Source organism: Cedecea sp. P7760, assembly GCF_013386425.1.
In the GTDB taxonomy this organism is placed as follows: Bacteria; Pseudomonadota; Gammaproteobacteria; order Enterobacterales; family Enterobacteriaceae; genus Cedecea; species Cedecea selenatireducens.
Genome location: NZ_JACARU010000015.1, coordinates 1 through 57,671, shown reverse-complemented (window position 1 = coordinate 57,671; position 57,671 = coordinate 1). Strand labels below are relative to the sequence as shown.

51 protein-coding genes, 1 tRNA gene and 2 rRNA genes (1 of these 54 running past the window's edge) are annotated in these 57,671 nt (G+C 54.9%); 25 read left to right on the top strand and 29 right to left on the bottom strand.

All coding sequences use genetic code 11. The features are described from left to right. From HX778_RS05760 to HX778_RS05735, 6 genes are all read right to left on the bottom strand, one after another. Positions 1–883: the 5' portion of a GntP family permease gene (locus HX778_RS05760; RefSeq protein ID WP_038478416.1), read on the bottom strand. Its footprint begins 386 nt before the window's first position; 883 of the gene's 1,269 nt are visible here — the first part of the coding sequence; the start codon lies at positions 881–883; its stop codon lies beyond the left edge, outside the window. 139 nt (positions 884–1,022) lie between these two features. Further along, complete coding sequence (locus HX778_RS05755) at positions 1,023–2,150, bottom strand: sugar diacid recognition domain-containing protein (RefSeq protein WP_038483137.1); 1,128 nt, start codon at positions 2,148–2,150, stop codon at positions 1,023–1,025. Between the two features lie 73 nt (positions 2,151–2,223). Continuing rightward, the gene (mtgA, locus tag HX778_RS05750; protein ID WP_176981504.1) at positions 2,224–2,952 is read right to left on the bottom strand and encodes a monofunctional biosynthetic peptidoglycan transglycosylase; all 729 of its coding nucleotides are present in this window, start codon (positions 2,950–2,952) and stop codon (positions 2,224–2,226) included. After that, complete coding sequence (elbB, locus tag HX778_RS05745) at positions 2,949–3,602, bottom strand: isoprenoid biosynthesis glyoxalase ElbB (RefSeq protein WP_038478410.1); 654 nt, start codon at positions 3,600–3,602, stop codon at positions 2,949–2,951. Before elbB ends, mtgA begins: the two co-directional genes overlap by 4 nt. 232 nt (positions 3,603–3,834) lie before the next feature. Then, on the bottom strand, positions 3,835–6,177 hold the full coding sequence (gene arcB / locus HX778_RS05740) for an aerobic respiration two-component sensor histidine kinase ArcB (protein WP_176981503.1): 2,343 nt from the start codon (positions 6,175–6,177) through the stop codon (positions 3,835–3,837). A gap of 61 nt (positions 6,178–6,238) precedes the next feature. Further along, entirely contained in the window at positions 6,239–7,171 is a 933-nt protein-coding gene (locus HX778_RS05735; RefSeq protein WP_176981502.1) for a TIGR01212 family radical SAM protein, read from the bottom strand. A 679-nt stretch (positions 7,172–7,850) separates the two neighbouring features. Between HX778_RS05735 and gltB the strand changes: the two genes are divergently transcribed. Continuing rightward, entirely contained in the window at positions 7,851–12,311 is a 4,461-nt protein-coding gene (gene gltB / locus HX778_RS05730; RefSeq protein ID WP_176981501.1) for a glutamate synthase large subunit, read from the top strand. A 9-nt stretch (positions 12,312–12,320) separates the two neighbouring features. Next, entirely contained in the window at positions 12,321–13,739 is a 1,419-nt protein-coding gene (locus tag HX778_RS05725; RefSeq protein WP_176981500.1) for a glutamate synthase small subunit, read from the top strand. Between the two features lie 82 nt (positions 13,740–13,821). On the opposite strand, the gene sspB is transcribed toward HX778_RS05725, so the two are convergent. From sspB to zapE, 5 genes are all read right to left on the bottom strand, one after another. Further along, on the bottom strand, positions 13,822–14,325 hold the full coding sequence (gene sspB / locus HX778_RS05720) for a ClpXP protease specificity-enhancing factor (RefSeq protein ID WP_038478396.1): 504 nt from the start codon (positions 14,323–14,325) through the stop codon (positions 13,822–13,824). Positions 14,326–14,328: 3 nt separating this feature from the next. Beyond that, entirely contained in the window at positions 14,329–14,970 is a 642-nt protein-coding gene (gene sspA, locus HX778_RS05715) for a stringent starvation protein SspA (protein WP_038478394.1), read from the bottom strand. Positions 14,971–15,291: 321 nt separating this feature from the next. Beyond that, positions 15,292–15,684, bottom strand: a complete 393-nt coding sequence (gene rpsI, locus HX778_RS05710) for a 30S ribosomal protein S9 (RefSeq protein ID WP_000829818.1) — start codon at positions 15,682–15,684, stop codon at positions 15,292–15,294. Between the two features lie 15 nt (positions 15,685–15,699). Beyond that, complete coding sequence (gene rplM / locus HX778_RS05705) at positions 15,700–16,128, bottom strand: 50S ribosomal protein L13 (RefSeq protein WP_038478381.1); 429 nt, start codon at positions 16,126–16,128, stop codon at positions 15,700–15,702. Between the two features lie 227 nt (positions 16,129–16,355). After that, a complete protein-coding gene (gene zapE / locus HX778_RS05700; RefSeq protein ID WP_176981499.1) occupies positions 16,356–17,480 on the bottom strand; it encodes a cell division protein ZapE in 1,125 nt (374 codons plus the stop codon). 175 nt (positions 17,481–17,655) lie between these two features. Between zapE and zapG the strand changes: the two genes are divergently transcribed. From zapG to degS, 3 genes are all read left to right on the top strand, one after another. Then, positions 17,656–18,054 (top strand): Z-ring associated protein ZapG, encoded by a 399-nt coding sequence (zapG, locus tag HX778_RS05695; protein ID WP_008454880.1) that lies wholly within the window; start codon positions 17,656–17,658, stop codon positions 18,052–18,054. A gap of 178 nt (positions 18,055–18,232) precedes the next feature. Continuing rightward, positions 18,233–19,603 (top strand): serine endoprotease DegQ, encoded by a 1,371-nt coding sequence (gene degQ / locus HX778_RS05690; RefSeq protein WP_176981498.1) that lies wholly within the window; start codon positions 18,233–18,235, stop codon positions 19,601–19,603. A gap of 88 nt (positions 19,604–19,691) precedes the next feature. After that, entirely contained in the window at positions 19,692–20,759 is a 1,068-nt protein-coding gene (gene degS / locus HX778_RS05685) for an outer membrane-stress sensor serine endopeptidase DegS (RefSeq protein ID WP_038478373.1), read from the top strand. A gap of 56 nt (positions 20,760–20,815) precedes the next feature. Here degS and mdh read toward each other — a convergent pair whose 3' ends face one another. Beyond that, entirely contained in the window at positions 20,816–21,751 is a 936-nt protein-coding gene (gene mdh / locus HX778_RS05680; RefSeq protein WP_008454883.1) for a malate dehydrogenase, read from the bottom strand. Positions 21,752–22,235: 484 nt separating this feature from the next. Here mdh and argR point away from each other — a divergent pair, with 484 nt between their 5' ends. The 3 genes from argR to yhcN (HX778_RS05665) all read left to right on the top strand — a co-directional run bounded on the left by argR (position 22,236) and on the right by yhcN (HX778_RS05665) (position 23,735). Next, the gene (gene argR, locus HX778_RS05675) at positions 22,236–22,706 is read left to right on the top strand and encodes a transcriptional regulator ArgR (RefSeq protein WP_038478370.1); all 471 of its coding nucleotides are present in this window, start codon (positions 22,236–22,238) and stop codon (positions 22,704–22,706) included. A 374-nt stretch (positions 22,707–23,080) separates the two neighbouring features. Then, a complete protein-coding gene (yhcN, locus tag HX778_RS05670) occupies positions 23,081–23,344 on the top strand; it encodes a peroxide/acid stress response protein YhcN (RefSeq protein ID WP_176981497.1) in 264 nt (87 codons plus the stop codon). A 124-nt stretch (positions 23,345–23,468) separates the two neighbouring features. Next, positions 23,469–23,735 (top strand): peroxide/acid stress response protein YhcN, encoded by a 267-nt coding sequence (gene yhcN / locus HX778_RS05665; protein ID WP_038478364.1) that lies wholly within the window; start codon positions 23,469–23,471, stop codon positions 23,733–23,735. A 71-nt stretch (positions 23,736–23,806) separates the two neighbouring features. Here yhcN (HX778_RS05665) and HX778_RS05660 read toward each other — a convergent pair whose 3' ends face one another. The 5 genes from HX778_RS05660 to aaeX form a co-directional block, all read right to left on the bottom strand. Next, the gene (locus HX778_RS05660) at positions 23,807–24,079 is read right to left on the bottom strand and encodes a barstar family protein (protein WP_038478361.1); all 273 of its coding nucleotides are present in this window, start codon (positions 24,077–24,079) and stop codon (positions 23,807–23,809) included. A gap of 36 nt (positions 24,080–24,115) precedes the next feature. Next, complete coding sequence (locus tag HX778_RS05655; RefSeq protein WP_176981496.1) at positions 24,116–25,570, bottom strand: NAD-dependent succinate-semialdehyde dehydrogenase; 1,455 nt, start codon at positions 25,568–25,570, stop codon at positions 24,116–24,118. A 98-nt stretch (positions 25,571–25,668) separates the two neighbouring features. Next, complete coding sequence (gene aaeB / locus HX778_RS05650; RefSeq protein WP_176981495.1) at positions 25,669–27,630, bottom strand: p-hydroxybenzoic acid efflux pump subunit AaeB; 1,962 nt, start codon at positions 27,628–27,630, stop codon at positions 25,669–25,671. 10 nt (positions 27,631–27,640) lie between these two features. Next, positions 27,641–28,573 (bottom strand): p-hydroxybenzoic acid efflux pump subunit AaeA, encoded by a 933-nt coding sequence (gene aaeA, locus HX778_RS05645; protein WP_038478352.1) that lies wholly within the window; start codon positions 28,571–28,573, stop codon positions 27,641–27,643. A gap of 7 nt (positions 28,574–28,580) precedes the next feature. Then, positions 28,581–28,784, bottom strand: coding sequence for a p-hydroxybenzoic acid efflux pump operon protein AaeX (gene aaeX, locus HX778_RS05640; protein WP_008454892.1), 204 nt, complete (start codon positions 28,782–28,784; stop codon positions 28,581–28,583). Between the two features lie 177 nt (positions 28,785–28,961). On the opposite strand from aaeX, the gene aaeR reads away from it, so the two are divergent. Next, positions 28,962–29,897 carry an HTH-type transcriptional activator AaeR gene (gene aaeR / locus HX778_RS05635; protein WP_038478349.1) on the top strand — a complete coding sequence of 312 codons (936 nt, stop codon included), beginning with the start codon at positions 28,962–28,964 and terminating at the stop codon, positions 29,895–29,897. A gap of 18 nt (positions 29,898–29,915) precedes the next feature. Here the strand turns inward: aaeR and tldD are convergent, their stop codons facing one another. The 8 genes from tldD to csrD form a co-directional block, all read right to left on the bottom strand. Then, positions 29,916–31,361: a metalloprotease TldD gene (gene tldD / locus HX778_RS05630; RefSeq protein ID WP_038478346.1), complete on the bottom strand. Its 1,446-nt coding sequence runs from the start codon at positions 31,359–31,361 to the stop codon at positions 29,916–29,918. Positions 31,362–31,447: 86 nt separating this feature from the next. Continuing rightward, complete coding sequence (gene yhdP / locus HX778_RS05625; protein WP_176981494.1) at positions 31,448–35,260, bottom strand: AsmA2 domain-containing protein YhdP; 3,813 nt, start codon at positions 35,258–35,260, stop codon at positions 31,448–31,450. Positions 35,261–35,306: 46 nt separating this feature from the next. Continuing rightward, positions 35,307–36,776, bottom strand: coding sequence for a ribonuclease G (gene rng, locus HX778_RS05620; RefSeq protein ID WP_038478340.1), 1,470 nt, complete (start codon positions 36,774–36,776; stop codon positions 35,307–35,309). Then, positions 36,766–37,359 carry a nucleoside triphosphate pyrophosphatase gene (locus HX778_RS05615; protein WP_038478338.1) on the bottom strand — a complete coding sequence of 198 codons (594 nt, stop codon included), beginning with the start codon at positions 37,357–37,359 and terminating at the stop codon, positions 36,766–36,768. Before HX778_RS05615 ends, rng begins: the two co-directional genes overlap by 11 nt. 9 nt (positions 37,360–37,368) lie before the next feature. Further along, positions 37,369–37,857, bottom strand: a complete 489-nt coding sequence (mreD, locus tag HX778_RS05610) for a rod shape-determining protein MreD (RefSeq protein ID WP_016538424.1) — start codon at positions 37,855–37,857, stop codon at positions 37,369–37,371. After that, entirely contained in the window at positions 37,857–38,843 is a 987-nt protein-coding gene (mreC, locus tag HX778_RS05605; protein ID WP_008454901.1) for a rod shape-determining protein MreC, read from the bottom strand. The genes mreD and mreC overlap by 1 nt, the downstream gene beginning before the upstream one ends. Positions 38,844–38,907: 64 nt before the next feature. Next, entirely contained in the window at positions 38,908–39,951 is a 1,044-nt protein-coding gene (gene mreB, locus HX778_RS05600) for a rod shape-determining protein MreB (protein ID WP_000913396.1), read from the bottom strand. Positions 39,952–40,257: 306 nt separating this feature from the next. Further along, entirely contained in the window at positions 40,258–42,198 is a 1,941-nt protein-coding gene (gene csrD, locus HX778_RS05595; protein WP_176981493.1) for an RNase E specificity factor CsrD, read from the bottom strand. 207 nt (positions 42,199–42,405) lie between these two features. Between csrD and HX778_RS05590 the strand changes: the two genes are divergently transcribed. The 11 genes from HX778_RS05590 (at position 42,406) to fis (ending at position 51,994) form a co-directional block, all read left to right on the top strand. Continuing rightward, the gene (locus HX778_RS05590; RefSeq protein ID WP_176981492.1) at positions 42,406–43,380 is read left to right on the top strand and encodes an MDR family oxidoreductase; all 975 of its coding nucleotides are present in this window, start codon (positions 42,406–42,408) and stop codon (positions 43,378–43,380) included. Between the two features lie 112 nt (positions 43,381–43,492). Continuing rightward, positions 43,493–44,497, top strand: coding sequence for a protein-methionine-sulfoxide reductase catalytic subunit MsrP (msrP, locus tag HX778_RS05585; protein WP_176981491.1), 1,005 nt, complete (start codon positions 43,493–43,495; stop codon positions 44,495–44,497). Further along, complete coding sequence (gene msrQ / locus HX778_RS05580) at positions 44,498–45,097, top strand: protein-methionine-sulfoxide reductase heme-binding subunit MsrQ (RefSeq protein ID WP_038478322.1); 600 nt, start codon at positions 44,498–44,500, stop codon at positions 45,095–45,097. 231 nt (positions 45,098–45,328) lie between these two features. Then, positions 45,329–45,781 (top strand): type II 3-dehydroquinate dehydratase, encoded by a 453-nt coding sequence (gene aroQ / locus HX778_RS05575; protein ID WP_038478320.1) that lies wholly within the window; start codon positions 45,329–45,331, stop codon positions 45,779–45,781. 22 nt (positions 45,782–45,803) lie between these two features. Further along, on the top strand, positions 45,804–46,283 hold the full coding sequence (accB, locus tag HX778_RS05570; protein ID WP_008454913.1) for an acetyl-CoA carboxylase biotin carboxyl carrier protein: 480 nt from the start codon (positions 45,804–45,806) through the stop codon (positions 46,281–46,283). Between the two features lie 10 nt (positions 46,284–46,293). Beyond that, positions 46,294–47,640, top strand: coding sequence for an acetyl-CoA carboxylase biotin carboxylase subunit (gene accC, locus HX778_RS05565; protein ID WP_038478317.1), 1,347 nt, complete (start codon positions 46,294–46,296; stop codon positions 47,638–47,640). A gap of 112 nt (positions 47,641–47,752) precedes the next feature. Further along, positions 47,753–47,995: a YhdT family protein gene (locus tag HX778_RS05560; protein WP_176981490.1), complete on the top strand. Its 243-nt coding sequence runs from the start codon at positions 47,753–47,755 to the stop codon at positions 47,993–47,995. Continuing rightward, positions 47,985–49,439, top strand: a complete 1,455-nt coding sequence (gene panF / locus HX778_RS05555; RefSeq protein ID WP_176981489.1) for a sodium/pantothenate symporter — start codon at positions 47,985–47,987, stop codon at positions 49,437–49,439. The genes HX778_RS05560 and panF overlap by 11 nt, the downstream gene beginning before the upstream one ends. 11 nt (positions 49,440–49,450) lie before the next feature. Continuing rightward, complete coding sequence (gene prmA / locus HX778_RS05550) at positions 49,451–50,335, top strand: 50S ribosomal protein L11 methyltransferase (RefSeq protein ID WP_176981488.1); 885 nt, start codon at positions 49,451–49,453, stop codon at positions 50,333–50,335. Between the two features lie 371 nt (positions 50,336–50,706). Next, positions 50,707–51,672 carry a tRNA dihydrouridine synthase DusB gene (gene dusB / locus HX778_RS05545; protein ID WP_038478305.1) on the top strand — a complete coding sequence of 322 codons (966 nt, stop codon included), beginning with the start codon at positions 50,707–50,709 and terminating at the stop codon, positions 51,670–51,672. 25 nt (positions 51,673–51,697) lie between these two features. Then, positions 51,698–51,994 (top strand): DNA-binding transcriptional regulator Fis, encoded by a 297-nt coding sequence (fis, locus tag HX778_RS05540; RefSeq protein WP_000462905.1) that lies wholly within the window; start codon positions 51,698–51,700, stop codon positions 51,992–51,994. A gap of 60 nt (positions 51,995–52,054) precedes the next feature. Here the strand turns inward: fis and HX778_RS25095 are convergent, their stop codons facing one another. Next, positions 52,055–52,189 carry a hypothetical protein gene (locus tag HX778_RS25095; protein ID WP_255483344.1) on the bottom strand — a complete coding sequence of 45 codons (135 nt, stop codon included), beginning with the start codon at positions 52,187–52,189 and terminating at the stop codon, positions 52,055–52,057. A gap of 96 nt (positions 52,190–52,285) precedes the next feature. Between HX778_RS25095 and HX778_RS05535 the strand changes: the two genes are divergently transcribed. From HX778_RS05535 to HX778_RS05515, 5 genes are all read left to right on the top strand, one after another. Next, on the top strand, positions 52,286–52,507 hold the full coding sequence (locus HX778_RS05535) for a hypothetical protein (protein WP_038478295.1): 222 nt from the start codon (positions 52,286–52,288) through the stop codon (positions 52,505–52,507). 296 nt (positions 52,508–52,803) lie between these two features. Continuing rightward, positions 52,804–53,829: an amino acid ABC transporter substrate-binding protein gene (locus HX778_RS05530; RefSeq protein WP_038478292.1), complete on the top strand. Its 1,026-nt coding sequence runs from the start codon at positions 52,804–52,806 to the stop codon at positions 53,827–53,829. Positions 53,830–53,900: 71 nt separating this feature from the next. Further along, on the top strand, positions 53,901–55,082 hold the full coding sequence (locus HX778_RS05525; RefSeq protein ID WP_176981487.1) for an amino acid ABC transporter permease: 1,182 nt from the start codon (positions 53,901–53,903) through the stop codon (positions 55,080–55,082). Between the two features lie 9 nt (positions 55,083–55,091). After that, positions 55,092–56,195 carry an amino acid ABC transporter permease gene (locus HX778_RS05520; RefSeq protein WP_038478286.1) on the top strand — a complete coding sequence of 368 codons (1,104 nt, stop codon included), beginning with the start codon at positions 55,092–55,094 and terminating at the stop codon, positions 56,193–56,195. Between the two features lie 8 nt (positions 56,196–56,203). After that, the gene (locus HX778_RS05515; RefSeq protein WP_176981486.1) at positions 56,204–56,962 is read left to right on the top strand and encodes an amino acid ABC transporter ATP-binding protein; all 759 of its coding nucleotides are present in this window, start codon (positions 56,204–56,206) and stop codon (positions 56,960–56,962) included. A 106-nt stretch (positions 56,963–57,068) separates the two neighbouring features. Here HX778_RS05515 and rrf (HX778_RS05510) read toward each other — a convergent pair. The 3 genes from rrf (HX778_RS05510) to rrf (HX778_RS05500) all read right to left on the bottom strand — a co-directional run bounded on the left by rrf (HX778_RS05510) (position 57,069) and on the right by rrf (HX778_RS05500) (position 57,565). Further along, positions 57,069–57,184, bottom strand: a 5S ribosomal RNA gene (gene rrf / locus HX778_RS05510). A gap of 38 nt (positions 57,185–57,222) precedes the next feature. After that, positions 57,223–57,298: transfer RNA gene (locus HX778_RS05505), tRNA-Thr, on the bottom strand. Positions 57,299–57,449: 151 nt separating this feature from the next. Further along, a 5S ribosomal RNA gene (rrf, locus tag HX778_RS05500) occupies positions 57,450–57,565 on the bottom strand. Positions 57,566–57,671 lie beyond the last annotated feature (106 nt).

Sequence of the window (57,671 nt, the reverse complement as noted above, 5' to 3'; positions counted from 1 at the left end):
TCCCGGCCAGCGTCCCTGTTCCCAGTAGCATAATCGCCACCGGAGACATTCGAGCCAGCCCCGACACCATATAATGGTTCGTCTGCCGCCACTGCCCCATCACTATAGACCCGATCAGGCCGCCTATCGGCAGCGCGACCAGTGGATCAATGGCGATGCCGGCAATCGGACGCAGCGCCAGCAGAAAGATAGCCACCAGCGGGGCCGCTATTGCCGCCCCGAAGGCCGGTAAAGCCTTCTCTGTTTTCACCGCAACCAGCTCATTGATGCCCACTTTGGAGCCACGATGCTTCAGCCGTTTTGCCAGAAAATAGGCCAGCACCAGGCCAAATAACCCCGGCACCACGCCGGCCATCATCAAATCGGTAAGAGGCACATGGAAAGCGTCAGCCGCTGCGATAGTATTGGGGTTGGGCGACATGACGTTACCGGCCTTTCCGCCGCCAATCATCGCCAGCAGAATAGCCATTTTCGAAATATCCGCCCGATGGGCTATCGCCAGCGCAATAGGTGAAACGGTTATGACCGCCACGTCGATAAACACGCCGACGGCGGTCAGCAGCATGGTGGCCACCGCCAGGGCAAGCAGGGCACGCTTCTCTCCAACCCTGCGCACGATAGTTTCGGCGATGGTGTTGGCGGCGCCGGACTCAATCAGTACGCCAGCCAGAATGCCAGCCCCCAGAATGCGCAGTACCGCGTTGGTGATGCCCTGCGCCCCGGTAATCATCAATGAAATTGTCTGGACTAAGTCCGCGCCGCCGACCAAACCGCCCGCCAGCGCGCCAGCAATCATGCCGTAGGCAGGCGGCACCTTGCGTAAAATAAGCACAATAGAGACAACCAGCGCCACCAGGGCGCCCAGAGCCGAAACCGTGGTCATATATCACTCCTGTTTTGATTTTTTTAGGGAGATTGAATGGGTACGGACGGGACATTACCCTGGGCGGGCGGCGAATAGCTTGAGACGAAGCGCCAGAAAATAAGCGCCGAAAAAAAGGTTTTTTGTAGATTGCTACAAATCAGTCGCTGAGCTGCATGCCGATAAATAGCTGAAGAATGGAATCTAACTTATTAATATCTAATGCCGTTATCGATTCTATTTTGCTTAGCCGATAGCGCAAGGTATTCACGTGGATATGCAGTAATTTCGTCGTTTGAGACAGATCACAATTCTGTTCAAAATAGCAGCGCAGCGTACGGCGCAGAACGCCTTTAGGGTCAGCCTCGCAGAGCGTCCGCCACGCCCGCCCCATTTCGTCCGCCTGCCAGCTTCCGGCGAGACCGTTAATCAGTACGGGTAATAAAAGATCCTGATAGTACAGCGTCGACTGCCCTATTTTTTGGCGTGAAGCCATCTTGTGCAGCGCCACAGCGCTAAGCCAGGAGCGCCTTAAGGCATCGTTTCCGTCGAATAAACCACCGACAGAAAGAGTGACGTCAAAATGCGCCAGCAGCTGAGAGTGAAGCTTACGCAGCATTTTTTTCAGCAATGCCTGGCGTTCCTCGATGCGCCCTCCCCCCAACGGCAGCAGCATCGCTATTTGTTCAAAACCGAATGGCGTGACCAGGACCTGGCTGTCGTAGTTGCTGAGGCGTTCCAGCAGTTCACGCTGACGCAGAGTCTGCTGAGATGAAAAGTGAATCATCAAAGCCACGCGCGGCAGCTCAAGATCCACCCCAAGGCCGCTGGCCATCGGGCGCAGTTCCGCCAGACTTTGCTGCCCGGAAATAATCTGGGCGGCAAGTTGCTCCCGATAGCGCTTTTCCCACTGATTTTGCTCTAGCATTTCCGCCTGCTCCAGAATCAGCTCGGCGGCCATTTTCACCAGTTCCGCGTAAGCCTGTACTTTCTCCGGTTCACCGGAAATACCGACCACGCCCACAATCTGCTGACGAAAAACAATGGGCAGATTAATACCGGGTTTCACCCCTTTAAGTCGGCGCGCGGAGGCTTCATCGATGATTACCGTCCTGTTTTCCGTGAGCGCCAGGACCGCACCTTCATGACGCTGGTGCAGACGGCGAGGATCGCCGGAGGCAATAATTACGCCCTGCTCGCTCATCACATTCACCGAATGGTCGATGATGTTCATCGTGCGCTGGACAATTTGTCGGGCGGTATCTTCTCTAAGGCAGGAGGTCATCATCATGGCGGTTTACCTTGCCGGATAGACGGCAGAGAGGGAATGCTGAGAGCTACCGCGACGAGTCCACGGTAGCCTAATTTAAATTGTGCTGCCCGAGGAAAGACTCCCCGCCCAGCTGGCGCATCTGCCGCAAAATCCACTGCTGGCGCTGGCGTATATACCCTGACGGCGCGTTGGCTTTAAAACGAATCGGGTTAGGCAGGACGGCTGCCAGCAGTGCGGCTTCGGCCGGCGTCAGGCGGCTGGCGGGTTTGTTGAAATAGCGCCGGGAGGCTTCTTCCACGCCAAAAACCCCTTCGCCAAATTCAGCAATGTTGAGATACACGGTCAGAATACGCCGCTTGCTCCATGCCGTCTCAATCCCCACCGTCAGGCCTGCTTCCAAACCTTTACGCAGCCAGCTTCGGCCATCCCATAAAAACAGGTTCTTCGCGGTTTGCTGAGAGAGCGTCGATGCGCCTCGCACCCTTCTTTCGTGGCGCTCGTTATGCGCCAGCGCCTTTTCTATGGCGTCCGTATCAAAGCCCCAATGTTCAGGAAACTTTTGGTCCTCAGAGGCAATCACGGCCAGCCCCATCCACGGCGAGATCTCATCCATTGAAACCCAGTCAGAATGAGCAACGTAGCTAAAATTACCGCTAAACCATGCGCTGAGCTGCCGCTCTACCATCACCGCAGAAAAAGGCACGGGGATAAAGCGGAAAACCAGGATCCCCATGAACCACACGCACGCAACCGCCAGCAGAACTTTAAGCAACCAGCGCTTAACCCACTGCCACGGCGCAAAACGCCCTTTTCTCATGCGCTAAGTTCCAGCACGCGGGCCACCAGCTTGTCGATACCCACGGCGGCTTCAGCGATGTTTTGCGCCAGCATGTAGGCCGGGGTCGTCACGACTTTCTGTTCTTCATCGACAACGATATCGTCCACCGGGCAGGGGACATGTTCCGCCCCCATCGCTTCCAGCAATTCAGCGGTATCAATGTCGGTGCCAATGGTCAGGCGCAGCGGCATATCCAGAATCTTCGGCAGCATCGCCGGAGCAATGCACATGAAACCCAGCGGTTTCCCCTGCTCGTGGCATTCCCTCGCAAGGCGGCGTAAATCTGCATCAACCTCGCAATCAACGCCCTGCGAGGCAAAGGTGCTGAGGTTTTTAGCCGCGCCAAAACCGCCCGGTACAATCAATCCATCCAGGGTTTCTGATGCTGCCTCACGCAAGGGATGAATTCTGCCCCGAGTGATGCGTGCCGCCTCCTGCAGAACATTGCGCGTTTCTGCGGCTGGCTCACCGGTTAAATGATCGATAACGTCGGACTGTGCTTTATCCGGTGCAAAGCAGATGGCTTCTGCCCCGGCACGAGAAAGCGCCAGCAACGTTAACACCGCCTCATGGATCTCGCTGCCGTCATAAACTCCACAGCCGCTCAGCACTACGCCTATTTTTTTCATTCGCTTGTTCCTTTTCGTCAGGCGTGAATCAGTATCAGCCGCGTTAATTTGATCGCTATGCTTCACATATTTTACTGATTCACGTAACAAATATTTTAAGGTTTGCTATCTTATATGGCTGACAGCCTGCGAATTGCTGGTTGTGCCGTTCAATAATTCAACGCTTAAAAAAGGCGCAACCCTGTTTTCCCTGGTGTTGGCGCAGTATTCGCGCACCCCGGCCTGGCCGGGGTCATTTTTTTCCAGCGTCCGCAACCCATGCTTTTAATACGCTAACATCATGCTGCCACTCTTGTTTCAGCTCCTCAATCCATTCACCAACGTTATCTGACCAGGCGGGAAGATCCGGAGACTGAATTTGCTGGGCAACCTGCTGTAAATGCCTTAAACCAATGGAGCCAGCAGCACCTTTAATTTTATGCCCCTCTTCCACCACGCCTTTGTTATCCCGCGCGGTCATATTGGAATCGAGCACCTCTAAATAACCCGGCATCATTTTTTCAAACATAGCCAGGCCGTCGGTAATAAGTTTTGGCCCAACCAGCTCGATATATTGTTCGAGCATCGGAATATCGAGCAGCGCTTGCTGTTTTTCACTATCGACTTTTGTCACCACAGGCTCCTTGTCCGTTATCTGGTTATCCCAGAATTTTTGGATCATCGACATCAATGCCGGCACGGCGAGCGGCTTGCTTAGCACGTCGTCCATCCCGGCCTCAAGATACTCTTGCTTGTTTTTCAGCACGTTGGCGGTCAGCGCCACCAGCGGCGGCAGCTCATCTTTGCTAAAACGCTTATTCAGTTCGCGAGAGATATCCAGCCCGGTCATATCCGGCAGTTGGATATCAAGCAGCACAAGGTCATATTCGCCCGGAATAAACATCTCCAGCGCGTCTTTCCCGGTCATCGCCACATCTACGCTATTGCCGAGTTTTTCCAGAACCGAACGCGCTACGATGACGTTCAGCTCGATATCCTCCACCAGCAGCACGTGCAGTGCCGGCAATGGCATATCGTCATCTTCTAGCGTGTCCTCTACTTCTTCCGCCACGCTCGGCGCCTGAACGGTCAGCGTGAACAGCGATCCTTCACCCGGCTTGCTGGTAACGGTAATGTCCCCACCCATGCTTTTCGCCAGACGGCGAGAAACCGCCAGCCCAATGCCGGTCCCGGTCGCAGGCTTGCCGCCGTGGCTGTCTTTTACCTGGTAATACATGGCAAAAATTTTGTCCTGCTCATCCACCGGAATACCAATCCCGGAGTCCTGAACCTCAAAGCGCAGGCAGCTCTCCTCTTCATAGCGGACGCGCACCGTCACCAGCCCCCCTTTCGGAGTAAATTTCACGGCGTTGCTGATCAGGTTCCAAAGGATCTGACGCAGGCGAGTACCGTCCGTCACCACCTTGTGCGGTAGCGGCAGAGTAGGGTCCATCACAAACGACAGCCCTTTTTGCTGAGCCTGCAGGCCAGAAAGGTTTTCAAGGTCGGCGAGGAAGCTGGTGAAATCAACCGGCTGGTTATCGAGCTGGACTTTGCGGCGCTCGAGCTTATCCATATCGATAATATCGTTAAAGATGTTGCCAAGCGTGATGGCGGAAACGTGGATCGTTTTCAGGTAATTGGTTTGTTCGGCGGTAAGATCGGTATCCAACAGAATACGGCTCAGGCCGACAATGCCGTTGAGCGGAGTACGCAGCTCGTGGCTGATGGTTGAGATGAAGGTTGTCTTGTCCCGGCTCGCGCGCTCAAGCGCGTCCTGGTAGCGTTTACGCTCGGTAATATCGCGACCAAACCCCATCAACCCGTGACGTTTACCGACGCGGTCGTAATAAGGCACTTTTCGGATTTCGAAACAGGCTTTTCGCCCATCCGGATAATCAAGCCACTGCTCATAGGTCAGAGAAACGTTGTGGCGGAATACTTTTTCGTCCGTTTCCAGCACTTTCTCTGCCGCTTCAGCCGTGTACACGTCCTGCGGTTTAAGATGAACCAGCTGTTTCTCACTCTTGCCGGTCAGCAGCTCCATGGCCCTGTTACAGCCGGAAAACTCTCGGTCTTCATTGCGATAGAAGACCAGGTCAGGAGAAGCATCAAGGAAAGAACGCAGGAAAGAGGATTGCTGCTCAAGGCGGATTTGCGTCTCTTCACGCTCCTGCATCTCGACTTTAAGCTGCTCAAGCATGGTCTGGCGTTCGGCTTCCGCTTTCACGCGGTCGGCTATCTCCTGGTTTAGCTGGGCAATATTGTCCTTAAGCTGGACGTTAAGGATAAGATCCCGCTCGCGCATCTCCTCCAGCTTTTCCACCAGCTTCGACAGCCGCTGCCTCGACTCCTCGAGCTGCTCGACAACAACAGACAGGAAGTAAACCGCCCAGGGCGTAATCAACAAGCCAAAGAAGATAGAACGAACAACGTCAATACTTTCGACCTGGCCGCGCAGCAGCATGGTGACGGCCATTTGCACCACCATCGCCAGCACGACCAGCGCGGAGGCCAGCAGCAGGGAGAAGCGGACTAACCCCAGCTTCACCATAAGATCAACGTAATACTGCGCCAATAACCGGATTTGCTTCATGGAACGATTCCTTCGCCGTGGATGCGCTAAATATACCGCAAAAAGGACTCGTACTCAGGATTTACGAAAGAACTGAGAGATCCCACGGCGTTCCCAGCGCTGAACCCTGCGCCCCATGTGCCAGCAAATAGCGGTCGATATCCACCATCGCAGCCCAGCGGTTTTCACACCACAAAGGTGCCAGCAGCGTGGGGCGCCTGGCGTTAGCCGAAATACGATGAAACACGACATCAAGCGGCGTGTGGCGAATCATTTCTCCGGCGGTAACCACATACTCATCCAGCGCAATCCCTTCCAGACGGCCTGCCCGCCAGCTTTTGGCCATAATACTGCCTTCCACAATATGCAGAGGATGCAGCTTCAGGCCATCCACGCCGGTTTCAACCACTTTTTCCAGCGTGTCCATGCATTGCTGCTGACCTTCACCGGGCAGGCCAACGATAAGATGACTGCAAACCTTTAAACCACGCGCCCGAGCCCGCCGCGTTGTCTCCTGATAGCAGGCAAAATCATGTCCACGGTTGATGCGGTGCAGCGTTTTGTCATTCGCCGTCTGCAAACCCAGCTCCAGCCACACTTCATAGCCTTGCTCATGGTAGTCGCTCAGCAGATCGAGCACGCCGTCTGGCACGCAGTCGGGCCGGGTGCCCACACACAGCCCAACAATGCTGGTCTGGCTTACCGCCTGCTGATACATAGCACGCAGAACCTGCACCTCAGCCCACGTGCTGGTGTAAGCCTGGAAGTAGGCCAGATAACGCTGAGCGCGATTCACCCGACTGGCCTGATGCGCGAGCTGTTCTGCAATGGAGCTGTGCTGCTGGGCTTCGTCGGCAAAAGAGGCCACGTTGCAAAAGGTGCAGCCGCCTCGCCCGATAGTGCCGTCGCGATTAGGACAGCTAAACCCGCCATGCAGCGTGAGTTTATGGACCTTTTGCCCATAGCGACGAGAGAGATCGCCGCCAAACATATTGACTAATTTCTGTAACTGCATAATCTGATGGGCCGTCCCGAAAAAGGGGCCTAGCCTGCCATTTTCTTCTCGCAGCGGCGATGACCTGGATCAATCGCTTCGGCGCAGCCTTATCTATTGCATATAAACTCAAAATAAGTGCAACTCTATTCAAATAAGGCTTAATTACTTTTCCTTATGATGCTGCCCTTTATTTAAAGAATATGACGAGCGGTGAAAAACAGTGTCATGCTGCACTCCATGGGGGTTAAGTAGCATATCGTGCTAGCAATACCACTGATGCCAGCATGGTCTGGAGTTCCCTGGGCTTCAGTATAGTGAGGACGATCACATAACCCCCGGCGTTTGCCGCGCTGCCGCCACAGGCAAAAAAGCGCAAAACATCATTGTATTCATATTCTTAGGACGCTCTTAGCACAATTATGTATAAATAAGAATGCCATTTGACCTGTGTGCTCTTTCCCGATAACTTGGAAATCCGCTGGAAGCTTTCTGGATGGGTTCTGTGCCCATCATATTTATGCAGTAATTGAGATTCCCTCTAAAGCAAGTCCTCAACACTTGTGACACCGGATGCGTTGGACATTAAGAGGGCGACACGCGAGGCAAGCGTATGATGCGCAAACCCCGTCGCCATGCCCTTGCTGCGTCCACGCGCAAACGGTTGGGAGTAACGTAGAGCCTGGGGAGGTTCACTGATATGTTGTACGATAAATCCCTTGAGAAGGATAACTGTGGTTTCGGCCTGATCGCCCACATAGAAGGCGAACCTAGCCACAAGGTAGTGCGTACCGCTATTCACGCGCTAGCCCGTATGCAGCACCGTGGGGCCATCCTGGCCGACGGTAAAACCGGCGACGGTTGTGGCCTGCTGCTGCAAAAACCAGATCGTTTCTTCCGCATTGTTGCAGAAGAACGCAATTGGCGTTTGGCCAAGAACTATGCCGTTGGCATGATTTTCTTAAGCCAGGATGACGCGCTTGCTCGCGCCAGCCGCCGCATTGTTGAAGAAGAGCTGCAAAACGAAACTCTGTCTATTGTTGGCTGGCGTGAAGTGCCGCTGAACAAAGACGTGCTCGGTGAAATCGCCCTCTCCTCTCTGCCACGTATTGAACAAATTTTCGTTAACGCCCCGGCGGGCTGGCGCCCTCGTGATATGGAACGCCGCCTGTTTATCGCCCGTCGCCGTATCGAAAAACGCATCCAGGAAGATAAAGACTTCTATATCTGTAGCCTGTCTAACCTGGTGAACATCTATAAAGGTCTGTGTATGCCGGCTGACCTGCCGCGCTTCTACCTGGACCTGGCGGACCTGCGCCTGGAATCGGCCATTTGCCTGTTCCACCAGCGTTTCTCCACCAACACCGTGCCGCGCTGGCCGCTGGCTCAGCCGTTCCGCTATCTGGCGCATAACGGCGAAATCAACACCATTACCGGTAACCGCCAGTGGGCCCGCGCTCGTACCTATAAATTCCAGACGCCGCTGATCCCCGATCTGCACGACGCCGCGCCGTTCGTGAACGAAACCGGCTCCGACTCCAGCTCCATGGACAACATGCTTGAGCTGCTGCTGGCGGGCGGGATGGATATCGTACGCGCCATGCGTCTGCTTGTTCCGCCAGCATGGCAGAACAACCCGAACATGGATCCTGAGCTGCGTGCCTTCTTCGACTTTAACTCCATGCACATGGAGCCGTGGGACGGCCCGGCCGGTATCGTGATGTCAGACGGGCGCTTCGCTGCCTGTAACCTGGACCGTAACGGCCTGCGCCCGGCGCGCTACGTCATCACCAAAGACAAGCTCATCACCTGTGCCTCTGAAGTCGGGATCTGGGACTACCAGCCGGACGAAGTGGTTGAAAAAGGCCGCGTTGGCCCGGGCGAGCTGATGGTTATCGACACCCGTATTGGCCGTATTCTGCATTCCGCTGAAACCGATGCCGAGCTGAAAAGCCGCCATCCGTATAAAGAGTGGATGGAGAACAACGTGCGTCGTCTGGTGCCGTTTGAAGATCTGCCGGACGAAAAAGTGGGCGCGAGAGAGCTGGACGACGACACGCTCGCCAGCTACCAGAAGCAGTTTAACTACAGCAGCGAAGAGCTGGATTCAGTGATTCGCGTTCTGGGCGAAAACGGCCAGGAAGCGGTGGGGTCAATGGGCGATGACACGCCGTTTGCCGTGCTTTCCAGCCAGCCACGCATTATTTACGATTACTTCCGCCAGCAGTTCGCGCAGGTCACCAACCCGCCAATCGATCCGCTGCGTGAAGCACACGTGATGTCCCTGGCCACCAGCATTGGTCGCGAGATGAACGTCTTCTGTGAAGCAGAAGGCCAGGCGCACCGCCTGAGCTTCAAATCGCCGATTCTGCTGTGGTCTGATTTCCAGCAGCTCACCACGCTTGAAGAAGAACACTATCGCGCCGATACGCTCGACATCACTTATGACGTGACCGAGAAATCACTGCACGAAACGGTGATGGCGCTCTGCGACGAAGCTGAACGCATGGTACGCAATGGCACCGTGTTGCTGGTGCTGTCCGACCGCAACATTGCGAAAAATCGCCTGCCGGTTCCGGCCCCGATGGCCGTGGGCGCCATCCAGACTCGTCTTGTTGAGAAGAGCCTGCGCTGTGACGCCAACATCATCGTTGAAACCGCCAGCGCCCGCGACCCGCACCACTTTGCCGTGCTGCTGGGCTTCGGTGCGACCGCCATCTATCCGTACCTCGCCTATGAAACGTTGGCGAAGCTGGTCGACAACGGCGCTATCGACAAAAACTATCGCGTCGTGATGCAGAACTACCGTAACGGCATCAACAAAGGCCTGTACAAGATCATGTCCAAAATGGGCATCTCGACTATCGCCTCTTACCGTTGCTCTAAGCTGTTCGAAGCCGTTGGCCTGCACAAAGAAGTTTCAGAGCTTTGCTTCCAGGGTGCGGTCAGCCGCATCGGCGGCGCAGGCTTTGGCGACTTCCAGCAGGACCTGCTGAACCTGTCCAAACGTGCCTGGCTGGTGCGTAAACCATTGGATCAGGGCGGTCAGCTGAAGTTCGTTCACGGTGGGGAATACCACGCCTACAACCCGGACGTTGTGCAGACGCTGCAAAAAGCGGTGCAGAGCGGCGAATACGCCGACTATCAGCAGTATGCGAAGCTGGTTAACGAGCGTCCGGTCGCTACGCTGCGCGATATGCTTGCGCTGAACCCGCAGGACGAATCCGTCAAAATTGAAGACGTTGAGCCAGCAACCGATCTGTTCAAGCGCTTCGATACCGCGGCGATGTCCATCGGTGCCCTGAGCCCGGAAGCGCACGAATCCCTGGCTGAAGCGATGAACAGCATCGGCGGGAACTCTAACTCCGGCGAAGGCGGTGAAGATCCGGCTCGCTACGGCACCAATAAAGTGTCCCGTATCAAGCAGGTGGCTTCCGGCCGCTTCGGCGTCACGCCAGCTTATTTGGTCAACGCCGACGTTATCCAGATTAAAGTCGCGCAGGGCGCGAAACCGGGCGAAGGCGGCCAGCTGCCGGGTGATAAGGTCACGCCTTATATCGCTAAGCTGCGCTACTCCGTACCGGGCGTGACGCTGATTTCACCTCCGCCTCACCACGATATCTACTCTATCGAGGATCTGGCGCAGCTGATTTTCGACCTGAAACAGGTTAACCCGAAGGCGATGATCTCCGTGAAGCTGGTTTCCGAACCGGGCGTCGGCACCATCGCGACGGGCGTAGCCAAAGCCTATGCCGACCTGATCACTATTGCCGGCTACGACGGCGGCACCGGCGCAAGCCCGCTATCGTCCGTGAAATACGCGGGCTGCCCGTGGGAGCTTGGCCTGGTGGAAACCCAGCAGGCTCTGGTGGCTAACGGCCTGCGTCATAAAATTCGCCTGCAGGTGGACGGCGGCCTGAAAACCGGCCTCGACATCATTAAAGCGGCCATCCTTGGCGCAGAAAGCTTCGGCTTCGGCACCGGGCCAATGGTTGCGCTGGGCTGTAAATACCTGCGAATCTGCCACCTGAACAACTGCGCAACCGGCGTGGCAACTCAGGATGACAAGCTGCGTAAGAACCATTACCACGGCCTGCCGTTCAAAGTGACCAACTACTTTGAGTTCATCGCTCGCGAAACCCGCGAACTGATGGCGCTGCTCGGCGTGAAGCGTCTGGTCGACCTGATTGGTCGTACCGACCTGCTGAAAGAGCTGGACGGGTTTACCGCTAAGCAGCAGAAGCTGGATCTCTCCGCCCTGCTAAAAACGGCTGAACCTATGCCGGGCAAAGCGGTGTACTGCACCGAGCATAACCCGCCGTTCGATAAGGGCGACCTTAACGCACAGCTGCTGAACCAGGCGCAGGCGTACGTGGATGACAAACAGAGCAAAACCTTCTGGTTTGATATCCGCAACACCGATCGTTCCGTTGGGGCTTCCCTCTCCGGCTACATCGCCCAGCAGCATGGCGATCAGGGGCTGGCGTCTGACCCAATCAAGGCGCACTTTAGCGGCACCGCGGGCCAGAGCTTCGGCGTCTGGAACGCAGGCGGCGTGGAGCTTCACCTGACCGGCGATGCTAACGACTATGTAGGCAAAGGCATGGCGGGCGGCCTGATTTCTCTGCGCCCTCCGGTAGGCTCAGCCTTCCGTAGCCATGAAGCGACGATTATCGGCAACACCTGCCTGTATGGCGCTACCGGTGGCAAACTCTATGCCGCAGGCCGCGCAGGTGAGCGTTTCGCGGTGCGTAACTCCGGTGCCATCACCGTAGTTGAAGGCATTGGCGATAACGGCTGTGAATACATGACCGGCGGTATCGTCTGTATTCTTGGCAAAACCGGGGTTAACTTCGGGGCCGGCATGACGGGCGGCTTCGCCTACGTGCTGGATGAAGACGGTGAGTTCCGTAAACGCGTGAACCCTGAACTGGTTGAATTACTGGATGTGGAAGAGCTGGCGATTCATGAAGAGCATCTGCGCGGCATGATAACCGAACACGTTCAGTTGACCGGCTCCCAGCGCGGCGAGGAGATTCTGGCTAACTGGCCGACGTTCGCCTCCAAATTCACCCTGGTTAAACCGAAGTCCAGTGATGTCAAAGCATTGTTGGGTCACCGCAGTCGTTCCGCAGCCGAGCTGCGGGTGCAGGCGCAGTAAGAGGTCACGATGAGTCAAAACGTTTATCAATTTATCGACTTGCAGCGCGTTGATCCGCCGAAGAAGCCGCTGAAGATCCGCAAAATTGAATTTGTGGAAATTTACGAGCCGTTCTCTGAAGGGCAGGCCAAGGCGCAGGCCGACCGCTGTCTCTCCTGCGGCAACCCGTACTGTGAGTGGAAGTGTCCGGTTCACAACTACATTCCAAACTGGCTGAAACTGGCCAATGAGGGTCGCATCATTGAGGCAGCCGAGCTGTCTCACCAGACCAACAGCCTGCCGGAAGTATGCGGCCGCGTCTGTCCTCAGGACCGCCTTTGCGAAGGCTCCTGTACGCTAAACGACGAGTTCGGGGCGGTAACCATCGGCAACATCGAGCGCTATATCAACGATAAAGCGATTGAGATGGGCTGGAAACCGGATCTGACCGGCGTGAAGCAAACAGGTAAGCGCGTGGCTATTATCGGCGCAGGCCCTGCGGGGCTTGCCTGTGCGGACGTGCTGGCGCGTAACGGCGTGAAGGCGGTGGTTTACGACAGGCATCCAGAAATCGGCGGCCTGCTGACCTTCGGTATTCCGGCGTTCAAGCTGGAAAAAGAGGTGATGACCAAACGCCGCGAAATCTTCAGCGGGATGGGGATTGAATTCAAACTCAATACCGAAGTTGGCCGTGACGTACAGATGGACGAGCTGCTCGGTGAATATGACTCCGTGTTCCTGGGCGTCGGCACCTATCAGTCAATGCGTGGTGGTTTAGAGAATGAAGACGCGCCTGGCGTTTATGACGCCCTGCCGTTCCTCATCGCTAACACTAAGCAGATTATGGGCTTTGCTGAAACGGCTGAAGAGCCGTACATCAGCATGGAAGGCAAACGTGTCGTGGTGCTGGGTGGCGGTGATACCGCCATGGACTGTGTACGCACTTCCATCCGCCAGGGCGCAGGCCACGTAATTTGTGCCTACCGCCGTGACGAAGAGAACATGCCGGGCTCCAAACGCGAAGTGAAAAACGCGCGTGAAGAAGGCGTGGAGTTCCAGTTCAACCTGCAGCCACTGGGCGTTGAAATTAACGCTAACGGCCGCGTTTGTGGCGTGAAGGTTGCGCGTACCGAACTAAGCGCGCCAGATGCTCAAGGCCGCCGTCGTCCGGAAATCGTAGCCGGCTCTGAACACGTTCTGGCTGCCGATGCGGTCGTGATGGCGTTTGGCTTCCGCCCTCACAGCATGACGTGGCTGGAACAGCATAGCGTTGAGTTGGACAGCCAGGGTCGCATCATCGCGCCTGAAGGCAGTGAGAACGCTTTCCAGACCAGCAACCCGAAAATCTTCGCCGGTGGCGATGCCGTTCGCGGTTCCGATCTGGTGGTGACGGCCATTGCTGAAGGGCGCAAAGCCGCCGACGGGATCCTGAACTTCCTCGAGGTATAAGCGTTAAAACCTGGCGGCTTTGGTCGCCAGATTTAGCCGCCATCGCACCATAAAAAAAGCCAGTCTTTCGACTGGCTTTTTGTTATTTCACCACGCGCAGTGCGGGGCGACCACCGCGAGGCGGCGGCGGCGGATCGTCATCCGGGTTATTGTCGTCATCGCCGTGATCCGGGCGATCGCCATCAATAACCTGCATCACCGTTTCCGGTTCACCTGCATCAGAGCGATCGTCGTTGTGGCTTTCAGCGTCTTCATCATAGCCCGCTTCTGGCTCAAACATCGTGCCTGCACCGTTCTCACGCGCATAGATAGCCAGAACGGCAGCCATTGGGACGTTCACCTGGCGCGGTACACCGCCGAAACGCGCGTTAAAGCGCACTTCGTCATTGGCCAACTCCAGGTTGCCTACGGCGCGCGGCGCGATGTTCAGCACAATTTGCCCGTCTCGCGCATACTCCATCGGCACCTGTACATCCGGCAGCGTAATATCTACCACCAGATGCGGAGTGAGCTGGTTATCCAGCAGCCACTCATAGAAGGCGCGCAACAGGTAAGGACGGCGCGGCGACAGCTGCGACATATCCATCACTTAGCCTCGAGTCTGCAGACGCATTTCGCGCTCAGGTTCGGTCAAAGAGGCGAGGAAAGAATCACGTTCGAAGACGCGGGTCATATACCCTTTCATCTCTTTAGAACCTGCGCCTGTCAGCTCAATGCCCATCTGCGGCAGACGCCACAGCAGCGGAGCCAGGTAGCAGTCTACCAGGCTGAACTCGTCGCTCAGGAAGAAAGGCTTCTGGGTGAACACCGGTGCGATGCTCAACAGCTCTTCACGCAGCTGCTTACGCGCCGCGTCCGCTTCCTGCGCGGAGCCTTTCATCACCACGTTCATCAGGGTGTACCAGTCTTTCTCAATGCGATGCATGTACAGACGGCTTTCACCACGTGCTACCGGGTAAACCGGCATCAAAGGTGGATGCGGGAAACGCTCATCAAGGTATTCCATGATGATGCGGGATTCCCACAGCGTCAGCTCGCGGTCAACCAGGGTCGGTACGCTGTGATTTGGGTTGAGGTCAATCAGATCCTGAGGCAGGTTATCCGTTTCCACATGCTCAATTTCAACGCTAACACCTTTCTCAGCCAGTACGATGCGCACCTGATGGCTGTAGATGTCAGTAGGACCGGAAAACAGCGTCATCACCGAACGTTTGTTGGCAGCGACAGCCATGAAAACCTCCAAGTTTATCCAGAAAATTACTGCTAATAGCCGCAAGCGGCGACTAACCTGACCGTTTATTACCCAATGCTTCGCCGGAGCACCGCTTACGCCTTAAAGCGTGGCGAAAACAACCTGATGCCGACATTTGGGCAGAAAATTGGTTGATAGTTTACCAGATTTTACCGGTTTTGTGGTGGTCACAGATTGAATTTGCCTAAAAGGCAAAGTATTTCAAAAAGTTAGAAGCAATAATATAAATTACGGGCATAAAAAAACCCGGTACGAAGACCGGGTTTTTGCCAATTGCCTTTCTGCGTAAGCAGAGAACAATTAACGTTTGGAGAACTGAGGACGACGACGTGCTTTACGCAGACCGACTTTCTTACGTTCAACCTGACGAGCATCACGGGTAACGAAGCCAGCTTTACGCAGCTCGGAACGCAGGGACTCATCATACTCCATCAGAGCGCGGGTGATACCGTGACGGATCGCACCAGCCTGACCAGAGATACCACCACCTTTAACGGTGATGTACAGATCCAGTTTCTCAACCATGTCGACCAGTTCCAGCGGCTGACGAACTACCATGCGGGCAGTTTCACGACCGAAGTACTGTTCCAGAGAACGTTGGTTGATAACGATTTTGCCGTTGCCCGGTTTGATAAACACGCGAGCTGCGGAACTTTTGCGGCGACCAGTGCCGTAGTATTGATTTTCAGCCATTGCCTATAATCCCGATTAAATGTCCAGAACTTGCGGTTGCTGTGCCGCGTGGTTGTGCTCGGTGCCCGCGTAAACTTTCAGTTTACGGAACATTGCACGACCCAGCGGGCCCTTTGGCAGCATGCCTTTAACCGCGATTTCAATCACACGCTCAGGACGGCGGGCAATCATCTCTTCAAAGGTCGCTTGTTTGATACCACCGATGTGGCCGGTGTGATGGTAGTACACTTTGTCAGTACGCTTGTTGCCGGTTACAGCAACTTTGTCAGCGTTCAGAACGATGATGTAATCACCAGTATCAACGTGCGGAGTGTATTCCGCTTTGTGCTTACCGCGCAGACGGCGAGCCAGTTCAGAAGCCAGACGACCTAAGGTCTTACCTTCAGCATCAACAACATACCAGTCGCGCTGTACAGTTTCTGGTTTAGCTGTAAAAGTTTTCATTAAAAGCTTACCCAATATATAGTTACACGTTGGTGAACACCCAAACGTTTAAAATCAGTTGAGGTTCACGCGACATTGTCCAGCAAACCTACCCCTTCGAATAGCCTATGCCGGCACGACAAAAGTTTTGGGAAAAAAACTTTGGTTGTAACGTGGGGTCGCAAGATTATAGAGAAGTCGCCCTCAAAGATCGACCACAATTTGTCGTTGATATCACATATTCATCTTTAGGGCAGATGAGCGCGGCGCAAATACTCTTCACTTTGCATTTCCTGCAGCCTGGAAAGGCAGCGCTGGAACTCAAATTTCAGCCTTTCCCCTTGATAAATATTGAATAGCTCAGTCTCTGCAGACACAACCAGCTTCACGTGACGCTCGTAGAATTCGTCCACCAAAGCGATAAAGCGGCGTGCCTCGCTTTCCATCAGCGGGGTCATCACCGGCACATTAAACAGCATGACGGTATGAAACTGACGAGAAAGCGCGATGTAATCATGCTGGCTGCGGGCATCCACGCACAGCGTGGTAAAGTCGGCCGCCAGCGTCTGATTAGCCATGCCGAGCGTCGCCAGAGGACGGTGATTAATCTCCAGCACCGGGCCGCCCTCACGTTTAGCGCCCGCAAGCGCCGTATAAAGCTTCTCCATCTGCTGAGCAGACTCATCGTTAAGCGGCGAAAGCCAGAGATGCGCCTGGGTCAATGTCCTCAGACGATAGTCAATCCCGGCATCGACGTTCATCACATCGCAATAGCGTTTAATCGCTTCGATAGCCGGTAAGAAACGTGCGCGCTGGAGCCCATTGCGATACAAATCATCCGGCGGAATGTTCGACGTTGCCACCAGCGTGATACCGCGAGCAAAAAGCGCTTTCATTAATGTGCCAAGCAGCATCGCATCGGTGATGTCGGAGACAAAAAACTCATCAAAGCACAGCACGTCCGCCTCAGCTTTAAAACCGTCGGCAATAATTTCCAGCGGATCGGTGTGTCCCTGCTGCTGCGCCAGCTCCTCATGAACCCTAAGCATAAAACGGTGGAAGTGCAGCCGAAGCTTACGTTCTCCCGGCAGGCTCTGAAAAAACATATCCATCAGCCAGGTTTTACCACGCCCCACGCCTCCCCACATATACAGGCCACGCGCGGGATCCTGCTCAGCCTGGGCCTCTTTTTTACCAAATAACTTGCCAAATGTACTCAGCAAACCGCCTGAAGACACCGGCGTTGGCGCAGCGGACAGCGCATGCCAGATAGCGTCCAGGCGCATAATCGCTTCGCGCTGTACTTCATCAGGTTGGAAGCTGCCTTCTGCCAGGGCCTGCTGGTAGCGCGATGCAGGAGAGAGATTTTGCATGGTATTTTATCTTCCCTTTATAATCGGATAGCCGTTCACTGCCATTTTCGAGCAGGTTGTCGAAAAAAAGGCCGTTCTACCCTAAGCGATGCTGCGTCAGGATTCCACTTCTCTTCGGTTAACGGTTATAGTGGCTACATTACCCTACGGAATCACAAGATAACGGGAGAAGTTCATGACTTGGGAATATGCGCTTATTGGGTTAGTGGTGGGCCTTATTATCGGCGCCGTAGCCATGCGTTTCGGCAACCGTAAGCTGCGCCAGCAGCAAGCTCTGCAGTATGAGCTGGAAAAGAACAAAGCGGAGCTTGAAGAGTACCGCGAAGAGTTAGTCAGCCACTTTGCCCGCAGCGCCGAGCTGCTGGACAACATGGCGCACGATTATCGTCAGCTTTATCAGCACATGGCAAAAAGCTCCAGCAGCCTGCTGCCGGAAATGACGGCGGAAGCCAATCCGTTCCGCAACCGTCTCGCCGAATCCGAAGCCGGTAACGATCAGGCTCCGGTTCAGATGCCGCGTGACTATTCAGACGGTGCTTCCGGCCTGCTTCGCGCTGGTGCAAAACGCGATTAATCCCTGTTTCAGATTTTTTCCGGGGCACGGTTCATGTGCCCCCCATCCTTCCCTGACCCAGCTATCATTTAATTGTCTTTTGCTTCCCTATTACGCCATTGTGAGTCGATTGATATTTCAATAACATCGATTGCGTTAGTGGGTATTCCTTTTTCCAGGTGACGAGAGCCAGCATCCAATGAAGAAACAAACACGGCTGTGGAGTGCATTAGCGTTAAGCGTCGGTCTGACGCTCGGCGTATCCCCTCTGGCGAACGCGTCACTGCCTTCCCAGGTTCCAGGCCAGCCGGCGTTGCCGAGCCTTGCGCCGATGCTGGAAAAAGTGCTGCCGGCGGTTGTCAGCGTAAGGGTAGAAGGTACCGCTTCGGCCTCAGCCCAGAAGGTGCCGGAAGAGTTCAAGAAATTCTACGGGGATGATGCCCCCTCCGACACGCCACAGCAGTTCGAAGGCTTAGGTTCCGGCGTCATCATTAACGCCGCTAAAGGCTATGTCCTGACCAATAACCACGTGATCAACCAGGCCCAAAAAATCAGCGTGCAGCTGAACGACGGGCGTGAGTTTGATGCCAAACTTATCGGCGGAGACGATCAGAGCGACATTGCGCTGATTCAACTGCAGAATGCTTCAGGGCTGACCGAAATCAAAGTTGCCGACTCTGACAAGCTCAAAGTGGGCGACTTTGCCGTTGCGGTAGGAAACCCCTTTGGCCTGGGCCAAACAGCCACCTCCGGTATTGTTTCTGCGCTGGGCCGCAGCGGGCTCAATCTCGAAGGCCTGGAGAACTTTATTCAGACCGACGCCTCAATCAACCGCGGAAACTCCGGCGGCGCGCTGCTGAACCTGAACGGTGAACTGATTGGCATTAACACCGCTATTCTTGCCCCAAGCGGCGGCAGCGTAGGGATTGGTTTCGCCATCCCCAGCAATATGGCGCAAACCCTCGCCAAACAGCTGATGGAGTTTGGTGAAATCAAACGCGGCCTGCTGGGCATTAAAGGCATGGAGATGAACTCTGACATCGCCAAAGCCTTTAACCTTTCAACCCAGCGCGGCGCGTTTGTCAGTGAAGTGCTCCCGCAGTCAGGTTCAGCAAAAGCTGGCGTTAAAGCCGGCGATATCATCACCAGCCTGAACGGTAACCCGCTGAACAGTTTTGCCGAACTGAGGGCTAAAATCGCCACAACGGAGCCAGGCACCGTTGTTAAGCTGGGCCTGCTGCGAGACGGTAAGCCGCTGGAAGTTAGCGTGACGCTGGATAAGAGCACCGCCTCTTCGGCCAGCGCTGAAATGATCCTGCCTGCGCTGCAAGGGGCCACCCTTAGCGATGGGCAGCTGAAAGACGGCGGCAAAGGCATTCATCTGGATAACGTGGATAAAGGCACGCCCGCCGCTCAGGTTGGCCTGCATAAAGACGATGTAATTATCGGCATTAACCGCGAGCGTATCCATACCATCGCCGAAATGCGTAAAGTGCTTGAAGCCAAACCCGCGGTCATTGCGCTGCATGTTGTTCGCGGCGAACAGAGCCTCTATTTGCTGTTGCGTTAACGGAAGCAGAGAAACGGACATCGTCTGTACGATGTCCGTTCAACTCATGCTATTCTGCGGTCGATCTCTCACTCATTAACTCAAACTCATGTTTCTAAAGATCTTACGTTCGGTGGTCATTGGGCTGATTGTTGCGGGGCTGCTGCTGCTCGCGATGCCGTCATTACGCAAAGCCATTGGTCCGCTTGCGCCTGCGCAATATGACAGCGCAGACGAAACGCCGATGAGCTTTAATCCGGCGGTACGTCGTGCTGCCCCGGCTGTGGTCAACGTGTACAACCGCAGCGTCGGCAATAACGGTCAGAACCAGCTCCAAATCAAGACACTCGGCTCTGGCGTTATCATGGATGGGCGGGGCTACATCATCACCAACAAGCACGTCATTAATGATGCAGAGCAGATCATCGTCGCTCTCCAGGATGGACGGGTATTTGAAGCACTGCTCATTGGCTCCGATAGCCTGACCGACCTCGCGGTGCTGAAAATCAACGCCACCAACCTGCCGATTATTCCTATTAATGGCAAACGTCAGCCGCATATTGGCGATGTCGTGATGGCTATTGGTAATCCCTACAACCTCGGGCAGACGGTGACTCAGGGCATTATCAGCGCCACCGGCCGCATTGGCCTGAGCCCTTCGGGTCGCCAGTCGTTCTTACAGACCGATGCCTCCATTAACCGCGGTAACTCTGGCGGGGCGCTGGTGAACTCTCTGGGCGAGCTGATGGGCATCAACACGCTGTCGTTTGACAAGAGCAATGACGGCGAGACGCCGGAAGGGATTGGCTTTGCGATACCGACCCAGTTAGCGACCAAGATAATGGATAAGCTGATCCGCGATGGCCGGGTGATTCGTGGCTACATCGGTATTGGCGGCAGAGAAATTACCCCGCTGCACGGTCCATCAACCGGCATCGATCAGCTGCAGGGGATTATCGTCAATGCGGTATCACCGGACGGTCCGGCCGCACTCGCGGGCATTCAGGTGAATGACGTGATTATTTCGGTAAACCACAAGCCTGCCGTCTCCGCGCTGGAAACGATGGACCAGGTGGCGGAAATTCGTCCAGGCTCCGTGATTCCGGTAGAAGTCATGCGTGAAGATAAAAAGCTCACGCTGCAGGTCACGGTCCAGGAATACCCCGCCGGTGGCTAAACGGCAGGCATAAAAAAACCGGAACCTGAGTTCCGGTTTTTTTTATCCAGGGGCGGTTACTTAACGAACTCTTCGCCCAGTTGGATATCTTTCTTCAGGGTATCCAGCATGCCTTCCATCGCGTTTTTCTCAAACGCGCTGAGGGTGCCGATAGCTTTACGCTCAACGATACCGTTTTTACCCAACAGCAGCGGCTGAGAGAAGAAACGTGCGTGCTCGCCGTCACCTTCAACGTAAGCGCATTCAACAACGTTGCTTTCGCCCTTAAGAGCGCGAACCAGAGACAGGCCAAAACGAGCCGCAGCCTGGCCCATAGACAGCGTTGCAGACCCGCCGCCGGCTTTCGCTTCAACCACTTCGGTACCCGCATTCTGGATGCGTTTAGTCAGGTCAGCAACTTCCTGCTCGGTGAAGCTCACGCCAGGGATCTGGGACAGCAGCGGCAGAATGGTCACGCCAGAGTGGCCGCCAATAACCGGCACTTCGATATCCGTAGGCTGTTTGCCTTTCAGCTCGGCAACAAAGGTGTTGGAGCGGATGATATCCAGCGTCGTGACGCCGAACAGTTTGTTCTTATCGTAGACACCCGCTTTTTTCAGCACTTCTGCTGCAATAGCAACGGTGGTGTTAACCGGGTTAGTGATAATACCGATGCAGGCTTTAGGTGCGGTTTTCGCAACTTGCTCGATCAGGTTCTTCACGATGCCGGCATTCACGTTGAACAGGTCGGAGCGATCCATACCTGGTTTACGCGCTACGCCCGCGGAGATAAGCACCACGTCTGCGCCAACCAGCGCCGGGGTTGCATCTTCGCCGGAGAAACCTTTGATTTTCACGTCAGTCGGGATATGACTCAGATCCACCGCAACCCCTGGGGTTACTGGCGCAATGTCATACAGAGAGAGTTCTGAGCCTGAAGGCAGTTGGGTCTTAAGTAGAAGGGCAAGCGCCTGGCCGATACCGCCAGCTGCGCCGAGGACTGCAACTTTCATCCTAAACTCCTTATTATGGTTAGCAAAATCGTGCCGTAACTCCATGCGGTGGCGACCATAATCCAGAGAGGAGATAATTACAATCTTCCCGCCGCCAGATTGCGAGATAAAGCAATACTCGACCGCGTTGCTGCATTTACTCGCCGGGAGGAACGACGCCATAGCGCCCGGTCACGACCTGATGTGGTTACATCAACGGCGGTTACATTACCCCTCTGCGCACACCAAAACAACATCATTTTGATAACATTTAATTTACTTTGAGGCTTATTTGCGAGTCGTGACGCAAGCATGTTCGCCGATAACGAAATTTGATAAAATCGCCCGCTTTCATAACATTATTTCAGGCTGTTTTCCGCCAGATGCTTCTCCCACCTTTTTCAGGCAACCGTAAATCCGGGCCTTGAAGGAAGATGAACAATTTGCATAATAATTCATTTAAATGCATAATAATGTTATCTCTTTTACCCAGGATAGGTTATTTATGCGTAACTCCTCAAAACAAGAAGAATTAGTAAAGGCTTTCAAAGCATTACTTAAAGAAGAGAAATTCAGCTCACAGGGTGAGATAGTCCAGGCGTTACAAAACGAAGGCTTTGAAAACATCAACCAGTCCAAGGTTTCCCGCATGCTGACCAAATTCGGCGCGGTAAGAACTCGTAATGCAAAAATGGAAATGGTCTACTGCCTTCCGGCCGAGCTGGGCGTGCCAACCACCTCCAGCCCGCTAAAAAACCTGGTACTGGACATCGACTACAATGATGCGGTCGTGGTCATTCACACAAGTCCAGGCGCGGCTCAGCTCATCGCTCGCCTGTTGGACTCTCTGGGTAAAGCAGAAGGTATTCTTGGCACCATCGCCGGGGACGACACTATCTTCACCACTCCTGCCAGCGACTTCACCGTTAAAGAGCTTTACGAAGCCATTCTGGTACTGTTCGAACAAGAGCTTTAATTCCTCATCTTCTCTCACCCGTCATACCTTATGGCGGGTGCGCTCCCCCAAATTCGGTAATCTTCCGCTAACAAACCTCAATCCAGCGTATGGAATGGCTTCAATAACATTCTATAGGGCATTGTTCTGTGTGCTACCGCACAAATAGTTAAATTCACCCATATATATGATTTTACTTATATTTAACAAAAACGGCGTGATAAAAACGTCTTTTTTATAACTCATAGTAATAAAAAATCGTCCCATTAATTTAAAGTTGCATAGGCAACAATTAGCAGGGTATTAATTTTTTCCGTAACTAGTGTATACTTAGTTTCGTGATGAGGGTCACAGAACGATGGCCCAACCAAAAGAATACGACGAGGAAAGAAATCATGAACATGAAAGCAACTTTAGTTACCGCCAGCCTGCTCTCCGCCCTGTCATTCGGCGTTTTCGCCGCTGACTCTATCAACGCTCAGCAGGCGCAAGACCGCCAGTCACTGGGGACCGTTTCGGTCGATGACATCGGCAGTTCTCCAATGGATATGCACGAAATGCTGAACCAGAAAGCTGAACAAAACGGCGCTACTGCTTACCGCGTTATCGAAGCTCGCACCGGCGGACACTGGCATGCAACGGCTGAACTGTACAAATAATCGTTCTTAGCCATAAGCCAGTTGAATAGATGTCGTTAGAAACGTTATGCCTCGGCGGCCCTAAGTAGAATAAATGCCAGTAAGCCCTTCCGGCCGCCACGTTAAACCTTCAGGAGTAAAGACTATGAAAACCAAATTAACTATCGCCGCACTGAGCCTGTTGTCCGTTATCTCTTTAGGCGCTAACGCCGCAGCTCACCAGGTCAACAATGAACAAGCTCAGGGTATGCAGTCCATGGGCTCTATTTCAGTCAGCCAGGTTGGCAGCGCGCCAATGGATATGCGTCAAGAATTGTCCCAGAAAGCCACTGAACAAGGTGCCTCTGCTTACCGTATTACCGAAGCTCGTTCCGGCGATACCTGGCACGCAACAGCAGAGCTGTACAAATAAACCCTCGTCGTACTTGTCCTACGACCTTGCCCCCGATCGCTGGGGGCTTTTTTATGCCTGCGCCTTACGCATTAGCCGTGGATATTAAAGCGAAGCTGGCCCTCCAGCTCCTCTTCAGCCTCGTCAAACAGCAGGATGAGTGCGCCGAATCTGCGCCGTTTGCTCTCCGGTAAATGCGCAAACTCGATCTCGACGGGAAGCGGCAGCATTGACGCCGTGACCACTTCCCACAGGCTATCCAGGTCATGGACCTGCTCCTTACGCAAAGCGAGCTGCTCCGCAAACTGGCGATAGAAAGCAGGGTTGTCGTCGATGTGGCTAAAATCAAAAGTAAATTTTTTCATCGCTGCCGTCCTGACCCTTTAAAGCAAGCGGTGGGGCTAAAGCCCGCCAATGTGTAACGTTTTCACTTCCAGGAACTCTTCCAGCCCCAGCACGGAACCTTCACGCCCTAACCCGGACTCTTTCACCCCGCCGAATGGCCCAAGCTCCGTTGAGACGGCGCATTCATTTATTCCAACCATGCCGCTTTCCAGCGCCTGTGAGACGCGGAATACGCGCTGTAAGTTCTGGGTGTAGAAATAAGCCGCAAGCCCAAAGGGCGTATTGTTCGCCCGCTCGATAACTTCCTCTTCCGTTTTAAAGCTAAAGCAGGCCGCCAGCGGGCCAAACGTCTCTTCCTTAGCCAGCTTCATCTCGTCATTAGCGTCGATGATGACCGTAGGCTGCCAGAAGTTGCCGCCGAGCTGGTGAGGTTTGCCACCGACAAGCGTCTTACCACCTTTTGCCAGCGCGTCCTCCACGTGTTCACGCACCTTATCTACCGCGGACGACTCAATCAGCGGCCCCACGACAACGCCGTCTTCCAGGCCATTGCCCACCTTCAGTTTTTTGACCTCTTCCGCAAGCTTATTCACAAAGCTGTCGTACACGCCCTGCTGGATAAAGAAGCGGTTAACGCTGACGCAGACCTGGCCCGCATTGCGGAACTTGTTGGCAATGGCTCCCTTCACCGCCGCGTCGATATCGGCATCATCAAACACGATATAAGGCGCATTGCCCCCCAGCTCCATCGACACTTTCTTCATTGTTTCCGCAGCGTTACGCATCAGCGTTTTGCCCACCGCCGTTGAACCTGTGAAGGAGATTTTGCGCACCTGCTGGCTGGCCATAATGGCATCGCTGATTTCCTGCGTGTTCCCTGCCACCGCGTTAAGTACACCTTTCGGCACGCCTGCCAGCGTTGCCAGCTCCAGCAGCGCAAAGGCGGAAAGAGGCGTGTTATTGGCAGGTTTTATCACTCCGGTACAGCCCGCGGCCAGAGCGGGTCCGAGCTTGCGGGTCAGCATAGCCATGGGGAAATTCCACGGCGTGATCGCCGCCACAACGCCGACAGGTTCGCGCGTGGCCAGGATGCGAGAGCCAGACCTGGCCGGAGGAATAACTTCACCGTTCGCACGTTTGGCCTGTTCAGCAAACCACTGAATGAAGCTTGCCGCATAGTCGACTTCACCTTCGGCCTCTTTGAGCGGCTTTCCCTGCTCAAGAGTCATCAGCCGGGCGAGCCAGCTTTTGTTTTTCAGAATGAGTTCAAACCAGCGATAGAGGATTTCAGAGCGCTGTTTGGCGGTTTTCTCCCGCCAGGCGGGAAACGCTTTACTGGCGGCAGCAATCGCGGCTTCGGCTTCGTGTTTGCCTGCCTTCGCCACTTTAGCCACCACTTCTCCCGTCGCAGGATTCAGCACATCAAAGGTTTCACCGAGCGTGTGCCACTTGCCGTCTACCAGATATCCGGTTTTGAAGAGCTCACTTTGCTGGAGGGGTTCATTCATCATAATTTCTCCTGTTGTTAAGTGTTCATCCCAGTAACCGCAGTTAAGTATAGATAGAAAAAAGCCGACGCAGGCGTCGGCTCTCAGTGCAAGGGTTGGGCTCAGGCGTTAATTAGCGTGTGCCGATAGCGGTGCAAAATGTCCGCCAGCCGCTTCACCGGCTCGGTGACCTGCAGCGGAGCTTCCCACAGACGAAGCTTCTCTTGATAGATTTCAAGCTCGCCTAAAAGCCTTTGGTAATAGAGCTCTCGCTTATCATCGCTGTTAGCAGAAATAACTTTATCAGCCGTTTTACGCAGCTGTCGGTGGAAGGCAGAAAGATCGTCATTCACCGGGATAGGCGCATCCCGCAGGCGCTGATGAGCGATTATCAGGGTCAGCGCCAGGCGATAACGATCGATGTCGCCGGGGAACATATTCAGCAGTAAAAACAGCTGCTGATACAGCGCGGGCAGATGGTTCTCTTTGCGGCGAGCGTTATTGGTCGTCAGCGCCGAAACGGCAGCAGAGACAAACTGATTCAGCAGCGTACGGCCGGTTCGCTCTTTGGAATTATCGCGGATCAGCAGGATCACCATCATCGCCAGGAAGCAGCCGACGATCTGCCCCAGCGCGCTGTCCAGGAATGTACTGAAATGGAAAGTCATCGGGTTATCCAGCACGATGATGTTGATTGTCCCGGCCAACGCCCCCATTGAACCCAATCGCCGTTTTTGCACCTCAATCCCCATGAAGAAGCCGAGCAGGGCAAGGCTGACGCACAGCAACAGCATACTTTGCTGAGTCGACGGCAGAATAACCAGGAAGTAAAACGCCCCCAGCGGCAGCGCCACCAGCATGCCGTAAAGGAAGTCGAGCGAAACCATCCGCGGGTTAGGCAGGCGCATCGCCAGCGCGGTAACCACCGCAATCATCACCATGGCACCGCTGCCGGACGTCCAGCCGGTCCACAGCCAGAACAGACTTCCGAGCACGCACGAAATCGTCGTACGCCAGAAGTTAATCATCGCGTGGTGGCCTTCGGCGGATTCTACCTTCACCACAGCCTCGCCGTTCAGCACTTCCTCTTCAATCGCGCTGACCCGGGTATTACTGATAAAGCCTCGCTTCAGCAGCAGAAAACGGGTAGAGGCCGAAACCCAGGAGCCAATGGTAACCGGCGTGGCCTTTTCGCCCATCACGGAAATCGCCCTGCGCAACACCTTCATGCGCTTATAAACGTCGTCGGCGGTTTCCACTTCGGCGGCGAAAAGCTGTCGAAATTCCGGCGTGACGTATTCCGGTCGGGTGTTCTGAATGAGGAACGTTTCACAGGCCTGAGTGATCATCGTCAGCGAAAGCGTATTAATCGCTTTCAGGCGGCGATTGGCCTTCGACCAGCGGGCAGACTCCATATTCAGGTTGGCGCGCATTCCGTTGAGCGCGGTCACCTTACGCACCAGCCCGCTCCAGGCTTTATCGACCTCTTCTTTCTCTCCGTGGGCAATACAAAGCTGCATCAGGCGATACTGATCCACCAGCAGGTTGTCCAGCTCCCGATCTATCTCCTGCTTGATCGAGCGCGGCGAGAACAGCAGGTCAGCGACGATGGCACAGACAATCCCGATGACGATTTCGCTGCAGCGCTCAACGGCAAACTGCGGCGTAGTCAGCGGAGCAACCTGGATAGTGACCACGATAATCAGCGCGGTGTAGCCAGCGAGCCCCCAGGCGTAAGAGTTTTCGACGCGAACAAGCGAAGAGATCCAGGTGCAGAATCCGGCCCAGATACAGCACACCAGCAGCATAACGACCGGCGCACGGATCAGGGTAATGATGATAACCAGCGCGGCAGCACAGCCGATAAACGTCCCGATAATACGCAGCATCCCGCGGTAGCGTATCGCCCCGGAATAGGGCTCCCCGCCGGCGGCAAAGGCGGGCCCGGCTGCAACAATGGCGGCGGTCAGCACCGCCCAACGCGGTGTTTCCAGCTCAAAATGGAAGCCGACAAACACCGCCAGCACGATGGCAAAGGCGAGCTTTATCGCAAAGCGGAGGTGAAGCCTGGAAATGTTATACATAGCGGCCTGCTTAACCGAACTCGCGCAGGCGATGCATCAGCTTGATAAACGCCGAGTCATTTTCCGCTTTACGGTCTTTTTCACCGGTGACTACAACGGTCGCGGTAGTCCCGGCAGGATACAAATTCCCCATCTGTTCATCGAGGCGAATCCTGACCGGCACGCGCTGAGCAAGACGAACCCACTCGAGGTTAGAATCAACCGTCGCCATGCCTTTTGCATCGCTGGTACTGCTGGCGTTAGTCACCCCGGCAGAAATGCTGTCAACGCTGCCGCGCAGCACGCGGTTGCTGCCAAGCGGAGTAATCTGCACGCGATAGCCCGGGCGAATCCCCTCAAGCTTGGTCTCTTCCATGTAGGCAAGGATGTAGAATGAATTCTGTTTCACCAGCGCCACGGACGTCGCGCCACGATTAATAAACTCGCCGGTATGCACGTTAAGGTTAGTCACCCAGCCGTCAGCCGGGGCACGAATAACCGTGCGCTGCAGATCGAGTTTGGCCAGGTCACGCGTCGCCTGCGCTTTATCCAGCTGGTGCAACACGGTTTGCAGCAGGTTGTTCGACTGGTCAATCTCTTCGCGCGACATCGCCTGAATACCAAGCGTATTACGCCTGCCGGCTTCACGGCGTTTCTCTGATGCCAGCGCCTGATAATAGGCCACATCGGCTTCGGCCTGTTCGAGCGCTTTTTGATAGCGAGGCTGGTCGATGGTAAACAGCACCTGGTCTTTTTTCACCAATTGGTTGTCATGAACGTCAACGGTAGTGATAAGTCCGGACACGTCCGGCGCGATTGCGACGACGTCAGCGGTGAAACGCGCGTCACGCGTCCACGGGGATTCGGTATAAAACACCCACGCCCGGAAAATAGCGATGAAGGCCAGCAGCACCAGCAGAAGCGTGATAGCGGTACGGGTTATGTTTCTTGTTAGTATTTTCACATCAACCTCAAACGAACAAACGCGAAATCAGATAAAAAAGGCAGCAATAGAGCGCTGTATTGAATAATGCAGGGTGCCAGACAAAATCATAGATGCCGGTTGGGGTCAGCAGCCGACGCGCCAGCCAGAACGCGGCGAGCGACAGAATTAACTCGAAGAATATCGGCGGAAACGAAAGACCGAATATTACGATTACCGGAAATAGACTCATTTTGACCTTGATAAGATAATGCAGGCGATACATAACTCGACGACAAACCGCGACGGAAAGGCCAGAAAAGGCGGGCGAGCGTGCGGTATGAGTTATGTTAATAATAATATATTAACGTAACTGTTACCCTGTTATCTATAATATGTGATCTAAATCACTTTTCACTCAGAGTGAACAATGGAACGACTTAAACGCATGTCGGTGTTTGCCAAAGTGGTTGAACTTGGCTCCTACACCGCCGCCGCAAGGCAGCTACAAATGAGCGTCTCTTCCATCAGCCAGATCGTGTCCAAACTGGAAGATGAGCTGCAGGTGAAACTGCTCAACCGCAGCACCCGAAGCATCGGCCTGACCGAAGCGGGCAAAATCTATTATCAGGGCTGCCGCAAAATGCTGCACGAGGCGCAGGAAGTCCACGAGCAGCTCTACGCCTTTAACAACACGCCAATTGGCACGCTGCGCATCGGTAGCTCTTCAACTATGGCACAGAATGTCCTCGCCGACATGACGACCGAAATGCTGAGAGAGTACCCGGGCCTGACCGTAAATCTGGTGACGGGTATTCCCTTTCCCGACCTGATTGCCGACGGCCTGGACCTGGTGATTCGCGTAGGTGCTCTGCAGGATTCCAGCCTGTTTTCACGCAAACTGGGTTCGATGCCGATGGTGGTCTGCGCCTCGAAAAACTATCTGCAGCTTCACGGTACGCCGGAAAAGCCCGCCGATCTGGCGAACCATTCCTGGCTCGAATACAGCGTACGTCCGCACAATGAGTTTGAGCTTATCGCGCCGGAAGGAATTTCCACCAAAGTGATCCCGCATGGTCGCTTTGTCACCAACGATCCGATGACGTTAAGCCGCTGGCTTAAGGCCGGTGCCGGAGTCGGGTTTGCGCCGCTGATGTGGGTGATCGACGAGATCAACAGCGGAGAGTTGGAGATCCTGTTCCCTCGCTATCAGTCCGATCCACGCCCGGTTTACGCACTGTATACCGAGAAGGACAAACTGCCGCTGAAGGTGGAGGTCTGCATTAACTATCTGACGGATTATTTCGTGCGGGTGACGCAGCTTTTTCAGGGCGTGCGGGCGAGAAATGAAAACAGCCGGGGCTAGCCCGGCTGTCAGATGAACTTAAGCGGTACCGCCCACGGTCAGGTTATCGACCTTCAGGGTTGGCTGGCCGACGCCAACCGGCAGGCTTTGCCCTTCTTTACCGCAGACGCCAACGCCGTTATCCAGCGCCAGATCGTTACCGACCATCGAGATCTGCTGCATGGTTTCAATGCCGGAGCCAATCAGCGTGGCGCCTTTCACCGCCTTCGTGACCTTCCCTTTTTCAATCAGGTAGGCTTCGGAGGTGGAGAACACAAACTTGCCGGAGGTGATATCGACCTGGCCGCCGCCGAAGTTTGGCGCAAAAATACCGTAGTCCACGGACTCGATAATCTCCTGCGGGGTAGATTTACCCGCCAGCATGTAGGTATTGGTCATACGCGGCATAGGCAGGTGTGCATAAGACTCGCGGCGACCGTTGCCTGTCGGCGCAACGCCCATCAGCCGAGCGTTCAGCTTGTCCTGCATATAACCTTTAAGAATGCCGTTTTCGATCAGCACGTTGTACTGCCCCGGCACGCCTTCGTCATCAATGGAAACGGAACCACGGCGATTAGCCATCGTGCCGTCATCCACCACGGTACACAGTTCTGAAGCCACCAGTTGGCCCATCTGGCCGCTGAAGACCGAGGTGCCACGGCGGTTAAAGTCGCCTTCCAGGCCGTGACCGACCGCTTCGTGCAGCAGGACGCCAGGCCAGCCTGCGCCCAGCACCACCGGCAGCATGCCGGCAGGAGCCGCCACGGCCGACAGGTTAACCATTGCCATGCGTACAGCTTCTTTAGCCCAGGCATCAGCGCGAACTTCACCGTTCACGCTTTCCAGGAAATATTCATAGCCAAAACGACCGCCGCCGCCGCTTGCGCCGCGCTCGCGCTTGCCGTCTTCTTCAACCTGAACGCTAACAGACAGGCGCACGAGCGGGCGAACATCCGCCGCCAGCGTTCCGTCCGTAGCCGCCACCAGAATCAGCTCATAAACGCCCGTCAGGCTGGCGCTCACTTCCTGCACGCGAGCGTCTGCCGCGCGCGCGACGCTGTCCACGCGTCTCAGGATGTCGAGCTTCTCTTCACGCGTCATGCTGAGCAGCGGATCGGCGCTGGTATAAAGCGCGCTGTGCGGCACGTTACCCAGCGTGCGGGCACGCCCATCGCCCTGCTCGCGTACGATGCTGCGAGCCGCATGAGCGCTCTGCTCCAGCGCCAGCAAAGTAATTTGATCCGCGTAGGCAAACCCGGTTTTCTCGCCGCTAACCGCACGAACGCCAACGCCCTGATCGATATTCCATGAACCGTCTTTAATGATGCGGTCTTCCAGCACCCAGGATTCATGATAGCTGGACTGGAAATAGAGATCGCCGTAGTCGAGGCGGCGCTCGGACAGCTGGCCGAGGATGGAAAACAGATCTTGATGGGTTAAGCCATTCGCAGACAGCAACTGCTCACTTACCAGGTTAAGACTCATCGTTTCGCTACTCTTATTGCTTATCGCCCATTGGGCGAGGAATGGTTTATTAATGGAGCTTGCGGCAATTAACCGCTAACGTCAAATCAGTGAGCTTCACTGGTACGTGGCTGGCGCAGCACTTCATTAATTTGCGGTTTGTCGACCGGGCCGGTGATGCTGTAGCGCAGGACGGAAATTTTGCTCCACAGCGGGCCAAGCACTTTACTGGCCGCAAACACGGCGGCACCGACTATAGGGTTAACGGCAAAGGCGGCGGCAACCCCGACGGTGGCGGAGATTTCAGGCGCAACTACCGCCTCCATATTCAGCTCGCGGCGGACTAAATCCACCGAGCCTTTCATGGCGATATCCGCCTCTAACCCATCCACCAGCGTATCGTCAGTATGCAATACGCCGTCTTTTATCCAGGCCGTGCTGCGAATAGAGTCGTAATAGAAGCCGCTGCCAAAGGTGTCGCTAAAGTCGAAGCGCAGCTTGCGGAGCAGGGCGTCAAAACTGACCAGACGCAGGAGCTGGCCCGCATGGCCGGTGCTGACGTCGGTGATCTCGCCTTTACCCAGCCTGGTATGCAGAATGCCGTTAAGCGAAGCCTCATCAGGTTTCCACGGCACCGCTCGCCAGTGCAGGTCGTAATCAACGTCGAAAGAAGAGCCCTGCAGCGGTGTTTTCACGCCAAAGAAGTTGGCCGCAGCGTCCAGCTTGTCACCCTTCAGCTTGCCCTTAAGCGAGGTGCGCTCGGTGCCCGGCTTATTCACCCACTCGCCGTCGGCGGTCAGGCGGGCAAACCCGGTATCCACCAGCCCGTTAGCCAGCTGCAGCGTATCGCAGTTGATCTTCACATCCCCTTCTATGCGGCCATATTTTTGCCCCCACAGCCAGCACTCAGCGCAGCGCAGCTGCATGTCTGGCCAGCCCCGGAAGCTAATTGCATCGCCGTTTTCCGGTACCTGAAGCGGGGCCGTGCCGTTAGCACCACCAGGGATTACGCTCCAGTTCGGGTTGAAGTAAAGGTATTTGATGGTGGCGAGCCACGGCGCGTTGTTTTTCATGCTCAGTGAGGCATTAATTTCACGCCCCTGAGCCTCCACCTGAGTGCCGTTCAGAACCGGACGAGAAACCAGGCTCAGGTTATGCCACTGCTGGCCCCCCAGCGTTAAGGCTGGCGTGCGCAGAGTTACGGCCGACGGGAATGCCGCCGAACCGCCTACGCTGTCTGCAGCCCCTTCGCTGAAGAGCGCCAGCCACTGGGCGCCATCCATCGCGGGCAGATCCAGCTCAACGCCCGGCTGCTCCGGAAGCGGAGGCACGGTTTTACTGTCGGTAGCCCAAATGGCCCGGTCCAGGGTTAGCTTTTTATTTAGCAGCCAGCGGCTGGAGAAGTGATTTAGCGCGCCCGCATTACCGGTGAGATTAAAGCTCTTCAGGTCACCCTTAACGGCAATATTCAGCGGCAGAGCTGTCCCGGCTTTTTTATCGACAGGAGCAGGTAAGTGACTGCTCACATTCTTCAGATCACCCGCCAGATTGACCTTGTAGCTGGCGCTGCCGTGATAAGGCAGCGTAATTCCCACATCGCCTTTCCACATCACGTTACCGCTAACCGCATCGTTGACCTGCTTCGGCAGAACGCCGGTTTTATTGGGCTGCCAGTCGCCGCTCAGGTTAACGCCAATCTGGTAGTCTTTATCACCGGTTTTGGTGTTGAAGTTCAGGCTTACCGGCTGATTAAACCAGCTGGCGCTCATCGCCTCACTCTGCAGGTCACCGTTGGTAAAGCTGAATTTACCGCTCAGATTATGCAGCGTACTGTCCAGCGGTTTGATAAGCAGCGTGTTGTTGTTCAGTCGAACGTCGCCTTTCGCCGTCGTCATTTCGCCGGTCAGCGGGATATCGAGATGTAAGCGAGCATTCACATCGCCGCCAATCTGGAGTTCATCGAGCGCGGCGGCAAGTGAATCCTCCAACGGCGTCTCTTTGAAATAAGGGCCTACCGCGCTGCCAGGCCCGTTGATGTCGGCATCAATCAGCAGCTTTTCTTTGGCGTAATCAGGAATGTTCGCCGTCAGGTTAGTGGCCGTTACGCCACCCAGCTTGACCTCGTTGCTGTTCATCCACAGCCCGTTATTGATGAAGTCGAGCGTGATATCGAGATTTTCCAGCGCCGGCCAGTCCGGCTGGAAGGCAAATTTGGCGTTGCGGAGCGGAACGTAAACCTCAAACTGGCCTTCGTTATGCTCGTAGGGGAACAGATGTGGGTTGCCGCCGTAGACCAGCGTGGCGTTGTCCGCCTGGCCGCCCTGAATCGCCGAGCTGAGGTAATCCGTCAGCTCTTTACCCATCAGGTTTTCCGGGAAATAACGCCAGGCGTCCGCGCCGTTATCGGTGCTGATCCCGGCTAAAATTCCCAGCCACGGATCGCCGCTGGCTGGCTGGAAGTAGCGGAAATCGCCGCGAGCCCAAACGGAGCGAGCCCTAACGTCAATGTTCTTGCCGTCTAACTGAAAGCCCTCGGCGTTTTTCTGCCAGGCGAGTGTGGCTGCCCCTTTTTCAATTTCAAGCGGCGCACGGAAGACGGTTTCGTACGGCATTTTAGCGTCGGTCATTACGCCGTTAAGCTGCCCGTTTGCGACGCTGCCGGTCACCGAGCCAGAGAAATGTTCCGCCCCAGGCAACAGCTTCCATTGCTTCCAGCTCACGTCATTCCATCGCGCCTGCATGCGGGTCTGCTCGGTTTGCTGGAGCGGAATATCCAGCGCCAGCACGTCGATGTGGCCCTGGGGCTGAAGCGAAGTCCAGATGTCACCAAACTGAGGCGAGATTTTAGCGGCGATCGGCAACAGGCCGTTGAAGCGAGCCAGTTCCATATTGCTGGCACGCACCCGGAGTTCGTCGCTGCGCTGGCTTTGTTTACCCCCCACGTCCTGCGGCGCTATCCAGGCCACGGAGAGCGAGCCTTTTGGCCAGGTCTGGTCATCCAGAGTAATGTTGGTGGAAGGAATAGAAAGCTGCCAGCTGGATTTCTCGCGGCTGACCTGCGCGGTAAGATTATCGACCGAAAGCGTATGCGTCACGCTGTCGGTTCCCGGCCAGCTTGCCCCGCCTTTTTTCAGCCAGACGCTGCCGCCGCTGATATCGCCTTCCTTCACGTCCATCCAGGCTTCGAGGCTAAAACGGGCGCTTTTCAGGTCAACATTGTCTTCCATCCAGCGGCCCAGCCAGGGCTTCACGTCCACGTCGTCAGCCTGCAGCCAGACCTTGCCGTTGTTCAGAATGCCGTTTTCATCCCGCAGATCCATGCGGACGTTGGCTACGCCGTGCTGGCCGTTGAAGCTGGATAAGCTCACCTGACCTTCCGCCCGATGCCGGTTTTTACCGTTGAGCCAGGTTAGCTGAGGAATCGAGAGTTCGGCACGCTGGCCGGAGAGCGTCAAAAAGCTAAGGGAGCTGTCGCGGAGATCGAAGTGATCGAACTGACGCAGGAAGAGATCGCTGATTTTATCCGCTTCCAGCGTACTATCACCGCCGTTCTGGCTGAGCGGCGTATTGGTGCGCATTTGCAGCTGGTAGAAGGTCAGATCGCGAAACTGCCAGCGGAAGTTAAGCAGGCTCTGCCAGACATCCAGCGCCAGAGTCACGCGTTTGATGCTCAACGTACCGCCGTCTTTGAGCCCGGCTTTAACATCACGCACGTCAAGCGTAGGGCCGAAATTCTCCCAGCTTGCCCGTAAATTGCTGACCTCAACCGGCACGCCGGTAGCCGCCTCAATCTTGTCCAGCAGCGCAGGCCGCCAGGCATCCAGGTGCGGCAAAACGAGCCGCAGGCCACTCACCAGCAGCGCGACGATAACAACCAGCGTTACGCCTGTGAGCAGCAGAATGCCGGGCAGTCGCCTCACCTTTCTCTCCTTGTCAGCCTTACGGGCAAAATGCGCATCCGCACATTTACATCATAACGACGTCGAACTGCTCCTGATTGTAGAGCGGCTCAATCTGGACTTTGACCTGTTTACCTACAAAGATTTCTACTTCGGCCAGCGCGTGAGACTCTTCGCTTTTCAACGCTTCACCTACCGCAGGAGAAGCATAGACCAGGAAACGGTCAGAATCGTAGGCATGATGCACGCGAACGATTTCACGCATAATTTCATAGCAGACCGTTTCGACCGTCTTTACCGTGCCGCGGCCGTGGCAGGTCGGACATTCGTTGCAGAGCACATGCTCTACGCTTTCGCGCGTGCGCTTACGGGTCATCTCGACCAGGCCAAGCTGGGAGAAGCCGTTAATGCTGGTTTTCACGCGATCTTTACTCAACGCCTGCTCGAGAGAATGCAGCACGCGACGGCGGTGATCTTCATTACTCATGTCGATAAAATCGATGATGATAATGCCGCCCAGGTTACGTAACCGAAGCTGGCGCGCGATGGCCTGAGTGGCTTCGATATTGGTATTGAAAATCGTGTCGTCGAGATTGCGGTGGCCAACGAACGCGCCGGTATTGATGTCTACCGTGGTCATCGCTTCGGTCTGATCGATGACCAGATAGCCGCCGGACTTCAGCTCCACCTTGCGCTCAAGGGCACGCTGGATTTCGTTCTCAACGTCATAGAGGTCGAAAATGGGCTGCCGGCCGCTGTAATGCTCGATTTTACCGGTCATCTCCGGCATGTACTCGGCGGTAAATTCCAGCAGCATTTCATATGTCAGGCGGGAATCAACGCGGATACGGTCCAACGCCGCATCGGCAAAGTCACGCAGTACTCGCTGCGCCAGGGCCAGCTCGCCGTACATTTGATAGCGGGTTTGATTACGCTTTTTGCGCTCGCTGACCTTGGTCCAGACTCGCTTCAGGTAAGCCGCATCAGAGGCTAAATCTTCTTCGCAGACGCCTTCTGCGGCCGTACGAATAATAAAGCCCCCATGCTCATCGCAATATTCATTCACGATGCGCTTCAGGCGGTCACGTTCGGCTTCGCTTTCAATGCGCTGGGAAACGCCAACGTGCGATGCACCCGGCATAAAGACAAGATAACGGGAAGGAAGCGTAATGTCGGTGGTCAGGCGGGCGCCTTTGGTACCCAGCGGATCTTTCACCACCTGCACCATTAAATCTTGCCCCTGGCGAACCAGTTCGGCGATGTCGCGCACGCTAAAGTTCTTTTGCTCCTCACCGGCTACGCACTCGGTGTGCGGCATAATGTCAGAAGCATGAAGGAAAGCCGCCTTGTCCAGGCCAATATCTACAAATGCCGCCTGCATTCCAGGCAGCACCCGGCTAACGCGACCTTTGTAGATATTCCCTACTATTCCGCGGCGCGCTTCGCGCTCGATATGAATCTCTTGCAGTATGCCACCGTCAATATAGGCTACCCGCGTCTCTGATGGGGTAACGTTGACTAATAATTCAGCCGTCATCTTTTCCTCGTCCGTCACGCAGCGCGTGAAAATTGCTCAGCAATTCACCAGTTTCCACCAGCGGTAATCCCACCACTGCATGATAACTGCCATTAATCCTTTTAACGAAACAGCCACCAAGCCCTTGAATGCCATAGGCACCGGCTTTGTCCATAGGCTCACCGCTGGCAATATAGCCGGCAATATCCTGTTCGGATAAGCTGCGAAACGTCACTTCGGTTATCACTAACGCTTCCAGCACCTGATTCGCGTCGGCGATAGCCACCGCCGTCATCACCTGATGCTGGTTTCCTGAAAGCAGGCGCAACATCTGAGCGGCATGCTCAGTATCCCGCGGTTTTTCGAGCACTTCGCCGTTAAAGATAACTATCGTATCTGCACCCAGTACCGGCAAATCCTTGACGGCAAGCGCCACGCCAGCCTGCGCTTTTTCACGCGCCAGGCGACGGACATACTGTTCCGCGCTTTCGTGCGGCTGCCGCTGTTCTTCAATGCCTGGGACCAGGCGTTCGAAAGAGACGCCCATCAGGGTCAGAAGCTCCTGACGGCGAGGCGAACCGGATGCCAGATACAACGTAGTCATGTTTACCTTTTATTGCACAGCGAATTGCTGGCGAACTTTGCGCATTAACAGGAAAATCCAGGGCCACAGGATACCGTTAACTACACTACTCCAGAACACTTCCGGTCTGAAAGAGACGTTGATCACTAAAAATTCTGACCAGAAAACAATGATGTCGGTAACTAACGAGAGCAGCATGACGACCAGCGCCTGCTGCCAAAGGGCGAGGTTACGGAAAAGCTGGTATTTCAGCGCCACCAGGTAAGCCACAATACTTAATGATAGAGCGCGTACGCCAAGCGTGGAGCCGCTGATCAAGTCCAGTATGGCACCCACAACAAAACCCGTCCCAACATTAACGCGGTGCGGCAGGGCTAAAATCCAGTAAAGCAGAATCAACAATACCCAATCCGGCCGGTAAAACTTTAGGTCATCCGGCCAGGGCATTACCTGCAACAGGAGGGCAATCAAAAATGAAAGCCAGACAACCCAACGGCCCTGGCTACGATAACTTCCCACTACTGTGCTCCCGTAGCAGGCTGGGTAATGCCGGTGGCAGGTGCAGGGACCGGCGCTGGCGGGCCCATTGAACCCGGCGGCGGCAGAACCTGAGGCATCATCTGCATCAGGCGCTCATTGGCCACGCGGTGGACTTCCTCAGGCGGCATTGGCGACGACCCGTTTTTGTCCGCACCCCACAGCAGCAGCAGGTAACGCAAACGCTGCAGACCGGCGGTTGGACGAGCCTGGATCACGGTATAGGCACGCTGAGTATCCAGCTTAACCGATGATACAACCCCAACCGGGTAACCTTCAGGGAAGCGGCCACCGAGCCCGGAAGTTACCAGCACGTCACCGACGCGAATGTCGGTATTGGCTGGCAGATGCTCAAGCTGGAGATCGTCAGTACAGCCGTTACCCGCGGCAATCACGCGAATATCGTTACGCAGTACCTGAATCGGCAGCGCGTGGGTTGCATCACAAATCAGCAGCACCCGGCTGGTCAGTTTTGCGACCGCGACAACCTGGCCGACAACGCCTTTATCGCTGATGACCGGCTGGCCTTCGTAAACACCGTTGACGCTGCCTTTATCGATAACGACCTGATCGCTGTAAGGGTCGTTAACGGTAGAGATAACCTGGGTGACCATTTTCTGCTCATCCTGACGCAGTGGAGAACCCAGCAGCTCGCGCAGGCGCGCGTTTTCCTGCCGGTATTGACCCAGCATCAGCAGTTCACTGTTTTTCAGGATTAGCTCCTGACGCAGAACCCGATTTTCAAGTTCAAGCTGGTCGCGCGAGGCCAGCGTCTGAGACACGCTGTCGAGTAATTCACGGGGACCATTAGAGACAAAATAGAAAGGACTGACGGCAGTATCCATGTATGTTCGAATCTGGCTGAACATACCGAGGCGGCTGTCGGCGATAATGACACCAAGCGCCACCAGCACCGCCAGGATAAGGCGAATCTGTAGCGACGGGCCACGGCTAAAAATTGGCTTCATAGGCTATGCGTATTCCCAAACCAGCAAGCAGGGGCAGCCGAAAGCTCCCCCTGTCCTGTGGCTGTTACTCTTCGCTAAACAAGTCGCCGCCGTGCATGTCGATCATTTCCAGTGCCTTGCCGCCGCCGCGGGCAACACAGGTCAGTGGATCTTCTGCAACTACTACCGGGATACCCGTCTCTTCCATCAGCAGGCGATCGAGGTTACGCAGCAATGCGCCACCGCCGGTCAGTACCATACCGCGTTCGGAGATATCGGAAGCCAGCTCTGGCGGACACTGTTCCAGCGCAACCATAACCGCGCTAACAATACCGGTCAGTGGCTCCTGCAGTGCTTCGAGGATTTCGTTAGAGTTCAGGGTAAAGCCGCGTGGAACACCTTCAGCCAGGTTACGACCGCGAACTTCGATTTCACGCACTTCGTCGCCTGGGTAGGCAGAACCGATTTCGTGCTTGATGCGTTCAGCGGTAGCTTCACCAATCAGAGAACCGTAGTTACGGCGCACATAATTAATAATGGCTTCATCAAAGCGGTCGCCGCCGATGCGCACGGAAGAGGAGTAAACCACGCCGTTCAGGGAGATAACGGCCACTTCGGTGGTACCACCACCGATATCCACAACCATCGAGCCGGTTGCTTCAGAAACCGGCAGGCCTGCGCCAATTGCCGCAGCCATTGGTTCTTCAATCAGGAATACTTCACGTGCACCGGCGCCCTGAGCGGACTCACGGATAGCACGACGTTCAACCTGGGTAGCCCCTACCGGCACGCACACCAGCACGCGCGGGCTTGGGCGCATGAAGCTGTTGCTGTGAACCTGTTTGATAAAGTGCTGCAGCATTTTCTCGGTCACGAAGAAGTCAGCGATAACGCCGTCTTTCATCGGACGAATAGCCGCGATATTGCCCGGCGTACGGCCCAGCATCTGTTTAGCATCATGGCCCACGGCCGCAACGCTTTTCGGCGAGCCGGCACGGTCCTGGCGAATGGCCACGACGGAGGGCTCATTCAGTACGATGCCTTGTCCTTTCACATAAATCAGGGTATTCGCAGTACCCAGGTCAATGGACAGGTCATTGGAAAACATGCCACGAAATTTTTTCAACATACTAAGGGATAATCCTGAAAGCTGGGGCGGATACAAAATCCGCTTACTTTACCAACCACACGCTACAGCGACAAGGCGCAAAAATGTTCTGCAACGGTGAAAAATAGTGCAGTTCACTACGGCTGTTACACTTTTGAAACGTCTTCCTACGTGGCGTTCAGAAATGCAGCAAACGCGGTAGAATAAACGAACAGCTAACAGCAGCAAACCGGTTCATAACGGCTGCGACAATCTGGCCGGCAGGCTGACTAGCCCCCTTAAGATGCAGCGCGCGTTATTCTACGTGAAATAATGGCAAACGGCAGGTTAAACCGAGTATCTTTGTGAATATTTTTTCACATTACTGTCAAGCGGCTGAGATGCGGCGATAAAATCACCTTGTGCCCCTGCCACCCCGTTATCAATCAGCGTCTGCCATTCGCCTCGGGTCCTCACTCCCGTAGCAAAAACACGGGTTCGCGTGCCGTTACAGGCCTCAACCAGGCTCTTAACAAAGAGCTGGTTTTCGGTACGCTTGCCGATGTTTCTGACCAGACCAGGATGCAGCTTGATCAACTCCACATCCAGCTCTTTAATATAGGTTGTGCTGACCACCGTTAACCCCGCCTGGATAACCACCACCCTTGCCCCTAATGCGGTGATTAAGCGAACAACATGTTGTAAACGGCTGATGTGTTGACATACATCTGCCTCAGCAAGTTCAAAAAGAATCCGTGAGCGCTTCGATTTTTCGCACTGCATCAGAGAATCACGCAGCCAGCGCTGGAATGGGGCACGGATCAACGAGTCGACGGTGATTTGAATCGCAAGCGTTTCTTCCGGCCAGAAGTTCAGCAGCGGCAAAAGCCGGGACACCACCTGGCGATCATATTGCTCTGACAAACCGAACTGCCTGACCATCGGCATATACTCTGCCGACAAGACTTCCTGCTCGCCGTCAAAAATACGGCACATGATTTCACGGTGAAGAACGGCACCGTCGCGATCGACCGCAGGTTTCTGGTAAAAACGTGGGCCGCCTTGCTTCAGGATTTGCTCAAGCAAGGTGCGCCACTTCACGTTGCCTCGCCCCTGCTCCGGCAGCTTGTCGTCGTAGACTGACCAGCTGTTTGCCCCCTGGAAAGCGGCATTGCGGGTGGCGATTTCCGCATGTTCCATCACCTGTTCTTTTGTCTGCCCACTGCGCCAGGCGCAAATGCCGATGTGCAGCATATCGCTCCGATCGACCATGCGGGTTGGCGGCAGCGCATCGACGGAATTCAGCAGTTGGCTGGCGATACCGTCGGCCTCTTTTAGGGTACGGTGCGGCAGCAGAACCGCAAAATCGCTGCGGAAATAGCGAGCCAGCAGAGCGCCGGGATAGCGCATCACAAAGGTTGAGAGCAGGTTCACCAAAGTGAATAAATATTCTTCTACCGGGCCGTTGCCCCAGGTCTCTTTTAATAGCTCGAAATCCGGCAGGCGAATAATCATCACCACGCCGTGGGCGCCGACCTGCTCCTGGCCTTCCAGCAGCGTTGCCAGCTGGTTATCAAAGAACAGGCGATTATTCAGCCCGGTTTTAATGTCCTGAGCGGCAAAGGCCCTGATCAGGGTATCCACACGGCTGCGCTGCTCGCCGGCGCTTTGCAAATCTGAAAGTAAGGTATCCAGCGCGCTGCTCACCAGCGGCGGCCACTCATGCACGGTGCCGCGAACCTCCGCCCCACGTTCCCCGCTAATGATTTTCCCGGCCCTTATTTCTAAAAGCTCCTGCCCTGAAAGCTGACGCTTGAGCCAGCGCCCTGCAATGAACAGAACCCCCAGCATAAAAGCGACCGCCGCAGTCAATGGCGTAGTGGTAAACATCGCGTGGTAGTAGACGGAAATCGGGTCACGATAGGTCAAATTCAGGGTCATCCCTGGGTGCTTCATCAGGGCAACATTGAGGGTGCGGTAGGTGTATTGCGTGCCCGTCGGGCGATAGCCCTCGGGTAAAGCGTGCAGGAAAAGGTAGCTTTTATCCGCCAGCAGGCGAATTTCCGTAATATCAACCGGCATCATCAGTTCGCTGAAGCGATCCGCGAGCTGCTGGGGTGAATGTGAAACCAGCTGATTATCAATAATGGTGGCAACGGTCAGGATACGCTGCTGAGTTTTATCATGGACCGAGTTATAGAAGCTTAACAGGCACCCCACCAGCGTTACGATAATCGCAAGCCCGGTGAGAAGGGTGATAAAAGCTGAGAGTTTCGTCGTTAATCGCATCCTTGTGTTAACTCCGGTTAGTGAAAATTAACCACACTCATCATGGGCCCCAAAGGAGGAAGCATTAAATAGCAAAGGTCGACCCCAGGCAAACGAAACCCCTCGGGAATTTCTGAGCATTTATTGCGGTAAGTCGGCTCTTCACATCAGTATCGGAGTATAGTCTGCTAAGATTTTTTTCCCATTGCTACCGACCGAGGAGCGCCCATGCAGGCATTAATCCTGGAACAGTCCGAAGGCCAAACCGTGGCCGCGGTAAAAACTATTGAGCTCGCCACGCTGCCTGAAGGCAACGTTACGGTGGAAATTGATTACTCCAGCCTGAACTATAAAGACGCGCTGGCCATCACCGGCAAAGGCAAAATTATCCGTAATTTCCCGATGGTGCCGGGTATCGACTTTGCAGGCAAAGTCCACGCCAGCGAAGACGCTCGCTTCCAGCCTGGTCAGGCGGTATTACTTACCGGCTGGGGCGTAGGGGAAAACCATTGGGGTGGTCTCGCACAGGCCGCCCGTGTCAACGGTGACTGGCTGGTTGCTATACCGGAAGGTTTAGACGCGCGTAAAGCGATGATCATCGGTACCGCCGGTTTTACCGCCATGCTTTGCGTTATGGCGCTGGAAGACGCGGGCGTGACGCCAGAAAGCGGTGAAATAGTCGTGACCGGCGCAAGCGGCGGAGTGGGCAGCACCGCGGTCGCCCTGCTGCACAAGCTGGGATATAAAGTGGCCGCCGTGTCCGGCCGCGAGAGCACACACGATTACCTCAAGAGCCTTGGCGCTGACCGCATTCTGGGCCGCGACGAGTTTGCCGAAACACGTCCACTGGAAAAACAGCTGTGGGCCGGTGCCGTGGATACCGTGGGCGATAAAGTGCTGGCGAAAGTCCTGGCGCAGATGAACTACGGCGGTTGCGTGGCAGCTTGTGGTTTAGCCGGTGGCTTCGCGCTGCCAACCACCGTGATGCCGTTTATCCTGCGTAACGTTCGCCTGCAGGGCGTGGATTCGGTGATGACGCCGCCGGAACGCCGTGCCGCCGCCTGGGCACGCCTGGTACGCGACCTGCCTGAATCATTTTATCAGCAGGCGACCACCGAAATTGGCCTTGCAGACGCACCAAAGTACGCCAGCGACATCATTAACAACGCCATTCAGGGAAGAACCCTGGTAAAAGTACGCTGATACCGCCTGAGGAGTGACATTCTGTCGCTCCTCAAATTTCAATTTTTCGTGACATATTCGCCGGAACGCTTTCTCTCGGTCATGCTTAGGCTATCGCTACGAGGAGAACGTCATGAAAAAGGTCACCCGGCTCACCGAAGCCGACGTTACGCCAGAATCCGTGTTTATGATGAAGCGCCGCCAGGTGCTGAAGGCTTTGGGCATCAGCGCTGCCGCCCTGTCGCTCCCCCAAACCGCAAACGCCAATATTCTTTCCTGGTTCAAAGGTAACGATCGCCCGGCGGCACCTTCCGGCAAACCCCTGACGTTCAGTAAACCAGAAGAGTATCAGGCAAAGCTGGCGTTGACCCCGGAAGACAAGGTTACCGGCTACAACAACTTCTACGAATTTGGGCTGGATAAGGCCGATCCTGCCGCTAACGCCGGCGGGCTGAAAACCGATCCGTGGCAGATCAAAATCAGCGGCGAGGTGGCTAAACCCATGACGCTGGATCACGACGATCTGTATAAACGCTTCCCGCTCGAAGAACGCATTTACCGCATGCGCTGCGTTGAGGCCTGGTCGATGGTCGTGCCGTGGATTGGCTTCCCGCTCCATAAGCTGCTGGCGATGGTTGAGCCCACCAGCAACGCAAAGTACGTTGCCTTTGAAACGCTTAATGACCCGGAACAAATGCCCGGGCAGAAAGACCGGTTCATCGGCGGTGGCCTGCAATATCCTTATGTAGAAGGATTGCGGCTGGATGAAGCGATGCATCCGCTTACGCTGCTAACGGTGGGCGTTTACGGTAAGGCATTGCCGCCGCAAAACGGCGCGCCGATACGCCTCACTGTGCCGTGGAAATACGGGTTTAAGGGCATTAAATCTATCGTCAGCATCAAGCTGGTCAGCGAACTGCCGCCGACGACCTGGAACCTTGCCGCACCGAATGAATATGGTTTCTACGCGAACGTGAACCCTCACGTCGATCATCCTCGCTGGTCTCAGGCCTCGGAGCGCTTTATCGGCTCGGGTGGTGTACTGGACGTTAAGCGCCAGCCGACGCTGCTGTTTAACGGCTACGCTGACCAGGTAGCTTCGCTTTATCGCGGTCTTAATCTGAAGGAGAACTTCTGAGTGAGACTGACGGTAAAACAGATAACCTGGCTCAAAGTGGCGCTTCATCTCGCCGCTTTCCTGCCCTTCGTCTGGCTGTTTTACGCGGCAAGCCAGGGACTTTTCAGCGCCGATCCGGCGAAAGATATCCAGCATTTTACCGGCAGAATGGCGCTGAAACTGCTGCTGGCAACGCTGCTGATTACGCCGCTGGCACGCTACGCTAAACAGCCGCTATTGATTCGTACCCGCCGCCTGCTGGGCGTCTGGTGCTTTGTCTGGGCGACGCTGCATCTCACCAGCTATTCGCTGCTGGAGCTGGGAATAAGCAATCTTGGCCTGCTTGGCCAGGAGTTGGTGAGCCGCCCTTACCTGACGCTGGGCATCATCTGCTGGATTATCCTGCTGGCGCTGGCCGTCACGTCCACCCAGCGGGCACAGCGTTTTTTAGGCGCCCGTTGGCAGAAACTGCATAACTTCGTCTATCTGGTGGCGATCCTCGCGCCGATTCATTTCCTTTGGTCGGTTAAGATTTTGTCCCCTCAGCCCTTGCTTTATGCGCTGGGCGCTATCATCCTTCTTGCACTTCGCTACAAGAAGTTTCGCCAGTGGTGGCGCTAGCCACAGAGCGTGTGCTTCTCCGCAGAAAAAACATCAATCGGTACCGTTCTCCGGATACCGGTTGATCATCTTCCCTGATAAGACCAGTATTTAGCTGCCAAATGCTACGAAATCGTTATAATGTGCGACTTCGGTTTTTTCTGACGCCCATTTTCGGCTCGAAAAGGTGACAACCGGAAAACTTAGGTATATTTTGTAAATTGCCTACTAATTGCAGGAGATGGCAGCACGATGTCGGGTGAATTTCACATTTTGCTTTTGAATGGCCCTAATCTGAACATGCTGGGCACGCGGGAGCCGGACAAGTACGGCCACCAAACGTTAGCAGAAATTGTTAACACGCTTGAGGCAGAGGCAACAAACCTTGGCGTAACGCTCAGCCACCTGCAATCTAACGCGGAGTATGCGTTGATTGACCGAATTCATCAGGCCAAAGACACTGTCGACTTTATCCTGATTAATCCGGCCGCGTTCACGCATACCAGCGTTGCGCTGCGCGATGCGTTACTGGCGGTGGATATCCCGTTTATCGAGATTCACCTCAGCAATGTGCACGCACGTGAACCGTTTCGCCATCATTCATATCTTTCAGATAAGGCCGTCGGCGTGATCTGCGGATTAGGCGCTGATGGCTATTCATATGCACTACAGACGGCGGTAAAACGCCTGTCAAAATCCATCTAAACAAAGAGTACGGAACCCACTCATGGATATTCGTAAGATTAAAAAACTGATCGAGCTGGTTGAAGAATCAGGCATCGCTGAACTGGAAATTTCTGAAGGCGAAGAGTCTGTACGTATCAGCCGCTCACCGGCAAACGCTGGTTTCCCAATGATGCAACAGGCCTACGCTGCGCCAATGTACCAGCCTCAGCCACAACCGGGTCTGGCCCAGGCCGTTGCGCCAGCCGCAACCCCAGCCATGGAAGCCCCTGCAGCTGCTGAAGTCAGTGGTCACATCGTACGTTCCCCAATGGTCGGTACCTTCTACCGTACCCCAAGCCCTGACGCAAAAGCGTTCGTGGAAGTGGGCCAGAAAGTTAACGTTGGCGATACCCTGTGCATCGTTGAAGCAATGAAAATGATGAACCAGATCGAATCTGATAAAGCCGGTGTGGTGAAAGCGATTCTGATTGAAAATGGTCAGCCGGTAGAATTTGACGAGCCGCTGGTCGTCATCGAGTAACGAGGCGAACATGCTGGATAAAATTGTCATCGCCAACCGCGGCGAGATTGCCCTGCGTATTCTTCGTGCCTGTAAAGAACTGGGCATCAAGACCGTCGCCGTGCACTCAAGCGCGGATCGCGATCTGAAACACGTATTACTGGCGGATGAGACGGTCTGTATCGGCCCGGCTCCGTCCGTAAAAAGCTATCTGAACATCCCGGCCATCATCTCCGCGGCGGAAATCACCGGCGCGGTAGCGATTCACCCGGGCTATGGCTTCCTGTCTGAAAACGCCAACTTTGCCGAGCAGGTTGAGCGCTCCGGCTTTATCTTCATCGGTCCGAAAGCTGAAACTATCCGCCTGATGGGCGACAAAGTTTCCGCGATCACCGCGATGAAGCAGGCTGGCGTACCGACGGTACCAGGCTCTGACGGCCCACTGGACGGCGACATGGATAAAAACCGTGCCCATGCGAAACGCATCGGCTACCCGGTTATTATCAAAGCGTCCGGCGGCGGCGGCGGTCGTGGCATGCGCGTAGTGCGCGGCGACGCGGAACTCGAGCAATCCATCAACATGACCCGTGCGGAAGCCAAAGCGGCTTTCAACAACGACATGGTTTACATGGAGAAATACCTCGAGAACCCACGCCATATCGAGATTCAGGTGCTGGCCGACGGCCAGGGTCATGCTATCTATCTGGCCGAGCGTGACTGCTCCATGCAGCGCCGCCACCAGAAAGTTGTTGAAGAAGCGCCAGCGCCGGGCATCACGCCTGAGCTGCGTAAATTCATCGGCGACCGCTGTGCAAAAGCCTGTATCGACATTAACTACCGCGGCGCAGGGACCTTCGAGTTCCTGTTCGAAAACGGCGAGTTCTATTTCATCGAAATGAACACCCGTATTCAGGTAGAACACCCGGTTACCGAAATGATCACCGGCGTGGACCTGATCAAAGAGCAGCTGCGCATTGCTGCCGGTCAGCCGCTGTCCATCAAACAGGAAGACGTTCACGTTACCGGCCATGCGGTGGAATGCCGTATCAACGCCGAAGACCCGAACACCTTCCTGCCAAGCCCGGGCAAAATCACGCGCTTCCATGCGCCTGGTGGTTTTGGCGTGCGTTGGGAATCGCATATCTACGCCGGCTACACCGTACCGCCGTACTACGATTCAATGATTGGGAAGCTCATCTGCTACGGCGAAACGCGTGAAGTGGCTATTGCCCGCATGAAAAACGCCCTGGCGGAACTGATTATCGATGGCATCAAAACCAACATCGAGCTGCAGACCAAAATCATGAACGACGAAAACTTCCAGCACGGTGGAACTAACATCCACTATCTGGAGAAGAAACTCGGTCTTCAGCACTAAGTTTCCGTTGAACATGTCGACAAAAGGCCGGATCTCCGGCCTTTTCTTTTTGTATTCCCCCGCTGGATGGATGCGTTACAATCCCCGCTTTCCGCGAACTCAAGGGACAAAAATGGACAAGCGTTTTGTTCAGGCCCATAAAGAAGCGCGCTGGGCGCTCTGGCTGACCCTGCTTTATCTTGCCGCGTGGTTAGTGGCTGCTTACTTACCTGATAATGCCCAGGGCATCACCGGGTTACCGCACTGGTTCGAGATGGCCTGCCTGCTGGTGCCGCTGCTGTTTAACCTGCTTTGCTGGCTGATGGTGAAAACCATTTTCCGCGATATTCCTCTGGGAGATGACCATGCAAAATGAAGTCATTGCCGTGCTGGTTGTCTACCTGATAGCGGTCTTTGGTCTCTCCTTCTACGCCATGCGCCAACGCAGCTCCGGCACTTTCCTGAGCGAGTATTTCCTCGGGAGCCGTTCGATGGGCGGTTTTGTGCTGGCAATGACGCTCACCGCCACCTATATCAGCGCCAGTTCGTTTATTGGCGGGCCTGGCGCCGCCTATAAATACGGCCTCGGCTGGGTGCTGCTGGCGATGATTCAGATCCCGACGATCTGGCTTTCTCTGGGGATCCTGGGGAAAAAGTTCGCCATCCTGGCGCGCCGCTATAACGCCATTACCCTCAACGACATGCTGCAGGCTCGCTATCAGAATCGGGCCGTCGTCTGGATTGCCAGCGTCAGCCTGCTGGTCGCCTTTGTGGGCGCAATTGCCGTGCAGTTCATCGGTGGCGCAAGGCTGCTGGAAACGGCAGCGGGCATAAAATACGAAACCGGCCTGCTGATTTTCGGGATAACCATCGCCCTGTATACCGCCTTCGGCGGCTTCCGCGCCAGCGTACTCAACGACACCATGCAGGGCATGGTGATGCTGATAGGCACCATCGTTCTGCTGGTTGGCGTTGTTCACGCCGCGGGCGGATTAGGGAACGCGGTACAGACGTTAGAGCATATCGATCCGAAACTGGTGAGCCCGCAGGGCGCGGGCGATATTCTGACGCCAACCTTTATGACGTCCTTCTGGGTGCTGGTCTGTTTCGGCGTTATCGGCCTGCCGCACACGGCGGTGCGCTGTATCTCCTATAAGGACAGTAAGGCCGTACACCGCGGAATTATTATCGGCACCATTGTGGTCGCCATTCTTATGCTGGGCATGCACCTTGCCGGCGCGCTGGGCAGAGCGGTTATTCCGGGGCTGACGGTGCCAGACCTGGTGATCCCAACCCTGATGATGCAGGTTCTTCCCCCGTGGGCAGCTGGGTTATTCCTGGCCGCGCCAATGGCCGCCATTATGTCCAACGTTAACGCGCACCTGCTGCAGGCATCGGCGACAATCGTGAAAGACCTGTGGCTCAGTGCAAGTCCGGCTAAAATTCGTCATGAAAGCCGCCTGAAGCGCATCTCCACTACCACGACGCTGGTGCTGGGCCTGCTGATGATGCTGGCAGCCTGGCGCCCGCCGGAGATGATTATCTGGCTCAACCTGCTGGCCTTCGGCGGCCTTGAGGCCGTTTTCCTGTGGCCGCTGGTGCTGGGCCTCTACTGGGAGAAAGCCAACGCCGCAGGCGCGCTAAGCGGCATGATTGTCGGCGGCGTGCTGTACGCGGTGCTCGCCAGCTTCAGCCTCCAGCTCTTCGGCTTCCACCCGATTGTGCCGTCGCTGCTATTAAGCTTGCTGGCGTTCCTGATAGGTAACCGATTTGGTCATACCGTTCCGGAACCCCTTCTTGTTTCCACTACTGATAAATAAAGAGTTTCGCCATGCCATGGATCCAACTGAAAATTAACACCACCGGCGGCAACGCTGAAAGCCTGGGCGATGCGCTGATTGAAAGCGGAGCGGTTTCCGTCACCTTCCAGGACACCCACGACACGCCGGTCTTTGAGCCGCTGCCTGGCGAAACCCGCCTTTGGGGCGACACCGACGTTATCGGCCTGTATGACGCAGAAACCGACATGGAAGAAGTCGTGGCTATGCTGGAGAACTGTCCTTTGCTGGGCCAGGGCTTCCACCACAAAGTGGAGCAGCTGGAAGACAAAGACTGGGAGCGCGAATGGATGGATAACTTCCACCCGATGCGCTTTGGCGAACGCCTGTGGATTTGCCCAAGCTGGCGTGATGTGCCGGACGAAAACGCCGTCAACGTGATGCTCGATCCGGGCCTGGCGTTTGGCACCGGAACTCACCCAACGACCTCGCTGTGCCTCGAATGGCTCGACGGCCTGGACCTGGCCGGCAAAACCATTATCGACTTCGGCTGCGGCTCCGGGATCCTGGCCATTGCCGCCCTGAAATTGGGTGCCGCAAAAGCCATCGGCATTGATATCGACCCACAGGCGATTCAGGCCAGCCGTGACAACGCCGAACGCAACGGCGTTTCAGAGCGTCTTGAGCTTTACCTGCCAAAAGACCAGCCAGAAGCCATGAGCGCCGACGTGGTGGTCGCCAACATCCTCGCAGGCCCTTTACGTGAGTTAGCGCCGTTAATCAGCGTGCTGCCGGTTGAGGGCGGTTTCCTGGGCCTTTCTGGCGTACTGGCCAGCCAGGCCGAAGGCGTTTGCGAAGCTTACGCTGATAAATTCACCCTCGACCCTGTCGCGGAAAAAGAAGAGTGGTGCCGCATCACCGGTCGTAAGCACAGCTGATGAAAATAACGGCATACGGCGCTGCTGCCGTGTGTCGTTTTTAGCCAGTTTTAGTGGGCAATCAGCATCCAAAAATGAGAGCTTGTTCGCATAAAAAACCCAAAACTGACCATAAAAACAGCGGTTTATATGGTAAAAACACTCTGTCAGACAGCATATTTCTGCTAACTTTCAGGAAAATTTAAAACAACACGAAATAAACGAAAAATCCTAACCCACTGATTAAATGAATTAATTACCAATTAAGGCCGCGCTTGTTGCCGCTTCATTGATCTGTGACAGAGGATTGTTCAAAGTTTGGCCTTTCATCTCGTGCAAAAAATGCGTAATATACGCCGCCTTGCAGGCACAGTATGGTCATTTCTTAACTCATGCGCATCGGACACCACCAGCTCAGAAATCGCCTGATCGCAGCACCTATGGCTGGCATTACTGACAGACCATTCAGGACGCTGTGCTACGAGATGGGAGCAGGGTTAACCGTTTCCGAGATGATGTCCTCTAACCCAGAAGTTTGGGCGAGCGATAAGTCCCGTTTACGGATGGTACATGTGGATGAACCGGGTATTCGCACCGTGCAAATTGCCGGTAGCGTACCTGAAGAGATGGCAGAAGCCGCGCGTATAAACGTGGCTAATGGCGCCCAGATTATTGATATCAATATGGGTTGTCCGGCAAAAAAGGTGAATCGTAAGCTGGCAGGTTCAGCCCTTCTGCAGTACCCGAGTCTGGTAAAGGACATCGTGACGACGGTAGTGAAGGCAGTGGATGTTCCTGTGACGTTGAAAATTCGTACCGGCTGGGAGCCCGCGCACCGTAACTGTGTAGAGATTGCCCAACTGGCTGAAGACTGTGGGATTCAGGCTCTGACAATTCATGGACGCACACGCGCCTGTTTATTCCAGGGCGATGCTGAATACGACAGCATTCGGGCAGTTAAGCAGAAAGTTTCCATTCCGATTATCGCGAATGGTGACATTACTGACCCGCTTAAAGCCAGAGCTGTACTTGACTATACGGGGGCTGATGCCCTGATGATAGGCCGTGCGGCTCAGGGAAGACCCTGGATCTTTCGGGAAATCCAGCATTATCTGGACACTGGAGAGCTGCTACCGCCCTTGCCTCTGGCAGAGGTGAAGCGCTTACTTTGCTCGCACATTCGGGAACTGCATAGCTTTTATGGCGATGTAAAAGGTTACCGAATTGCACGTAAACACGTCTCCTGGTATCTCCAGGAGCACGCTCCAAATGACCAGTTTCGGCGCACATTCAACGCCATTGAGGATGCCAGCGTACAGCTGGAGGCGTTGGAGGCATACTTCGAAAATTTTGCGTAAACAGAAATAAAGAGCTGACAGAACTATGTTCGAACAACGCGTAAATTCTGACGTACTGACCGTTTCTACCGTTAACTCTCAGGATCAGGTAACCCAAAAACCCCTGCGTGATTCCGTGAAACAGGCACTGAAGAACTATTTTGCTCAACTGAACGGTCAGGATGTGAACGACCTGTATGAGCTGGTACTGGCTGAAGTAGAACAGCCATTGTTGGACATGGTGATGCAATACACCCGTGGCAACCAGACCCGTGCTGCCCTGATGATGGGCATCAACCGCGGTACGCTGCGTAAGAAATTGAAAAAATACGGCATGAACTGATACTAATCAGCGAGTGTTGTGAAAAGGCGCGAACCGGCATGGGGAAGCGCCTTTTTTCTTTTATTCACCTGAGACCTGACGTTTTTCATCATCATTTGCCGCTGCTGAGCTATTTCCTTCACTTTGTTTACACTGCACACGCTTTGCAATTATTCCCCAATCCTGTGGTCTGATACGCAGTGGTAAAATAGCCACATTCACTCCGGCACAGCATCCGAGAAAGCTTCGTACCTTTATGGGCACCTACGAGAGCGATCCCTGTTCCGGCGTTTGGTTCAAACGAGGTCCAAAATGACTAAATTCATCGCCGCTGCGTTGCTCACCACGTTTCTGGCAGGCTGCGCGACCGAGTCTCCTTGCGTACCGGTCTATGATGACCAGGGACGCCTGGTGCACACCAATACCTGTATGAAAGGCACCACCCAGGATAACTGGGAAACCGCAGGCGCAATTGCCGCCGGCACTGCCGCCGTGGCAGGCGTTGCCCTGGGTATCGTGGCGTTAACCAAATAAGCCTTTCTTCATATCAAAGCGCGAGCCTCTCGCGCTTTTTTGTTTATTCTTCCTGCAACATCTGAATCATTTTGCTCTGAAATGCGCCGTTAGTTGCAGTATTGCACTCTTTCGGAGCGTTCACCGTTCGCTCTCTTCATTTATTTCAGCCGTCTCCTGCATCCGACACTCCGCGTAAACCTGGCATCCCCTTTGCTTTACCGAATATGACTCGGGCATTTGCTACGAACAGGGATACGGCGTCTCCCGGACGCCATTACGCCAATAACGATAATTTCGCCACACAGGATGCATTTATGAAGAAGATGATGATCGCCACTCTGGTCGCTACCGGTACGCTGTTCGCGATGGCTAATCAGGCTCATGCAGGCACCACGCTGGATGCCGTAAAAAAGAAGGGCTTCGTGCAATGCGGGATCAGTGACGGCCTGCCGGGCTTTTCTTACGCTGACGGCAGCGGCAAATTTACCGGTATCGACGTAGATGTTTGCCGCGGCGTGGCGGCGGCCGTGTTCGGCGATGCTTCTAAAGTCAAATACACCCCGCTGACGGCGAAAGAACGTTTTACTGCGCTGCAGTCCGGCGAGGTCGATATTCTTTCCCGTAACACCACCTGGACTTCCTCTCGTGACGCAGGCATGGGGATGGTCTTTACCGGCGTCACATATTACGACGGCATCGGCTTCCTGACCCACAATAAAGCCGGCCTGAAGAGTGCTAAAGAGCTCGACGGCGCAACCGTATGCATTCAGGCAGGAACGGATACCGAGCTGAACGTCGCCGACTACTTCAAAGCCAATAACATGAAGTACACGCCGGTGACATTTGACCGCTCAGATGAGTCGGCAAAAGCACTGGAGTCCGGGCGCTGCGATACCCTGGCCTCAGATCAGTCCCAGCTGTATGCCCTGCGCATCAAGCTCAGCAACCCGGCCGAATGGCTCGTCCTGCCAGAAGTTATCTCTAAAGAGCCTCTCGGGCCTGTTGTCCGCCGCGGCGACGATGACTGGTTCTCTATTGTGCGCTGGACGCTGTTTGCCATGTTGAATGCCGAAGAGATGGGCATCAGCTCTAAAAACGTTGACCAGATGGCCGCTAACCCAACCACGCCCGATATGGCTCACCTGCTAGGGAAAGAAGGCGATTTCGGCAAAGACCTGAAGCTGGATAACAAGTGGGCCTACAACATCGTGAAGCAGGTAGGTAACTACGCAGAGATCTTCGAGAGCAACGTCGGGGCCCAAAGTCCGCTGAAAATCAAACGTGGCCAGAACAACCTGTGGAACAACGGCGGTATTCAGTACGCCCCGCCGGTTCGCTAAGCGAAATACCAGAACAGGGCACTGCTCGGTGCGGTGCCCAGGATCTATGTTCCTGTTACTGAGGTTTGCTTATGCGTCATCACCGCCCAGCCGTGAAGGCCGACTTATCTTTTTCTAACCCTTCGGTTCGCGCCTGGCTGTATCAGATAGTCGCCATTAGTTTTGTGATTGGCGTGGCCGTTTATCTGATTCACAACACCATCACCAATCTGGATAGCCGCGGTATTACCTCCGGCTTTGCCTTTCTCGATCGCGCCGCCGGATTTGGCATCGTCCAGCATCTGATTGACTACGACCAGGGGGACACCTACGGAAAAGTCTTCGTTGTCGGGCTCCTGAATACCCTGCTGGTCTCCGTACTCTGTATCGTGTTTGCCACGTTTATTGGCTTCTTTGTGGGCCTGGCACGGCTCTCTGATAACTGGCTGGTGCGTAAGCTTTCTACCTTTTATATAGAGACGTTTCGCAACATCCCCCCGCTGCTGCAAATTTTCTTCTGGTACTTTGCCGTTCTGCGTAATCTGCCGGGCCCACGCCAGGCTTTGGATGCTTTCAGCCTGATGTATTTGAGCAATCGCGGGCTGTCTCTTCCGGCCCCGGTTATAGGGGAAGGCCTGCTGGCATTTTCTGCTGCCGTGCTGCTTGCGCTTCTCGTCTCTGCGGGACTGTATCGCTATAACAAAATGCATCAGATGAAGACCGGGCAAATTCGTCGTACCTGGCCCGTGACGATCGCGCTGATCGTTGCCCTGCCCCTCATTGCACATTTGATCTTCGGCGCGGCGTTGCATTGGGATATTCCCGCTCTGCACGGCTTTAACTTCCGCGGCGGGATTGTGCTTATCCCTGAACTCGCGGCTTTAACGCTGGCGCTTTCGGTCTATACCTCGGTCTTTATTGCCGAAATCATTCGCTCGGGTATTCAATCGGTCCCTTATGGCCAGCATGAAGCCGCCCTGTCCCTCGGTTTGCCTAAGCAGGTGACGCTGCGGCAGGTGATCGTGCCTCAGGCGCTGAGAGTCATTATCCCGCCATTGACCAGCCAGTATCTGAACATCGTCAAAAACTCCTCTCTGGCGGCGGCGATTGGTTATCCGGATATGGTCTCTCTGTTTGCCGGTAGCGTACTGAACCAGACGGGACAGGCAATCGAAACCATCGCTATCACAATGTCCGTTTATCTGGTTATCAGCCTCGTTATCTCGCTGCTGATGAACGTCTATAACCGCCGTATTGCCCTGGTTGAGCGCTAAGGAATGTCGATGATTAAAGTTCTGAAGGCGCACAGTGCCCGCCCGACAGGCAACTCTGCAGAGCGAGTCTGGCGATGGATGCGTAAAAACCTCTTCTCCAGCTGGTTGAATACCCTGCTTACGCTGCTGTGTTTCAGCTTGATGTGGGTGCTTATCCCTCCGCTGCTGAACTGGGCAGTTTTCCAGGCGAACTGGGTAGGCGAGACCAGAGCCGACTGCACTAAAGGCGGGGCATGCTGGGTGTTTATCCACGAACGTTTCGGCCAGTTCATGTACGGGCTTTACCCTCACGAGTGGCGCTGGCGAATCAACCTTGCGCTTATCATTGGGCTGCTTTCCGTTGCGGTCATGTTCTGGAAATCGCTCCCTCATCGCGGCCGCTATATTGCCTGCTGGGCAGTAGCTTATCCGGTCGTCGTCTGGTGGCTGATGTACGGTGGCTTTTTAGGTCTGGAACGTGTTGAAACACGTCTCTGGGGCGGCTTAACGCTCACCCTGATCGTGGCATCGGTCGGCATTGCAGGAGCATTACCGCTGGGTATTTTGCTGGCGCTGGGCAGGCGTTCACGCATGCCGGTAGTGAGAGTGCTCTCGATAATGTTTATCGAATTTTGGCGTGGTGTACCGCTGATTACGGTGCTCTTTATGTCTTCGGTGATGCTGCCGCTATTTCTCCCGGAAGGCACCACCATCGATAAACTGATTCGGGCGCTGGTCGGGGTGATTTTGTTCCAGTCTGCCTATGTCGCAGAGGTGGTTCGCGGCGGGCTGCAGGCTTTGCCGAAAGGGCAATATGAGGCAGCGGAGTCACTGGCTCTCGGCTACTGGAAGACGCAAGGATTAGTGATATTACCGCAGGCGCTAAAGCTGGTGATCCCGGGTCTGGTAAACACGATTATTGCGCTGTTCAAAGATACCAGTCTGGTGATCATCATCGGCCTGTTCGATCTGTTCAGTAGCGTCCAGCAGGCAACGGTTGATCCGGCCTGGCTGGGGATGTCGACAGAAGGCTACGTCTTTGCCGCCATCGTCTATTGGATTTTCTGTTTTAGCATGTCGCGCTATAGCCAGCATCTGGAAAAGCGCTTCCACACCGGCCGTACGCCGCACTAAGGATTATCATGAGTAAAATGACACCGCAGGCTGCCGACACGATGATCACGCTGGAAAACGTGAATAAGTGGTATGGTCAATTCCATGTTTTAAAAGACATTAATCTCAATGTGAAGCAGGGTGAGCGTATCGTATTGTGCGGGCCATCGGGCTCCGGAAAATCCACCACGATTCGCTGCATCAACCATCTTGAAGAGCATCAGCAGGGGCGTATTGTCGTCGATGGAACAGAGCTGAATGACGATCTGCGGAATATAGAAAAAGTCCGTACCGAAGTCGGCATGGTCTTCCAGCACTTTAACCTGTTCCCGCATTTAACCGTCCTGCAGAACTGCACTCTGGCCCCTGTCTGGGTTCGTAAGATGCCTAAGAAAGAGGCCGAGGCGCTGGCGATGCATTATCTCGAGCGAGTGAGAATCTCCGAACACGCGCATAAATTCCCAGGGCAAATATCGGGAGGCCAGCAGCAACGTGTGGCCATTGCCCGCTCACTGTGTATGAAACCCAAAATCATGCTTTTTGACGAGCCAACTTCGGCACTTGACCCGGAAATGGTGAAAGAAGTGTTGGACACCATGATAGGGCTGGCAGAATCCGGCATGACAATGCTCTGCGTCACGCACGAAATGGGTTTTGCCCGCACCGTAGCTGACCGGGTTATCTTTATGGATCGCGGAGAGATCGTAGAACAGGCCCCGCCTGAAGAGTTTTTTGCCCATCCGAAATCAGAAAGAACGCGAGCTTTCTTGTCTCAGGTTATCCATTAAACGACAAAGGCCGCTGATGCGGCCTTTTTTATGGTGTTTTCCGAATTCAGAAAACAAAAAACAAAAAACCCCAGCTAATAAGCTGAGGTTTTTTGTTTTATTTGATGCCTGACAGTTCCCTACTCTCGCATGGGGAGACCCCACACTACCATCGGCGCTACGGCGTTTCACTTCTGAGTTCGGCATGGGGTCAGGTGGGACCACCGCGCTACGGCCGTCAGGCAAATTCTTTTCTACGTGCCGAACTTAAACCTAAAAACTGGTGCTGATACCCAGAGTCGAACTGGGGACCTCACCCTTACCAAGGGTGCGCTCTACCAACTGAGCCATATCAGCACGCTTAATTTGATGCCTGGCAGTTGATGAACTTGCGTTCACCCTACGGGCCGCTGCTTCGCAGCGTTCAGACTCACCTTTCGGTTCGTCAGTCCTACTCTCTGAGAGTAGTGAACTGCCTCGTATTACTGACCATTACTGCTAATTTGATGCCTGGCAGTTCCCTACTCTCGCATGGGGAGACCCCACACTACCATCGGCGCTACGGCGTTTCACTTCTGAGTTCGGCATGGGGTCAGGTGGGACCACCGCGCTACGGCCGCCAGGCAAATTCTGTTTATTGACCGTCATGCTCTCGCATAACCATCAATCTAATCCTGAACTAAGCTGAAAATTTACTCTTTCTCTCTAATTTCTCTCAAAACACCTTCGG

What these genes read in the sequence shown, in the direction of transcription:
- HX778_RS05755 (WP_038483137.1), bottom strand. Translation starts at nt 2,150, where the DNA reads ATGATGACCTCCTGCCTTAGAGAAGATACCGCCCGACAAATTGTCCAG.
- mtgA (WP_176981504.1), bottom strand. Translation starts at nt 2,952, where the DNA reads ATGAGAAAAGGGCGTTTTGCGCCGTGGCAGTGGGTTAAGCGCTGGTTG.
- elbB (WP_038478410.1), bottom strand. Translation starts at nt 3,602, where the DNA reads ATGAAAAAAATAGGCGTAGTGCTGAGCGGCTGTGGAGTTTATGACGGC.
- arcB (WP_176981503.1), bottom strand. Translation starts at nt 6,177, where the DNA reads ATGAAGCAAATCCGGTTATTGGCGCAGTATTACGTTGATCTTATGGTG.
- HX778_RS05735 (WP_176981502.1), bottom strand. Translation starts at nt 7,171, where the DNA reads ATGCAGTTACAGAAATTAGTCAATATGTTTGGCGGCGATCTCTCTCGT.
- gltB (WP_176981501.1), top strand. Translation starts at nt 7,851, where the DNA reads ATGTTGTACGATAAATCCCTTGAGAAGGATAACTGTGGTTTCGGCCTG.
- HX778_RS05725 (WP_176981500.1), top strand. Translation starts at nt 12,321, where the DNA reads ATGAGTCAAAACGTTTATCAATTTATCGACTTGCAGCGCGTTGATCCG.
- sspB (WP_038478396.1), bottom strand. Translation starts at nt 14,325, where the DNA reads ATGGATATGTCGCAGCTGTCGCCGCGCCGTCCTTACCTGTTGCGCGCC.
- sspA (WP_038478394.1), bottom strand. Translation starts at nt 14,970, where the DNA reads ATGGCTGTCGCTGCCAACAAACGTTCGGTGATGACGCTGTTTTCCGGT.
- rpsI (WP_000829818.1), bottom strand. Translation starts at nt 15,684, where the DNA reads ATGGCTGAAAATCAATACTACGGCACTGGTCGCCGCAAAAGTTCCGCA.
- rplM (WP_038478381.1), bottom strand. Translation starts at nt 16,128, where the DNA reads ATGAAAACTTTTACAGCTAAACCAGAAACTGTACAGCGCGACTGGTAT.
- zapE (WP_176981499.1), bottom strand. Translation starts at nt 17,480, where the DNA reads ATGCAAAATCTCTCTCCTGCATCGCGCTACCAGCAGGCCCTGGCAGAA.
- zapG (WP_008454880.1), top strand. Translation starts at nt 17,656, where the DNA reads ATGACTTGGGAATATGCGCTTATTGGGTTAGTGGTGGGCCTTATTATC.
- degQ (WP_176981498.1), top strand. Translation starts at nt 18,233, where the DNA reads ATGAAGAAACAAACACGGCTGTGGAGTGCATTAGCGTTAAGCGTCGGT.
- degS (WP_038478373.1), top strand. Translation starts at nt 19,692, where the DNA reads ATGTTTCTAAAGATCTTACGTTCGGTGGTCATTGGGCTGATTGTTGCG.
- mdh (WP_008454883.1), bottom strand. Translation starts at nt 21,751, where the DNA reads ATGAAAGTTGCAGTCCTCGGCGCAGCTGGCGGTATCGGCCAGGCGCTT.
- argR (WP_038478370.1), top strand. Translation starts at nt 22,236, where the DNA reads ATGCGTAACTCCTCAAAACAAGAAGAATTAGTAAAGGCTTTCAAAGCA.
- yhcN (WP_176981497.1), top strand. Translation starts at nt 23,081, where the DNA reads ATGAACATGAAAGCAACTTTAGTTACCGCCAGCCTGCTCTCCGCCCTG.
- yhcN (WP_038478364.1), top strand. Translation starts at nt 23,469, where the DNA reads ATGAAAACCAAATTAACTATCGCCGCACTGAGCCTGTTGTCCGTTATC.
- HX778_RS05660 (WP_038478361.1), bottom strand. Translation starts at nt 24,079, where the DNA reads ATGAAAAAATTTACTTTTGATTTTAGCCACATCGACGACAACCCTGCT.
- HX778_RS05655 (WP_176981496.1), bottom strand. Translation starts at nt 25,570, where the DNA reads ATGATGAATGAACCCCTCCAGCAAAGTGAGCTCTTCAAAACCGGATAT.
- aaeB (WP_176981495.1), bottom strand. Translation starts at nt 27,630, where the DNA reads ATGTATAACATTTCCAGGCTTCACCTCCGCTTTGCGATAAAGCTCGCC.
- aaeX (WP_008454892.1), bottom strand. Translation starts at nt 28,784, where the DNA reads ATGAGTCTATTTCCGGTAATCGTAATATTCGGTCTTTCGTTTCCGCCG.
- aaeR (WP_038478349.1), top strand. Translation starts at nt 28,962, where the DNA reads ATGGAACGACTTAAACGCATGTCGGTGTTTGCCAAAGTGGTTGAACTT.
- tldD (WP_038478346.1), bottom strand. Translation starts at nt 31,361, where the DNA reads ATGAGTCTTAACCTGGTAAGTGAGCAGTTGCTGTCTGCGAATGGCTTA.
- rng (WP_038478340.1), bottom strand. Translation starts at nt 36,776, where the DNA reads ATGACGGCTGAATTATTAGTCAACGTTACCCCATCAGAGACGCGGGTA.
- HX778_RS05615 (WP_038478338.1), bottom strand. Translation starts at nt 37,359, where the DNA reads ATGACTACGTTGTATCTGGCATCCGGTTCGCCTCGCCGTCAGGAGCTT.
- mreC (WP_008454901.1), bottom strand. Translation starts at nt 38,843, where the DNA reads ATGAAGCCAATTTTTAGCCGTGGCCCGTCGCTACAGATTCGCCTTATC.
- mreB (WP_000913396.1), bottom strand. Translation starts at nt 39,951, where the DNA reads ATGTTGAAAAAATTTCGTGGCATGTTTTCCAATGACCTGTCCATTGAC.
- csrD (WP_176981493.1), bottom strand. Translation starts at nt 42,198, where the DNA reads ATGCGATTAACGACGAAACTCTCAGCTTTTATCACCCTTCTCACCGGG.
- HX778_RS05590 (WP_176981492.1), top strand. Translation starts at nt 42,406, where the DNA reads ATGCAGGCATTAATCCTGGAACAGTCCGAAGGCCAAACCGTGGCCGCG.
- msrP (WP_176981491.1), top strand. Translation starts at nt 43,493, where the DNA reads ATGAAAAAGGTCACCCGGCTCACCGAAGCCGACGTTACGCCAGAATCC.
- aroQ (WP_038478320.1), top strand. Translation starts at nt 45,329, where the DNA reads ATGTCGGGTGAATTTCACATTTTGCTTTTGAATGGCCCTAATCTGAAC.
- accB (WP_008454913.1), top strand. Translation starts at nt 45,804, where the DNA reads ATGGATATTCGTAAGATTAAAAAACTGATCGAGCTGGTTGAAGAATCA.
- accC (WP_038478317.1), top strand. Translation starts at nt 46,294, where the DNA reads ATGCTGGATAAAATTGTCATCGCCAACCGCGGCGAGATTGCCCTGCGT.
- HX778_RS05560 (WP_176981490.1), top strand. Translation starts at nt 47,753, where the DNA reads ATGGACAAGCGTTTTGTTCAGGCCCATAAAGAAGCGCGCTGGGCGCTC.
- panF (WP_176981489.1), top strand. Translation starts at nt 47,985, where the DNA reads ATGCAAAATGAAGTCATTGCCGTGCTGGTTGTCTACCTGATAGCGGTC.
- prmA (WP_176981488.1), top strand. Translation starts at nt 49,451, where the DNA reads ATGCCATGGATCCAACTGAAAATTAACACCACCGGCGGCAACGCTGAA.
- dusB (WP_038478305.1), top strand. Translation starts at nt 50,707, where the DNA reads ATGCGCATCGGACACCACCAGCTCAGAAATCGCCTGATCGCAGCACCT.
- fis (WP_000462905.1), top strand. Translation starts at nt 51,698, where the DNA reads ATGTTCGAACAACGCGTAAATTCTGACGTACTGACCGTTTCTACCGTT.
- HX778_RS05535 (WP_038478295.1), top strand. Translation starts at nt 52,286, where the DNA reads ATGACTAAATTCATCGCCGCTGCGTTGCTCACCACGTTTCTGGCAGGC.
- HX778_RS05530 (WP_038478292.1), top strand. Translation starts at nt 52,804, where the DNA reads ATGAAGAAGATGATGATCGCCACTCTGGTCGCTACCGGTACGCTGTTC.
- HX778_RS05525 (WP_176981487.1), top strand. Translation starts at nt 53,901, where the DNA reads ATGCGTCATCACCGCCCAGCCGTGAAGGCCGACTTATCTTTTTCTAAC.
- HX778_RS05520 (WP_038478286.1), top strand. Translation starts at nt 55,092, where the DNA reads ATGATTAAAGTTCTGAAGGCGCACAGTGCCCGCCCGACAGGCAACTCT.
- HX778_RS05515 (WP_176981486.1), top strand. Translation starts at nt 56,204, where the DNA reads ATGAGTAAAATGACACCGCAGGCTGCCGACACGATGATCACGCTGGAA.